The organism is Curtobacterium sp. MCLR17_043 (assembly GCF_003224215.1).
Taxonomy (GTDB): Bacteria; Actinomycetota; Actinomycetes; order Actinomycetales; family Microbacteriaceae; genus Curtobacterium; species Curtobacterium flaccumfaciens.
The window spans coordinates 1-57,671 of the sequence record NZ_QKLH01000016.1; the positions used below are offsets into that span (position 1 = coordinate 1).

The following is a 57,671-nucleotide window of genomic DNA, read 5'->3' on the forward strand; positions in this document are numbered from 1 at the left end:
CGCCGGCGCGTCGAACACCAGGCCGACGTTCGCCCCGATGAGCACGGTCGCGAACTCCTCCGGGGTCATGCCGACCTCGATCTCGGGGTGGGCACCGAGCCACAGCCGCACCAGCTCGAGCACCCCGTCCTGCAGGATCCGGCGCTGCCGGATGAACTCCGGCAGGAACTCGGGGTGCCGGACGGCGTACCCACGGAACGCCGAGAGCAGCGCGAACTGCTCGCTCTGGTCGTTCCGCCCGAACGCGGCGCGCAGGACGTCCCCGACGTCGACGGCGGCGATGTCCGCGTGCACGAGTTCCTGCAGTGAGCCGAGCACGACGTTCGTGGACCGCTGCATGACCTGGGCGAGCAGGTCTTCCTTGGACGAGAAGTTCGAGTAGACCGCACCCTTGCTGAACCCCGCGCGTGCGGCGACGTCGTCGAGCCGCGCGCCGTACACACCCTGTTCGGCGAAGACCGCGGCTCCGGCGGCGAGCAGGCGTTCCCGGACCTCGGCGCGCGGGATGCGCTGGGTGGGGGAAGCGTCGTCGCTCATCGGTTGCTGCTCCGACCTGTGCTGGTGGTCGTCGGGGAGAGCATCGTGGTGGAGACCTGCCGCGCCGCGCGTCTGATCCCGCGCGGCATCAGCGAAGCCCCCATCCCCACGTCTGCTCGGAACCGGCGCGTTCGGGTCGCGTCGGTGCTGTGCGGACAGCGTTCACCGGGACCATCCCCGGCAGAACTGCCAGGACGATACCCGGCGGTACTGATCGTAGCGTCGCGGGGCCGCGGAGGACAGCCCTCAGTCCTCGTGCTCTTCTCGGACACTGCCGGCACCGGTCCGACGGCCCGGACGCCGGAGCAACCGGAGCGCGTCCGGCCGCAGGCTCCGACCCCGCCGCAGCAGCGAACCGAGGGTCGACTTCGGCTGCCAGTCACGGCCGTTCGGCAGTCCCCAGCCCCGCCGGACCGCTCCCCAGCGGAGCCCGAGCGACAGGGTGATCGCGAGCAGGATGCCGAGCGACGGCGACCCGAGCGCCGAGGCGATCACCATCACGGCCGACGCGGCGACGGCCACGGTGGCGTACAGCGCGTTCCCGCCGAACACCGCCGGCACCCGCCGCAGCAGCAGGTCGCGCATGGCCCCGCCGCCGACCGCGGTGATGGTCCCCATGATGATCGCGGCGGGCCAGTCGAGCCCGGCGTCGTAGGTCCGCTGCACGCCGACCACGGCCCAGAACCCGATGACGGCGGCGTCGAGCACGGTGAACAGCCGGTCCCAGGTGAGCTCGGAGAACGACACGAGGAACGCGATGAGCGCCCCGGCGACGGCGACCGGCACGTACAGCGGGTCGACGAGCGCGACGGGTGGCCCGTTCTGCAGCAGGGTGTCGCGGAGCATCCCGCCGCCGAGTCCGGAGACGAACCCGACGACCAGGAACCCGAACAGGTCGAAGTCCATCGCGCGGGCGATGGAGCCGCCGAGCAGGGCGGACGCGAAGACCCCGGCGAGGTCGAGCACGTTCGTGACCGACGCCAGGCCGTCGACGGACAGCAGGTTCATGAGAACCATCAAACATCACGTCGCACGACTGGCGGGCCGTTCGGCGGTTAGGTTAGCCTCACCTTCGTCATGCTCGCCACTCTCGTCATCGGTCTCCGTGAAGGCCTCGAAGCCACGCTCATCGTCGGCATCATCGCCGCGTTCCTGCGTCGCAACCGCGTCCCGCTCACCCCGATGTGGTCGGGCGTCGGGCTCGCGGTGCTGCTCAGCATCGCCGTCGGCTTCGGCCTGCAGGCCGTCGAGCAGGCGCTGCCGCAGGCCCAGCAGGAGGGCATGGAGGCGGTCATCGGCATCGTCGCCGTCGTCTTCGTCACGGGCATGATCGTCTGGATGCGCACGCACGCGCGCACCCTGACCGCCGATCTCGAGGCCAGTGCGACCGCAGCCCTCGGCCGCGGCACCGCCTGGGCCCTCGCCGGCATGGCGTTCCTCGCCGTCCTGAAGGAGGGCTTCGAGACCTCGGTGTTCCTCCTCGCCACGTTCCAGGCGTCGTCGGACACCGGCCTCGCCGCCCTCGGTGCCGTGATCGGCATCGCGGCCGCGGTCGTCGTCGGCTTCGGCATCTACACCGGTGGCGTCCGCCTCAACCTGTCGCGGTTCTTCACCGGCACCGGGGTCTTCCTGGTCTTCGTCGCGGGCGGCCTGGTGCTGACCGTCCTCCGCCGCGCGCACGAGGCCGGCTGGATCGTCATCGGCCAGCAGCGCACCGTCGACCTGTCGTGGCTCGCGCCGAACGGTTCGGTGCAGGGTGCCCTGGTCACCGGCGTGCTCGGCATCCCGCCGGACCCGCGGGTCATCGAGGTGCTCGGCTGGTTCCTCTACGTCGTCCCGGTGCTGGCCCTGACGCTCTGGCCGCGCGCCTGGCGTCCGTCGCCGGACCGCGTGCCCCGGGTGCGCGCCGTCATCGCCGGCGCACTCGCCGTGGCGGCAGTGGCACTCGCGATCGCCGTGCCGACAGGCGGGGTCGACCTGCCCCGCACCACCGCGGTCAGCGGCGACGCCAGCTCCGTCTCGGCCAGCGTCGACGGTGCGTCCGGCGTCCTCCGCGTGGCCGGCACCGGAACCGGCCAGGAGGCCCGGATCACCCTGCCGACGTCGGCCCACCGCCGCGTCACCCGCGCGGGCGTGGCCGCCGACCGGTGGCGCGTCGTGCAGGACGGAACCAGTGAGCAGGGGAGCGGCGCCGACCGTCCGTCGACGCTGACGCTCGACGACCTCGTCACCCTGTTCGGTCGCCTGCCCGTCGGGGTCTCCCCGTCGACGAACCCCGGTCCCTTCTCGGCGCGCTGGGCCGTGCGCGACACGGTGACCCTGTGGACCGTCCGTGGTGGGGTCCTGGACGCGACCCGCGACGAACGCGAGGTGCTGACGCTGAGCGGTGGGGGCCTCCCGTCCGCGCGCACCACGACCCTGGACCGCACCGTCTGGTCCGTCCCGGACGCCCGCGTCGAGCGGTCGGCCGCCTCGGTGGCCGCAGCGGACTCGCGATCAGCCGACCTGCTGCTCTGGAAGGCCTGGCTGCCGATCGCCCTCGGCATCGCGGCCGCCGCGCAGGCGCTGCTGGCCCTCCGTGACCGCCGTCGCCGGCGACTCCCCACCATCCCCACCCCCGAACCCGTCCCCGCTCGTGGCCCTCCGGCCGCGGACCCTGCAAGGAGCACCGACCATGTCCTTCGGTAAGCCCGTCCGACCCCTGATCACCCTGGGCGCCCTCGGCGCCGTCACCGCCCTCGCACTCACCGGGTGCGCCGGCGGGTCCACCGGAGCCGACGGCTCCGGCTCCGGCGACGCGAAGGTCTCCCGCGTCACCATCACGCTCACTAACGACGGGCAGGACGCCTGCGCGGTGTCCTCGACGAAGGTCCCCGCGGGCCCCGTCACCTTCACGGTGAAGAACGAGTCGTCGACCGCGATCACCGAGGTCGAGCTGCTGCAGGACCAGCGGATCCTCGGCGAGAAGGAGAACCTGGCACCCGGCCTCGACGCCGTCCGCTTCACCGCCACGCTGACCGGTGGGAAGTACCAGGTGTACTGCCCCGGTGCCGAGACCGAGCTGACGGACTTCACCGTCACCGGCAAGGCCGCGTCGACCGCGAACAGCAGTGCCTCGACCCTGCTCCGCGACGGGACGAAGGGCTACGCGACCTACGTCGACGGCCAGGTCACCGACATGGTCGCCGCGGTCGAGCAGATGCAGAAGCACATCGACGCCGGCGACCTCGACGCGGCGAAGACCGACTACGCGAACGCCCGTCCGTTCTACGAGCACGTCGAGAGCGACGTCGACGGCTTCGTCAAGAAGGGCTTCAAGGCCACCGACAACGCCGGCAACCTCGACTACCTGATCGACATGCGCGCCTCGAACCTCGACCCCGCCGTCGGCTGGAGCGGGTTCCACGCCGTCGAGAAGGACCTGTTCCAGGCCGGGAAGATCACCGCGTCGACGAAGCGGACCGCCGCGGACCTGACCGAGGACGTGCAGCTGCTCGCGAAGCTCGTGCCGACGCTCGACTACAAGCCGGAGGACCTGGCGAACGGTGCCGCGGGTCTGCTCGAAGAGGTGCAGTCGAACAAGATCACCGGCGAGGAAGAGGCGTACAGCCACATCGACCTCGTCGACCTCGCCGCCAACGTCGAGGGCGCCCGTCAGGCCTTCGCGTACCTCAAGCCGGGGCTGACCAAGCTCGACCCGACCCTGACGAAGCAGATCGCGAAGCAGTTCGACGCCACGAACACGATGATGGACGGCTACCGCGACGCCGACGACCTGGGCGGCTTCGCGACGTGGGACGCCGCCACCAAGAAGTCCGACGCGAACACGATCTCGCAGCAGATCCAGGCGCTGCAGGACCCGCTGTCCCGCCTGGCCGAGAAGGTCGCGACCGCGTGACCGAGCCGGACGAGGCACCCCGGGCGAACGAGGCACCGCGGGCGAACGTCTCCCGCCGTGGGCTGTTCGGCGCCGGCCTGGCCGTGGCCGGCGCCGGGGTCGGCGCGGCTGCGGGCATCGGCGGCGCCACCGCGGCGACCGGCGTGAACCCGTTCACGGCGGCGACGAACGGCGACGAGTCGATCGACCTGTCGCAGAGCCAGCCGTTCTACGCCACCGCGGCACGGCAGCCGCAGGGCGGGATCCGCACCACCCCGCAGCGGTACTGCGTCTACATGACGTTCGACCTGTCGACGACCGTCACGACCGAGCTGCAGGTGCTCCTCGCGCGCTGGTCGGCCGCGATCGCCCAGCTGCAGGCCGGCAAGACCGTCGGCAGCGTCGAGCCGGCGCACGGCAACGGGGTCGGTGCCGACACCGGCGAGGCGCTCGACCTCGGCCCGGCGTCGCTGACCGTCACGGTGGGCCTGGGGCCCGGCGTCTTCGACGAGCGCTTCGGGCTGGCCGACCGCCGTCCGGCCTCGCTCGCCGACATCCCGACGCTGCCGAGCGACAACCTGCAGGAGGGCCTGACCGGCGGGGACCTGTCCCTGCAGGCCTGCGCCGACGACCCCCAGGTGGCGTACCACGCCGTGCGCGACCTGGCACGGATGGCCCGCGGCACCGCGACCGTCCGCTGGACCGTGCTCGGCTTCGGCCGGGCATCGGCCGGGCCGCACCAGAGCACGCCCCGCAACCTGATGGGGTTCAAGGACGGCACCCGGAACATCACGACCGACGCCGACCACGACCGCTTCGTCTGGCTCGACCGCGACGCCGGGTGGATGGCCGGCGGCAGCTACCAGGTGGTGCGGAAGATCCGCATGAACATCGAGACCTGGGACGCGGACGTCGTCAGCGACCAGCAGCGGGTGTTCGGGCGGACGAAGATCCAGGGCGCACCGCTCTCCGGCGGGCAGGAGCACACCACTCCGGACTTCCACGCCAAGGACGACGACGGTGCGACGAAGATCGACGCGACGTCGCACATCGCCCTCGCCGCGCACGAGGCGAACGGCGGCGTGAAGATCCTGCGCCGGCCGTACAACTACACCGACGGGCTCAACGAGTACGGCCAGCTCGACGCCGGGCTGCTCTTCATCGCCTACGTGAACGACCCGGACCACTTCACGCGGCTGCAGCGGAAGCTCGGCGCCTCGGACCGGCTGAACGAGTACGTCTCGCACATCGGCTCCGCGGTGTTCGCCGTGCCGCCGGCACCGCGCAAGGGGTCGTACATCGGCGAGCAGCTCTTCCGCTGACCTGAGTCGCTGACCCGAAGGGGTGGGCGCCCTCCGCCGTTTCCCTGGAGGCGGAGGACGCCCGCGTCGCGGAGTCTCGCCGAACGGAACCACCGTCGACTTGCTGAAAGCGACCCGGCGCGACGCGTCGCGGTGCGACAACCCCGAGAGTACCCCGCGGATCCGCGGATCCGCAGTGATCGACCGGGATGGGATAGCAACCGTGACCGCCGGGTCGCGCGAGGTGTGCGCCGGAGCTGTGCCGGGCCTCCTGGCCGACGCGAACGGGCCGCCTCACCAGGGTGAGACGGCCCGTTCGCGTGTGTGCCCGCAGGCTCGGGGTCAGTCCGTCAGGACCGTCGCGGCACGTCGTGCGCGGTTGCGGCGGAGGACCACGAGCGCCGTGATCCCGGCGAGCAGGAGCAGGCCCGCCGCGATCGCCGGAGCGGTCAGGTCCGCACCCGTGTAGGCGAGGTCGCCACCGGCGCGCGGGTCGTCGTCGGTCCCGCCGACGCCACCGATGCCCGCGTCGTCACCGTCACCCGCGCCGGGGCCGGGGATGACCCCGGCACCCGGGTTCGGGGTCGGAGCCGGGGTCGGGTCGACCGGGTCCGTGGGGTCGGTCGGGTCCGTCGGGTCGGTCGGGTCGACCGCTGCGGCGACCGGGATCGTCACGGCGAGGGTGACGGTCTGGCCACCCGGCAGGGTGACGACGAGCGGTGCGTCCGTCGTGGCGACCGGCTCGGCCACCGCGGCGAGCGAGACGGAACCGGCGGTGCGGGCGGAAGCGCGTGCGGCCGGCGCCTCGATCTCGGGGACCGTGACCGTCAGGGTCGCGCGACCCTGCTCGTCGTTCTTGTCGGTGATCGTCGGGTCGATCGCCGACGATGCGAGCTCCTTGCCGTCCGCGGTGACCGAGACGGAGCCGGCCTTCGCCGGGTCCTCGCTGCTGAACACGAGCGACGACAGGTCGAGCTCGATCGCGTCACCGGGCTGGAAGCCACCGGCCGGGGTCGGCGTGACCGTGACGCCGACGGCGCGCTGGTCGACCGGGGGCGTGACCTTCGGGTTGGCGAGGAAGTAGTCCACCTGGGCCTGCAGGTCGACCTGGCCGGAGTCGGCGACGTTCGTGCCGGTCGCGAAGGCGGCGAAGTTGTCGCCACCGGTCGACAGGAACGAGTTGACGGTCACCTTGATGGTGTCGGTCAGCGCGATCGCCGTGCCGTCGAGGGTCATGCCGGTGATGCGCTCGCCGCGACCCTTCGACGGGTCGTAGGTGTACGCGAAGCCGTCCGAGACGCCGAGCTTCAGGAACGGACGCTCGAGGCCGTCCGGCTGCCACTGCTGCTCGAGGGCGTTCTTGATCTGCTGGCCGGTCATGTCCTTGGTCACCAGGGTGTTGGCGAACGGCTGGACGAGCGCGGCCTCCTTGTAGGTGACGGTGCCGTCCGGGTCGCCGGCGCCGCTGGACGCGTAGACCATGTCGGTGCGGAGACCGCCCGGGTTCATGAAGGCGACCTGCGAGCCGTTCCGCTCGGTGGCGCTGCGCTGGACCTCGGCGATGTAGTTGCCCAGGACGGACTCGCCGCCGCGGTTCTCGGCCTTGCGGTCGGACTGCACGGCGCGACGCAGGTCACCCGTGATCTCGCCGAGCTTCTCGCCGCCCTTGACGTCGGCGACGGCCTTCGCGGCGGTCACGATGTCGCTCACGGCGTTGACCGAGGTGGTGTCGGCGGGGACACGCTTGTCCTCGTTGACGGAGGTGACCGAGGACGTGATGCCGGTGAGCTGCTTGTCGGCGTCCACGGTGAGCTGCAGGTGTCCGAGGTTCACCCCGTAGGACCCGGCCTGGATCACCGGACGCTTCGTGCCGTCGGGGCCGGCGATGGAGTGGTTGTACGTCGCGTGGGTGTGCGCCGACACGATGGCCGAGACCTTCGACGAGACGCCCGAGGTGATCTTGCCGAACGCGCCGGTGCCGGTGGCGTCGGTGAGCGCACTCGTGGTGGCGCCCTCGTGCACGAGCAGGACGAGCACGTCGGCCTCGCCGTTGTCGTCCTTGCCGTCGGTGAGCTGCTCGGCGTACCGGTTGACCTGGCTGACGATCGGGGCCATCGCGAGGCCCTCGACCCCGCCGGGGCTGACGAGCCCAGGGATGAGGTCCTCGGTGGTGGCACCGATGAAGCCGACCTTGACGCCGCCCTTCTCCACGATGGAGTACGGCGTGAACGCGGGGTCGGTGGTGCCGGCCGTGACGATGTTCGCCGAGACGTACGGCCAGTCGGCGCGGTCCTCGATGCGGCCGGTCAGGTCGTCCTGGCCCTTGTCGAGCTCGTGGTTGCCGATCGCGCTGACGTCGAGGTCCATGGCGTTCAGGGCGTCGATCGTGGGGGAGTCCTGCTGGATGAGCGAGGTGAAGGTCGAGGCGCCCACGTTGTCGCCGACGCTGGCGAAGATCGTGTTCGGGTTGGCCTCGCGGTACGACTGCACGACGCCGGCGAGCTTCGCGGCGCCGGCGGCCTTGTCGGCGGCGGTGCCCTCGGACTCGATGCGACCGTGGAAGTCGTTGACGTCGATGATGTCGATCGTCGTGTCGCCCTCGGCGGCGACGGCTGCGGACGGGACGGACAGTGCGACCAGGACCCCGGCGGTGGCGAGGGCCGCGCCGGCGCCGAGGCGTCGTCGGGTCGTCGCACCGGCGGTTCCGGTGGTGTGGGAAGTGTTCATCGCCGTCGAACCTACGAAGACGCACAGGCGACTCGCCAGACCCCTGCGCAACTCGTCACACGACGTTCACACGGCCGTCCCCTCCGCTCGGCCGACCTGGTTCAGTCGCGGCCGAGGGCGCCCTTCACCCGCTCGGTGACCTCGGTCGCCATCGCCTTCGCGGAGTCCTTCACGACGTCGAACTCGACCGGGTCACCCTTCAGCAGGCTCTTCGCCGTGTTGATCGCGTACTCCTTCGTGATGTGCGGGGGCAGCGGCGGGACGCTCCGGCTCACGTACGCGTCGATGAGGGTGACCCCCTGGTGGGCGAAGGCCCGCTCGACCGCCGCCTCGACCTCGGAGTCCTCGTGCACCGCGATGCCCTGGAACCCGAGCAGCGTCGCGTACCCGGCGTAGTCGATCGACTCGACGTCCTGCGAGCCGCGCCACATCGGGTTGCCGTCCTCGGTGCGCATCTCCCACGACACCTGGCCGAGGTCGTCGTTGTGCATGACCACGATGACGAGCTGCTGGTTCGGCCAGGCCGCCAGGTACTTCTTCACGGTGATCAGCTCGTTCATGCCGAGCATCTGGAAGGCCCCGTCGCCGATCGTGCACACCGCCGGGCGGTCCGGGAACGCGAACTTCGCCGTCACCGCGTACGGCATGGCTGCGAGCATCGTCGCGAGCCGGCCGGACATGTCGCCGCGCATGCCCTCGCGCAGCCGGATGTGGTGGCCGTACCAGTCGGCGGTCGTGCCGGCGTCCGCGGTGACCGTGACGCCGTCGGGCAGCCGGTCGTTGACGGCCTGGATCACCCGGCGCGGGTTCACCCCGTCGTCGTAGGCGACCTCGGACTGCGCACGCATCTCCGACTCCCACTCGCGCATCTCGTCGGCCACCGTCTCTTGGAAGGACTTGTCGGTCTTCTGCTCGAGCAGCGGGAGCACCGCGTCGAGCGTCGAACCGACGTCCCCCCACAGGTTCAGCTCGGTCGGGTACCGCAGGCCGAGCTGCTCCGGCTTGATGTCGACCTGGATGCCCCGGGCCTGCCCCGACTTCGGCATGTACTCGCCGTACGGGTAGTTCGTGCCGAGCAGCACGAGGGTGTCGCAGTCGCGGATCTGGTGCAGCGACGGCAGCGACCCGAGCAGCCCGAGCTGCTGCGAGTGGTACGGCACGTCGGACGGGATCACGTCCTTGCCGCGGAGTGCCGTGATGATCCCCGCACCCGACTTCTCGGCGGCGGCGAGCACCTGGGCCGTCGCACCGCGCGCGCCCGCACCGACCAGGAACGTCACCTTCGACCCGGCGTTGATGATCTCCGCCATCTTCCGGACCTCGTCGGCGGGCGGCGTGATCCGGGTGGACGCGGGGACGTCGCTCGACCGCGAGGCCCAGTGCTCGAGCGGCGGCGCGTCGTACGCCATCGCCTGCACGTCGTGGGGCAGCACGACGACGGCCGGCTGCTTGCGGAGCGACGCCGTGCGGAACGCGGTGTCGAGCACCACACCGACGGCTTCGGGCGTGGCCACCGTCTGCACGTAGCAGGCGACGTCGGCGAACACGCGCTCCAGGTTCGACTCCTGCTGCGTGAACGACCCCATCGCCGCGAGCCCCTGCTGGCCGACGATCGCCACCACCGGCTGGTTGTCCATCTGCGCGTCGTACAGACCGTTCAGCAGGTGGAAGGCGCCGGGACTCGACGTCGCGACGCAGACCCCGACCTCGCCGGTGAACTTCGCGTGCGCGGTCGCCATCAGCGCCGCGATCTCCTCGTGCGTGGGGCGGACGTACTCCAGGCCGTCGCCCTTCGACGCCGCCTTGCCGAGCGCGCCGTCGAAGGCGCCGATCCCGTCGCCGGGGTACCCGAACACGCGGGAGACCCCCCACGCCTTGATGCGGTCGATGACGAAGTCGCTCACGGTCGTGCTCATGGCACCAGCGTGCGCGGGCGCGCACGGGTCCGTTCACAGGCACCGGACTGGAGGCGCGGATCACGTGACCGACGTCGGTCACGCGATGCGGGCCTCCAGTCCAGTGCCCGGTGTGTGTCGGCTAGTGCTCCTGCGCGATCAGCGGTCGCAGCGTGCGGTGCGCGATGCGCAGCCCCTCGAGCACCCTGTCGTCGGTGCCGCCCCAGAGCGGGTCCTCGTGCTCGACGCTCAGCGTGCCGTCGAAGCCCGCCTCGTAGAGGCGGTCGACGACGCGCGGCCAGTCCACGACACCGCGGCCCGGCACGCGGAACCGCCACCAGCCCATGTCCCACGGGTCGTCGCCCTTGTCGACCTTGCCGAAGAACCCGTACGCGTTGCGCCGCTCGGGGAACAGCTCCAGGTCCTTCGCCTGGGCGTGCACGATGTGCTCGGCGAACGGCAGGATCGTCTCGACCGGGTCGATGCCGATCCACGTCAGGTGCGACGGGTCCCAGTTCAGCCCGAAGCCCAGACCGGTCACCCAGCCCCAGAGCTCGGGGGAGTACGCGATGTTGCCGGGGTACCCGTCGGGGTGCCAGCCCTCCATCACGCAGTTCTCGATGACCAGCCGCACGCCGCGCTCGCCGGCGTAGTCGACGAGCTCGGGCAGGACCCGGTTCCCCTCGGCCATGTTCTCGCGGACGGACTTCGTGGTGTCGCGCCCGATGAACGTGCCGACGTACGGGATGCCGAGCGTCTGCGCGGTGTCGATCGCGTGCTTGAGGTGGGTCCGCACCGCGGCACGGTGCTCCGGGTCCTGGTGCAGGTTGTTCTCGTAGTACGCGAGTGCGGAGATCTCGAGCCCGGTGCGGTCGAGCAGGGCGCGGGTGGCCAGGGCGTCCTCGTCGGTGAACGTGGCGACCGGCAGGTGCGCCGCCTCGAAGTCACGGCCGCCGGTGCTCGGCCAGACGGCGACCTCGAGCCGCTCGTAGCCCTGCTGCTCGGCGAACCCGGCGATCCGGTCGAGCGACCAGCCGGGCAGGCAGGCGGTCAGCATGCCGAGCTTCACCGGATCTCCCGCCAGGTCGTCTCGGCCGCGCTGCCGATCACGGCCTCGATGATGTCGGCGGAGCGGGCGCCGTCCGCGAACGTCGGCAGTCCGTCGGGGGCCACTCCGGTGCGGACCGCGGTGTAGGTGTCGGCGACGAAGGCCGCGAAGGCGTCGAGGTACCCCTGCGGGTGCCCGGCCGGCACGATCGCCAGCCGGCGCTGGTCCGGGTACCCCTGCGACGGGTCGCGGACCACGATCTGGGCGCCGCGCTCGTTGCCGAACCACGCGGACTCGGGCTGCTCCTGGTCGAACGCCGCGCTGCCGCGGGTGCCGTCGACCTCGAACCACAGACGGTTCTTCCGGCCCGACGCGACCTGCGAGATCACGACGTTCCCGATGCGGCCCGTGGCGGTGCGGAAGGTGGCGACGGCGGTGTCCTCGGTGGTGACCTCGGCGCGCTCGGCCGCATCGGCCACCGGGTCCGGGTCGGGGGAGCCGGAGAACGACGGACCGGACGCCGCCGGCCGCGTCGGGTAGACGATGTCGATCGCCGCGGACACCGAGGCGAAGCGCTCGCCCGTGACGAACTCGACCAGGTCGCACCAGTGCGAGCCGATGTCGGCGAACGCGCGGGACAGCCCGCTCGAGGTCGGGTCGACCCGCCAGCTCGAGGCGTCCTCGTCGAGCATCCAGTCCTGCAGGTAGTGACCGTGCACCGCGAGCAGCCGGCCGAGCTCCCCGTCGGCGATGCGCGCCCGGATCTCGCGGACCATCGGGTGGTAGCGGTACACGAACGGCACGGTGGCCACGACACCGGCTTCGGCAGCGGCGGCGACGAGCTCGGCGGCCTGCGCGGGGTCGATCGCCAGGGGCTTCTCGCACACCACGTTGATGCCGGCCGCGATCACCGCGAGCGCCTGCGGGTGGTGCTGGTCGTTCGGGGTGCAGATGTGCACGACGTCGGGGGCGTCGGCGATGACCTCGTCGAGGGAGGCGTAGCCACGGGGCAGGTCGAGCTGCGCCGCCACCTGCTCGGACCGGGCGGCGTTCCGGCCGAGCACACCGAGGACCTCGGCGCCGGAGGCCCGGGCCGCCCGGGCGTGGACGCCGGCGATCATGCCCGTCCCGACCACGGCGACACGGAGGCGTCGCCCTTCGTACCCACTGCTCATGGTGCTCCCTCGCGCCGGACTGACACCACCGTAGCGGCCCGGTCATCCACCGGGGCCGATGAGTACCGTCTGCAGCATGTCGAGCCTCCAGACCAGCCTGCTCATCCTCGGAGCCAGCGGCGACCTGTCCAAGCGCCTGCTCCTGCCCGGCCTCGCCACCCTGCTCCAGGTGAAGGACGACTGGGACGTCCAGCTCGTCGGCGCCGGGGTCGAGGACCTGTCCGACGCCGACTGGAAGGCGCAGGTGCGCGAGTCCTTCGAGAACGCGCAGGCGTCCAAGAACGAGGAGGACGAGGGCGCCTCGGGTGCGACGTCGCTGCCGGAGCGACTGCAGGCCGTGGTCGACGCCTCGACCTACCGGAAGGCCGACGTCACCGACCCGGACGACCTGCGCGCACTGCTCGCCGCGTGCGAGCACGACCCCGCGATCTACTTCGCGCTGCCGCCGGCGGTCACCGAGAAGAGCTGCGAGCAGCTCGCCCACCTCGACCTGCCCGCCGGCACCCGCCTGGCGCTCGAGAAGCCGTTCGGCACCGACGCCGACAGTGCCTCGCACCTGAACGACCTGCTGCACTCGTTCATCCCCGAGGAACGCATCCACCGCGTCGACCACTTCCTCGGCCGCTCCACCGTCCTCAACCTGCTCGGGCTGCGCTTCGCCAACCGCATCATCGAACCGCTGCTCTCGTCGCAGCACGTCGAGCGCGTCGACATCGTCTACGACGAGACCCTCGGTCTCGAGGGCCGGGCGCGCTACTACGACAAGGCCGGGGCGCTCACCGACATGATCCAGAGCCACCTGCTGCAGGTGATGGCCGTCGTCGCGATGGAGGCCCCCGCCTCGATCAAGGCCGACGACCTGCGCACCCAGAAGGAACTCGTGCTGCGGGCCGTCCGACCGTGGGGCGGCGACGTCGTCACCGCGGGCAAGCGCGCCCGGTACACCGCCGGCACCGTCGGGGACCGCCAGCTGCCGTCGTACGTCGACGAGGACGGCGTGGACCCGTCGCTCGGCACCGAGACCCTCGCCCAGCTCACCCTGGAGATCGCGAACTGGCGCTGGGCCGGCGTCCCGTTCACCCTGCGGTCCGGCAAGGCGCTCGCCGCACAGCGCCGCGAGATCGTCATCACGTTCAAGGACTCCCCGCACGTGCCCGAGGGGCTCACCGGCACCGAGCTGCCCGACCGGCTGCGCATCTGGATCGCCCCGGACGAGATGCAGCTCGAGCTCAACGTCAACGGTGCCGGTGACCCGTACACGATCGACCACACCAGCCTCGAGGTGACGTTCAACCCCGGGCGACTGAGTGCCTACGGCGAGGTGCTGGCCGGCGTGCTCGAGGGCGACGCCACGCTGTCGGTCCGCGGTGACAGCGCCGTGCAGGGCTGGAAGGTCGTCGGGCCGTTCCTCGACGCGTGGAAGGCCGGCAAGGCACCCCTCGACGAGTACGCCGCCGGGTCCGTCGGCCCCGACGGCTGGGACAACATCGAGGCCTGAGCCCGAGTGGCGGCGTAGCGTCGGGCGCCGTGAACACCACCGACGACGTCCTGCAGACCGTTCCCGAACCCGCCGGCGCCGACATCCGTGTCGACGACGTCCCCTACGACCACGAGGGCACCCAACTGCTCGGTGTGCTCGCGAAGGACGCCGCGATCGCGGGCCGTCGTCCGGCCGTCCTCGTCGTGCACGACTGGCACGGCGTGAACGAGCACGTCGAGGCCCGGGTGACGATGCTCGCCCGGCTCGGCTACGTCGCGTTCGGCGCGGACATCTACGGCGCCGGTGTCCGCCCCGGTGACGACACGGCGGCCCAGGTCGCCGGCGGTTTCTACCAGGACCTGCCCCTGCTGCGGGCCCGCGCCACCGCCGGGCTCGAGCGACTGCTCGCCGACCCGGACGTCGACCCCACCCGCGTCGTCGTGATGGGGTACTGCTTCGGCGGCTCGACCGCACTCGAACTCGCACGGACCGGGGCTGACCTGGTCGGCGCCGTGGCGTTCCACGGTGGCCTCATCGCGCACGACCCCTCGGACGCCGCGGACATCCGGGCGAAGCTGCTCGTCCTCACTGGGGGTGTCGACCCCGTCGTGCCGGACGAGGCCGTGCACGCGTGGCAGGACGAGATGCGGGCTGCACCTCAGGTGGACTGGCAGGTCGTGACGTACTCGGGCGCGATGCACGCGTTCGCCGTGCCCGGCACCGACGCGCCGGACCACGGCGCGCAGTACCAGGAGCGTGCCGACCGCCGGTCGTGGCAGGCGCTCCGGGTGTTCCTGGCCGAGGTGTTCGACGAGGAGCCCGCGGCGCTGTGACGGAGCGGCCGTGGGAGACCGTTCGCGACACGCCGAGCACGGGGGCCGGAGGGGCTCGATTGGCGCCCGGGCCGCACCTGTTGTAGAGTCTTCCACGGCCGCAAGGCCACGCGCTCGTAGCTCAATGGATAGAGCATCTGACTACGGATCAGAAGGTTGGGGGTTCGAGTCCCTTCGAGCGCACAGGACGAAGAAGGGCCCCGGTGGATTCCACCGGGGCCCTTCGTCGTTCCGGCCGGCGCGGGTCATCTCCGTGCGACTCGGTGAGCAGAAACGGTCGAGTCCCGGGGACGGACTCGACCGTTCCTGCTCACGAAGTGGCGGGGGAGTACGGCTGGGCCGCCGCGATGACCTCGGATGCACCGGCGATGCCGAACGACGTGAAGAGCGGTGCCCACAGCGCCTTGAGCTGCGCCACGAGCTCGTCGTCGGTCAGCTGCGTCGAACCGTCCACCATCCCCAGCGTCGTGTTGAGGAGCAGCAGGACGGACGGCTGGACCTCGGCCGCGTCGACGTCCGCTGCCGCGACCCCGGCGCTGACGAGCTCGCCCCGCGTCATCTCGAACCAGTCGAAACCGCGCGGCACCGGCACGCCGGCCTTGCCGAGTTCGTGCAGGAGCCGGACCGCGCCGCCCGCGACCGAGCCCCGGCGGACGTCCATCCCGGTGGTCAGGAGGAACACCGTCAGCCGCTCGATGCCCGGCTGCGCGGGGAGTGCGTCGAAGAGTGCACGCCAGCGCTGCTGCTGCAGCTCGATGACCGCCGTCGCCAGGTCCTTCTTCGACGGGAACAGGTGGTACCCGATCGCCGACTTCGGTTTGCCCATCGCCTCGGCGACGCGGGAGAACGTGGTCGCCTCGTAGCCGAACGCGGCGAACTGCTGCCCCGCGGCGTCGATGATGGCTCGTCGAGAGGTCTCCATGGCGAGCTGCCGCTGGTTCATCTGGCGCGGTGTCCTTCCTCGCCCGGAGCCGAGCGATCAGTGAACACCACATCCTAGGGCCGCTCATGATGACGGCCCGTCCCCTGCCCGCGTCAGGCGGCGCAGAACGTGTGCCAGGCCACGTCGATCCCCTTCCGGTGCAGCGAGTCGAGTCCGACGTCGAGGTGCTTCCGCTCCGCGTCCACCAGGTGCGTGCACCGGTGGTCCTGGGCGACGGTCTGGGCCTGGCCGAGCGCGGTCACCAGGTCGGTGTCGATGGCGTCGAGCTGGGGGCGGATGGTCGTCAGGTCCGGGGCCGTCGTGGGTGCGGTCCACGGGTTGTGCGTCCAGTGGTTGATGAGGCCGCGCTGGACGACCTTGCTCGCCGCGATCTGCGCGCGGATGACCCGGGTCACCAGCGCGGGGTCGACGCCCTGCTGCTCTGCCAGGGTCACCGCTTCGTCGACGACGGCCTGTTCGCGCACCGGGTCGGCGACCGGCTTGCCGCTGAGCCACTTCGACTCGGCCACCGGGTCGGCGAGCTCCAGCCGTCGGAGGATGAGCGCGCCGATGGTGTCGAGCTCCGCCGTCGACGCCGCGGGACGGGAACCGTCGTGGGAGATGGTCATCGTGGAACCCGTCGGTTCGGCGGACGTGGGCAGGGGGTCGGCGTTCGCCGCCGTGGTCGGCAGGGCGATGCCCGCCGCGAGCAGCCCGAGGGTCAGGGCCGTCGCGGCGGTCCGACGGCTGCGGTGCCGGGCGGTGGTCGGGGTGGTGGGGTGTGCGGTGTTCACGGGGTTTCCTTCCCGAACCGGCGCCGGACGCGTCGGGTCAGATCGTCGATGATCGGTTTGATGACCTCGTCGTAGAACGGGTAGACGCCGAAGTGGTCGGCGCCCTCGTCGCAGTAGCAGTCCATCGAGATCGCCTCCTCGAAGTTCGAGAAGACGTATGTGGCACGGTGCGGGAACGCGGCGTGCGGCTCGTCGTCACGCGGGGTCGTGGTGGTCACGGCGGTGCTCGATCCCGGTCGGCAGCCGGTCAGCCGACCAGCCGAGCCGCGGGGACGCCGGGGTCGCGCCCGGAGTCCACCACGGCGTCGATCTCGGTGGATCCGTTGCCCGACCCGACCGTGCGGTTCTGGATCTGGTTGAGGGACCAGTTGCCCGGCAGGGGCTCGAGCTGGTTGCCCGCCCAGGCCGGCGACATCCCGGCGACGAACGAGAAGTGCGCGAGTCCGGCGCTGCTCACGGCGGTGCACGTGGCGCGGGAGCCGTAGACGCCCGCCTTGTACAGGTTCCCGCGGTCCTGCAGGCCGGCGGCGACGCCACGGAAGTACGGGACCACGAGCGACTCGTCCTGCGCCGCGGTCGCGTCGAAGTCGGCGGCGAAGTAGACGGTGGTCTGCTTCGGGATCCCGAGCTTCCGGGCCGCGTCGTGGGCGCGGTGGGCGTCGCGGACGCCCTGTTCCTCCGTGAACCACGAGGCAGCGAACCCGCCTTCCTCGAAGATCGGCCACAGCCCGAGCCCGGCGCTCGCCATCACACGGAGTTCGTCGGGGGTCAGGGCCTTGTCGAGTGCCCCGGAACGCTGGTGGTTCGTGAGGTACCGGCCGACGCTGGTGGCACCGGACGCCCGGACGGCGGCCGCGCGGGCGTCGTCGAGGCGCACCGCGGTGTCGGCACCGGTCGTGGCGCGGTCCGGGTCACCCGTGCTCGCCGCCAGTGCTGCCCACGTGCCCGCGTCGCACGTCCCGGTCTGCTCGGCGGGCGGGAACGCCTGGAACTGCTGGAACGCACGGACCACCGCGGCGTCCGCGGCCGAGTAGGCGCTGCTGAACACGACGCGCTCGCCGTTCAGCACCAGGAGCGCCTTGACGAGCAGCACCCAGGTGCCGGTGGACCCGACCCCGACGACGCTCGGCCCCGCGGCACGGAGCGCAGCAGCCGTCCCCGGTCCCCAGGCGCCGTCGACCGTGACGCCCACCGCGACCTGCACCGCGCGGATCGCCGCCGAGTACGTGCTGGTGTCGACGACTCCGCTCGTGCTGCCGTACGCGCCGCCGGTCGCCTCGGCGTAGGTGCGGTTGAGGTACTGCTGGACGGCACGGACCGCTCGGGACCCGCCGGAGGCGAGCTTGACCGGGTCGACGGTCAGGAGCGCGCCGAACAGGTGGGGTGACAGCGGCAGCCCGCCGGGCTCGGCACCCAGGTCGGACCGGAGCGCCTGCACGGCCGCGACGGTGGCCCCGTCGTACTCACCCGTGAGTGAGACGGTCGAGGCGCCCTTGCAGACGAGCCCGGCCTGGACGAGCCGGCGCCAGGTCGCGGCGTCGGCGCCCGTCTCGGCACCCACGTCGCCGTGCTGTTCGAGCTTCCGCCGTGTCGTCGGCCCGAACGTCGCGACGACGGGGGAGATGCCGAGCAGCGACTGGGTGGCCTGCACGATCCCGAGCACGGTGCCGCTGCCGGTGAGTCCGTCCTCGTCCACGTGCACCCACCCGTGCAGGTGCCCGAAGGTCGTGTTGAGCCAGCGCTGCACGGCCAGCACGCCCGAGTCGGCGGAGCCGGAGGAACCGCTGGTGCCGGTGGTGCCGGAGGAGCCGGCCGAGCCGGAGGGAGTGGCCGCGTCGGCCGGGGCCGCGAGTGCGGTCGTGACGAGCGGGACGGTGGCGGTGATGCCGATGAGCGCAGTTCGGCGCGAGATGTGCACGGGGGTGCCCCTTCAGTTGCCTCGAGCGTCCGCTGGCCATCGATCGCGTTGTGCGATGCTGACGGCCGCGGCATGGTCCGAGCAACTTCGTCCCTCAACTTGGGACGGTCCTGCAATTCGGCAGACGATCGTCTGATGAAGCGCTCAGTCCACGACGCCCGGTGCGACCACGAGCAGCCGCGTCCACGCCGTGCAGCCGTCGATCCGGGCCGTCACGAACACCGGCTCACACCCCGCCGGCGCGGAGCCACGCGAGTACCGCGAGCACCCGGCGATGGGCGTCCGGCGTGGGTTCGAGGTCCAGCTTCGCGAAGATCGAACCGATGTGCTTCTCGACCGATGCGACCGCGAGACGGAGCCGGTCCGCGATCGCCTGGTTCGTCTGCCCCTGCGCGATGAGTCGGAGCACGTCCCGTTCGCGCGGTGTGAGCCGCTCGATGGGGTCGGTCCGCCGTGTGAACAGCCGCTGGACGATCTGCGGGTCCAGGACGAGGCCGCCGCGTGCGACGCGTGCGACGTCGTCGCGCAGGTCGTCGATCGACGAGATGCGGTCCTTCAGGAGGTACCCGACGTGGTGCTCCCCGGTGGCGAGGAGTTCTCTGGCGTAGTCGAGCTCGGCGTACTGGCTGAGCAGCAACACGGCCACCCCGGGGTGTTCCGTGCGGATCCGCACGGCCGCCCGCACCCCCTCGTCGCGGAACGTCGGCGGCATCCGGACGTCGAGGACGGCGACGTCCGGCCGGGTGGAGGTCAGGTCGTCGAGCAGGGAAGCCGCGTCGCCGTACGCACCGACGACGGTGGACCCGGCTTCCTCGAGCAGGCGGGCGGTGCCCTCTCGGAGCAGCACCGAGTCCTCGGCGAGGACCACGCGCAACGCTCCGGCGGGCGCGTGTCGATCGGTGGTCACGACGCCAGCGTACGGGCTTCCCGGTCCTGCTCGTCGGCGGGGACGGGGATGCTGACGTGCACCCGTGTGGGGCCGCCCGACGGGCTCGTGATCGTCAGGATGCCCTGCAGCCCCTGGACTCGGTCGCGGAGGCCGGCGAGCCCGTGTCCGTCGTCGAGCCGCGCCCCACCGCGGCCGTCGTCGCAGACCTCGAGTTCGAGGACCCCGTCCCCGGCGGCCACCGCGCGGACCCGCACCGACGTGGCATCCGCGTGCTTCGCGACGTTCGCGAGCAGTTCGGACAGGATCGCGTAGGCACTCCGCTCGACCGCTGTGAGTCCGGGCCCGGCATCGTCGAGTCGGGTCTCGACGGTTGCCGGCACGAGGCTGTCGCCGGCCAGGGCGTGGACCGCCGCGGCGAGACCACGGTCCTGCAGGATGGGCGGTGCCAGTCCACGGGAGAGATTGCGGATGGTCTCGAGCACGGTCTTCGAGCGGTGCAGGGACTCCTCCACCAACAGCTCCGCGGCGCGGACGTCCGTGGGGAGGCGCCGGAGGGCGATGGCGAGGTCGTACTGCAGTCGGAGGAGCTGCTGCTGCGGGCCGTCGTGGATGTCGCGTTCGAGCCGCCGCAGGGACGCGTCCTCGGCGAGGAGCGCGGCTCGGCGGCCGGCTTCGGCACGCTGCGCCCCCTGCAGGAGTCGGGCGTTCTGCTGTTCGCCGAGCAGGAGCCGGGCGAGCAGCAGGTGCGGGACGGTGAGCAGGCGCGCGACCCGGGGGAACACCGCGGCGAGGACGAGACCGGCGACGACCATGACGACGGGGCGGAGGACCTGACCACTCCAGTGGCCGGTCTCGCCCACCAACGCTGCCGTCCGGGCGAGCCAGACGTCGTCCGCCGGGGTCACCGCCCAGCTCCACGCCGGGTACGTGACGGCTCCCAGGGCGGTCGCTCCCCAGGACACCAGCGCGACCCAGGTCGCGACCGACACGGGGAAACTGGCCACGGCGTGCGCGGTGTGCGCCCAGTACCGGGTGTCGCCGAGCGGTGCCCAGAACCGCGGGCCGGACGGGTTCCCGCCGGCTCGCTGCGGCCAGGCGGTGTGCAGCTGCCAGTCCGCGGATGCCGGGAGCGACCCGATCGGAGCGGCCCGCCGACGTGCGTGCGTGCCGAGCACCCGGCCGAGGCGGAGCGTCAGCACGAGGACCGGCAGCCCGACCCAGACGACGCTCAGTCCGAGCCCGAGGCACAGCAGCGGGACGACGAGGACGAACCCGACGAGGTCCGTCGGCAACGCCGTCAGGAGGTACCAGGCCCGTCTCGGGGTCCTGCGCCGTTCGTCGGCGTCCCGCCGCTGTCGATCGTTCACGGTCTCATCCTCGCGCCATGACGAGCGCCGCGGGGCGCTCGGTCGTCGCCGCGAACGCCGCGAGCAACCCGGCGACACCGGTCAGTACGAGGCCGCCGATCACGACCGGCACCACGAGCGACCAGGGGACGTGCAGGACCGCGTGTCCCGTGCCGTGGGTCGTGCCCAGCAGGACGGCGGACACCGTCGCGGCGGTCGCCACCACCGCCAGTCCCACTGCTGCTCCCCCGACCAGGAGCGTCTCGAGTGTCGCGGCTGTGAGGACCTGCCCGCGGGTCATCCCACTGGCGCGTGCGACCGCGAACTCGTGCCGTCGCCCGGAAGCCGCCATCGCCACGGCGTTGAGCACGCCGATCACCGCGTACAGCGCACCGACGGCCATGACGACGACCATCACCCGGGCGTTCTGGTCCTGCCCGGCTGCGCCTGCCTGGTCGACCCAGGTGCGCAGGTCGGTGACGGTCCCCAACTGTGCGAGCGCGGCCGCGACGGCGCGCGGGTCGTCGCCGGGGTGCACCGAGACGAACGTGGTCGCCGGGCTCCCGGCCAGGATCTCGGCCGGCACGAGGGTGCGGGGAACCACGATGCCGACCTGACCGGCGCTGTCCGCGGGCACCGGCGTGCGGAACCGGACCGAGCCGAGGTCCTCGTCACCGATGCTGACGGTCCCGGCGGCCCCGAGCCCGAGGCCGACAGCACCCGGGCCGGGTGCGACGGTGTCGGCGCCGTGCAGGGCCCGCATCGCCCCCCGGGCGTTCGGGTGCGCCCCTGCGAAGGCGTCGGGATCGACCACGAGCGCCTCGGTCGTCACCGGGAGCGCTGTCCCCGCGAGTTCCTCCGGCATCCCCGCCACGGACGAGCCGGACGGCTGGACCCGGACGGGCACGATCCACTCGGTGGACGCGTTCGCCACACCGTCCAGCGTCGAGGGGTCGGCGGCGAGCGTACCGGTGCTCTGCAGCACCAGGTCGGCGTGCGTCCCGCGGGCGACCTGTGCGGTCGCTGCGTCGGCGAACGACAGCATGGCGATCGGCTGGCTCAGCACCAGCGCGAGCAGCACGACGAGCGGCGCCGCCGTGGAGGCCGACCGGGTCCGGGCGTCGCGGAGGTTCGCGGCGGCCAGGACCCCCACCACCGCACGGGGGCGCGGCAGCACGGCTGCTGCCAGCGGTACGAGCCCGGGAGCCGCGGCGGTGACCGCGAGGGCGGCCGTGATGCCCGCCGACATCGCCATGGCCTGTGCCCCGGCGAGCCCGCCCGCAGGCGCCAGGACCACGAGGGCGACGGTCGCGGCGGCGAGCCCGGCACCGGTGATCCACCGGGCGCGGGTCATCGGACGCGCCGCGGTGCCGACGGCCCGGATCGCGTCGAGTGGGTCGATCCGGGCTGCGCGTCGTGCAGCGACCCCCACACCGGCGGAGGCGAGGCCGATCCCGACCGCGAGGGAGGCAGGAACCGCCCACCCCTGCCAGACCGGGGCGAACCCGTGGTCGACGAAGCCGGCGTCGAGGAGCATCCGGGTCTCCAGGTGCAGCAGGGCGACGCCTGCCGGGATCCCGAGGACGGCGCCGACCAGGCCGAGGACCAGTGCTTCACCGTGCAGCATGCGCCGAACCTGACCGACGTCGGCCCCGACGATGCGCAGGAGCGCGAGGTCCCGGCGGCGTTCGGTGACCGAGAACGCGAACGTCGAGGCGATGATGAAGACCGCGAGGAACGCGGCGAAGCCGAGGGCGACCGACACGATCGTCACGGCGACGATCCGGTTGCCCTCGAAGGAGGCCGTGGCGAGCGCGTCCGCGCCGTCCGCCGGCCCGGTGCCGAGGACGGAGAGCAGCAGCAGGAGGGACGCCTGCACGAGCCCGACGCCGAGTGCGACCGTCGCGATCGCCCCGGAGTACGTCGGCCAGCGGTCAGCGAACCCGCGGAGGGCCACCCGCCTCATCGGGCCGTCTCCATGGCGACGAGGCGGTTGGCGATGGTCGACGCGTTAGCCCCGACGAGCGAGTCGACGAGCCGACCGTCGCGCAGGAACACGGTGGTGTCGGCCGCTGCGGCGGCAGCCGGGTCGTGGGTGACCATGAGGATGCTCTGGCCGGCATCGGTCATCTCGCGCATCATGGCGAGGATCACGCGTGCCGCGTGCGAGTCCAGTGCCCCGGTGGGCTCGTCGGCGAAGAGCACCTCGGGAGCGGTGATCACGGCGCGGGCGATGGCGACGCGCTGCTGCTGCCCTCCGGAGAGTTCGCGTGGCCTATGGCGCGTACGGTCGCCGAGGCCGACGCGGTCGAGCGCGGCGCGGATCATCGCGCGTGAGGGGTGCGCGCCGGCGAGTTCGAGCGGCAACGCGACGTTCTGCTCGGCGGTGAGGGACGCGATCAGGTTGAAGGTCTGGAACACGAACCCGATCCGGTTGCGCCGCAACTCGGTCCGTTCCCGGTCGGTCGCCTCGGTGATGTCGGCGCCCCCGAGGACCACGCGACCCGTGTCTGCCTGGTCGAGCCCGGCTGCGATCTGCAGGAGCGTCGACTTGCCGGACCCGGACGGTCCCATGATCGCCGTCCAGGTGCCCACCGGGAGCCGCAGCGTGACGTCCTGCAGCGCCGTGATGCTGGCGTCGCCGGTCCCGTGCGTCCGACCGACACCCTGCAGGGCGAGGGCGGTGTCGGTCGTGACGAGGGGGTGGTTCGCGATGGCTGATGTCATGCATCGATCCCATCGGTCAGGACCTTCCGCGAACAGCGTGCCGCCCGGAGGCACGACCCCCTGGACAGCCAGGGGGTCGGGGACCGGGGCCTCAGCGGCCGAACGCCGCCAACCGGTCCTGCAGCGCACGCTCCAGGAACGGCTCGAGCGACGACGCCCACGTCGCGGTGATGTGCGTGCTGTCCCGGTAGACCAGGACGCCCCCGACGACCGCCGGGCACGTGGAGTCGGTGCAGTAGTAGCGGCTCAGGTCGATCGACGCTGCCTTGCCCCCGGCTGCCCGGAACGCGGCGACGGCCTCGACCGACGAGTCCGTCGTCCCGAGTGCTTCGGCGCGCGTCCGGTCGCAGGCGTCCGTCGTCGGTCCGGACATCGTGCTCAGGCAGGCGACGACGTCGGGCCGGGGCACCGGGTTGTCACGGACGGCGATGACGGGCAGCTCGTCACCGGCCGCCTGCTGCCACGCGTCGACCAGGCCGTTGCGGGTGGCCGTGTCGCGGGCCGGTCCGGGCGGCAGGCTGACCGGCATCTGCGTGGTGGAGTGGGTGACGACCAGGGCGTCGGCGTCGCGGTGCTCGCGGACGTAGTCGATGGCGGCGTGCTTCCACGAGTTGCAGCCCCGCATCGACGAGGGGCTCAGTGAGTCCTGCTGCGCGGTGGTGAGGTAACAGCCGCCGGCGCCGGCCAGGTCGATCCGCCAGCCGTTGTCGTCGGCGATCTTCTCGTACGCACCGATCAGTGCGTTGCTGTGCGAGTCGCCGATGACGATGAGGTGCTTCGACCAGCCGCTCGCCTTGCCGAGGACGCAGGGCCGGAACGTGCCGCTCCAGCACTCCGCGCGGTTGTCGTCGTCGTCCTTGGCCACGGCCGGAGCGGGCACACGGACGTCGGCGAGTTCGGGGTCGACACAGGGGTCGGCGAAGCCGATGCGCGCGGCGGCACCGAAGCAGGACTCGTCGTCGTCCTCCTGCTCGGCGGTGACCTGCTTCGTGACCGTGGTCGCGTTGACCTCCTGCACGTAGACGGCCGTCAGGGTGGCTGCCCCGAGCGTCACGACGGTGAAGCTGCAGATGACGGCGAGCGAGACGACGCCGCGGGGATGCAGGTCCCGCAGCCACGTCGAGAACCGGACCGGTTCCTCGAACCAGATCGTCGTCGCGGTGGCCAGACCGATCGCGACGAGCAGCACCGCCGAGCTCGTCGCCCAGTCGAGCGGACGGCCCAGCATGATCGGCAGGATGACGACGAGCGGCCAGTGCCAGAGGTAGAGCGCGTACGAGATCCGTCCGAAGAAGGCCACGGGCCGGAGTGCCCCGACATCCTCGAACTCGGTCCCCGCGCCGAACAGCAGCACGAGTGCCGCACCGGCGACCGGCAGCAGCGCCGCGATCCCGGGGAACGCCGTCTCCGGGGTGATCACGACGAGGGACAGTGCGAGGGCCACGACGCCGATGCCGGTGGCGACCAGGCGGACCCGTCGGGCGACCTCGGTGCGGACCTCGGGCAGGTGCACGGTGGCGACGAGACCGCCGAGTGCGAACTCCCACGCGCGGGTGCCGGTGGAGAAGTAGGCGACGCCGGGGTCGGTGGCGGTCTGCACGATGCTCCACACGAGGGACAGCACGACGACGCTGCCGAGCAGCAGCCGCGCGGTCACCAGCGGCGTGAACCGACGGCGTGCGAGCGCCCCGACGCCGAGCAGCAGGAGCGGCAGGAGGATGTAGAACTGCTCCTCGACCGACAGCGACCAGAAGTGCTGGAACGGTGAGGGGGCGTCCGCCGACGCCAGGTAGTCGACGGCGTTCGCCGCGAGCTCCCAGTTCTGCAGGTACACCGTCGAGGCGATCAGCTCACGCCCGTACTGCCCCCACAGCGCGCTCGGCACGGCGACGAGCACCGCGATGCCCGTGACGACGATGGTGAGGAACGCGGCCGGCAGCAGGCGTTTGGCCCGGCGCGACCAGAACCGTCCGAGCCGGATCGTGCCCGTCGCGAGCTGTTCCCGCAGCAGCAGCCCGGTGATCAGGAAGCCGGAGATCACGAAGAAGACGTCGACACCGACGAACCCGCCGTGCAGGGCAGCCGGCCACAGGTGGTAGACGACGACCGCGAGGACGGCGAACGCGCGGAGGCCCTGGATGTCCCACCGCGTGGTGTCGCGCGCTCGGTGCGCGGGGCCCCGCTCGCCCGGCGTTGCTGTACTCACTGCGTCGATCCTAGGAGACGTGGACGGCTCCGCCGGGCGTTCTCGACGCGGACGCTACGATCCTTCTCCAGAGGGGGGCCGATGGATCTGCGCTGGTTGACCGCGTCCGACGACGAGTTCGCGGCGGAGGCGGCGCGACGACCGCGGATGCGCCGCCCGCGACAGGCCCCGTGGTGGTGGAACGCGCTGCTCCTGGCGATCGAGGTCCCGCTCGCGTGGCTCGCGTCCGCGCTCGTGATCTGGGGCACCGGGCTCGTCCACAACGGCGCGGGTGTCGGTGACGTCGTCCGCTGGGTGGCCTGGTTCGTGGCGCTCGTCGCCGGTGTGGTCGGGCTCGTCGTGCTCCTGGTCCGGGGCGAACGACCTCGGACCCTGCGTCCGGACGAGGCCCGGGCAGTGCTGACGGGGGACGCCAGTGGGTACCCGGCGCGTCCGGTCCGTCCGAAGCCGCTCGACTCGACGATCACCCCGCGCTACTCCGGCATCCGCGTCCACCCCCGGTTCGGCACCGAACCCGTGCACGTCGACGGCGTCTCGGACGTCGAGTTCGGCTGCGTCCTGCGGCGCTGGATGGTCTCGCGGGACTGGACGTACCTGACCGTCCGGCTGCCCGGCACGTTGCCGCACCTGCTCCTCGACGCCACGGCGAACGACGGTCGTCGCAGCGACCTGCCGGTGGTGCTCCGCCACCGGCAGCGGATGTCCCTGGAAGGCGACTTCGACCGGCACTTCCGGGTGTGGGCGCCGGAGGACTACGGCCAGGACGCGCTGTACGTCCTCACCCCTGACGTGATGGCGGCGCTCGTCGACCACGCGGCCGGCTGGAACGTCGAGATGGTCGACGACCGGCTGGTCTTCTCGGCGCCGGGGACCGCGGACTGGTCGCGCCCTGCGCCGTGGATGCAGGTCGAGGCAGTCCTGGGCGAGGTCGTGCCCCGTGTCGTGCGCGCCGCCTCCCGGTACCAGGACGACCGCTCGCTGCTCGAGGACGGGCACGCCGACGCGATCGCCGCCGCGGGGCGTCGCCTGGTGCTCCGCGACCGGCGGAAGAGCCGTCTGCGAGCGACGTGTGCGGGGGCCGTGTGGATGGGCGTCGTCTGCGTGTCCTACAGCGGACCGTTGGCCGTCGCGGTGGTCGGTTCGCTCTCGGTCCTCGACCACTGACCGTCGGCGCACGCCTGCGACGTGGCCCCGGTACGGACGGGAGGCCCGTGGCGGTGTCGCCACCCCTCCCTCGCAGGCTCGGTCGGCGCGCCCCGCATGCCGCTGGCGCGTCATCGCTGAGCGGGGCGCGCCCGTCCGCTTGTCGGTGCGTCGACTACGCGACGGTCGCGCGCGCCTCGGCCAGCGACGGGTAGTCGGTGTAGCCCTCGGCGGTCGCGCCGTAGAAGAGCTCCGGACGCGGCTCGTTGAGCTCGGCGTCGTGCTCCCAACGGTGCGCGAGGTCCGGGTTGGCGATCGCGGCGCGGCCCACGGCGACGGCGTCGGCGTGGTCGCCGTCGACGATCGCGATGGCCTCGTCGCGCGTGGTGAGCGACGAGAAGCCCGAGTTCACGATGAACGGCGCGCCCGCGGTACGGCGGACGTGCTGCACCAGGTCACCGGTCGGCTCGGCGTGCAGGACGTCGACGAAGGCGAGGCCGAGCGGCGCGAGGCCCTCGGCGACGGCGGTGTAGGTGGCGCGCACGTCGGCGGCGTCGTCCTCGATGACGCCCTGGATCCCGTGCTCGGGCGACAGGCGGATGCCGGTGCGGTCGGCGCCGATGGCCTCGGCGATGGCGGTGGTGACCTCGATCGCGAAGCGTGCGCGGTTCTCGGGGGAGCCGCCGTACTGGTCGGTGCGGGTGTTCGACACGGGCGACATGAACTCGTGCACCAGGTAGCCGTTGGCGCCGTGGACCTCGACCCCGTCGAGTCCGGCGGCGATCGCGTTGCGGGCGGCCTGCACGAAGCCCTGCACGGCCTCCTGCACCTCGGCGGTGGTCAGCTCGTGCGGGACGGGCATGTCGGCCTTCGAGCCGTCGGCCAGGTGCGTCTGCCCGGGGGCGGCGATGGCGGACGGGGCGACGATGCGCGGGGTCTGCGAGATGTCGGTGTGCGAGACACGGCCACCGTGCATGAGCTGCATGACGATCGTGCCGCCGGCGGCGTGCACGGCGTCGGTCACGCGGCGCCAGCCGGCGATCTGGTCGTCGGTCTCGATGCCGGGCTGCCCGGGGTAGGAGCGGCCCTCCTGCACGGGCCAGGTGCCCTCGGTGATGATCATGCCGAGGCCGGCGCGCTGCCGGTAGTGCTCGACGAGCAGGTCGTTCGGGACGCCGTGCTCGCCGGCGCGGGTGCGCGTGAGCGGGGCCATGACGACGCGGTTCGACAGGGACAGGGCGCCGATGGAGGCGGGTTCGAAGAGCTTCACGTCAGGGCGAACGACGAGTTGTCCCATGCAATTCCGCCTCGGAGCACTTCTTCAGGCAGTGCGGTCAGTCGCGCGGGCACACGAGCGTCGACGAGCGCACCTGGCCCTCGGGCCGGATCACCTGGTGCTGGGAGAGGGGCTTGCCGCACAGGGGGCAGCCCCGGTCGATCGTCCGGTCGTCGATGCCCTCGGGGCGACCGGCGCCGATCTGCGAGGGGCCCATCTTGTTGATGAGCGTCGTGTTCCACCGTTCGTACCACTGGCCGAAGCGTCCCACGGTGCATCCTTTCGTTCGTGCACGAACCATTATGGCACTGATGGCCGCGGATCACACCTGGTCGACGCGCTCCAGCAGCTCGGTCAGCTCGTCCTTCAGGGACTCGAGTCGGGCGAGTGGCCACCCGAGCCGGTCGGCGACGGCGAGCGGGACCGCCTCGGCTCGGTCGCGCAGGGCGTGCCCGGCGGTCGTCAGGGACACCTCGAGCTGTCGTTCGTCGGCGGCGCTGCGGGTGCGGCGGACGTAGCCGGAGGCCTCCAGCCGCTTGAGCAGCGGGCTCAGCGTGGCGGAGTCGAGTCGCAGCTCGCCGGCGATCTCGCGCACCGACCGCGGGTCCCGCTCCCACAGGGCGAGCATCACGAGGTACTGCGGGTGGGTCAGGCCCATCGGCTCGAGCAGGTCGCGGTACAGCCCGATGACGCTGCGGCTCGTTGCCGCGAGTGCGAAGCAGAGCTGCCGGTCGAGCGCGAGCGGGTCCGGAGCGGTCTGGGTCATGTGTCCAGGGTACTTCGTTCGTGCACGAAAGAGTCGATGCATCGTCTGCACACGCGTCTTCCGACGTTCCACCCGTCGTTCGACGCGTGGAACGTCGGAACATGCGTGCTCGCGACCCGGGGCGGTGGGCGCAACGGCCTGGAGGCCCGGGCCGACCCGTGTGGGTCGACCCGGGCCTCCAGACTGGGTGCGTCGACTACGCGCGGTGCGCGGGCGGGTGGCCCGAGTCGTGCGCGTTCGCGTCCGGCTCCACGGGGAGCGCGTGGGTGCCGGTGTGCGTGTCCTCGTGGCCGGCGACCGGGTGGGTGCGCTCGAGCTTCGCGCCCTCCACGTCGACGTCCGGCACGATGCGGTCGAGCCACTTCGGGAACCACCAGGCGCTCTTGCCGAGCAGGTGCATCGCCGACGGGATGAGCAGCATGCGGACGACGAAGGCGTCGATCAGCACACCGAACGCCAGCCCGAAGCCGATCGGCTTGATGGTGGACGAGTCCGAGAAGATGAAGCCCGCGAACACCGAGATCATGATGATCGCCGCCGCCGTGACCACCGCGCGACCCGCGTGCAGACCGCGCTGGACGGCCACCTTCGCGCTCGCGCCGTGGGCGTAGGCCTCACGCATGCCGGACACCAGGAACAGCTGGTAGTCCATCGCCAGACCGAACAGGATGCCGATCTCGATGATGGGCAGGAAGCTCAGGATCGGTGCCGGGTCGTGCACACCGAAGACCGAGCCGAGCCAGCCGAACTGGTAGATCGCGGTCAGCCCACCGAACGACGCCAGCACGGACAGGATGAACCCGGCGGTGGCGGTGATCGGCACGAGGAACGACCGGAACACGATGATCAGGATGATCAGCGACAGCCCGACGACCACCACGAGGTAGAGCGGCAGCACGTTCGACAGCTTCTCGGACACGTCGATGTTCGCCGACGCGTTGCCGGCGACGCCGAGGGTGACCTTGCCGTCGTCGGTGGAGACGGTCTGCTCGCGCAGGTCCTTCACGACGTTCTCGGTGGAGACGCTGTCCGGGCCGCCGGCGGGCTTCACCTGGAACGCGACGATGTCACGGTCCTTGGAGGCGCCGATTGGCAGCACGGCCTCCACGTCGTCGTTCTTCGCGATGGCCTGGCCGATGGTGACCTCGGTCGCGGTGACGTCGCTCTTGCTGATCGACTCCGGCAGGGTGGCCACGACGAGCAGCGGGCCGTTCTGCCCGGCGCCGAACTCCTTCTCGAGCGTCTTGTAGGCCTTGTACTGGCTCGACTCGACCGCCTCGGACGAACCGCTCGGCAGGCCGAGGCGCATCTGGGTCGCGGGCAGGGCGATGGTGCCGAGCACCGCGACGCCGAGGACGAGCGTGATGACCGCGCGCCAGCTCGACATCGGCTTGTTCGGGATCCGCGTGGAGTCGGTGTTGCCGATCTTCGCGCGCTCCTTCTTCCGCAGGATCCGCATGCCGATGAGCGACAGCAGGGCCGGGGTGAACGACGTCGCGATGAGGATCGCGAAGAGCACCGCGACCGCGCCGACCGTGCCCATCAGGCCGAGGAACGGGATGCCGGTGATGTTCAGCGCGAGCAGCGCGACGATGACCGTCGCACCGGCGAACACCACGGCGTTGCCCGACGTGCCGTTCGCGAGCCCGATCGACTCGTGCACCTGCATCCCCTGCTTCAGCTGGGTCCGGTGCCGGTTCAGGATGAACAGCGAGTAGTCGATGCCGACCGCCAGGCCCAGCATCACCCCCAGCACGGGCGTGACGGAGATGAACTCGACCACGCTCGAGAACGACAGGGCGGTGAGCGAGGCGACGCCGACGCCGAGCACGGCGCTGACGAGCGGGACCGCGGCACCGATGACCGTGCGGAGCATCAGGAGCAGCACGATCGCGGCGATGATGACACCGCCGATCTCACCCGGGCCGAGGATCGACGGCACACCCTGCGCGATGTCGTTCGAGACGTACACGTTGACGCCCTGGATGTCGGCCGACTCGGCGTCGTCCGCGATGGCGGTCTTCGTGTCCGCGGGGACCTCGTAGGTCGACGTCGTGAACTGCACGGTGCCGATCGCGGCGCTGCCGTTGTCCGACACGAAGCGGATGTCCTTCGACAGGTCGAGCAGGTCCGAGCCCTGTTCGAGCTCCTGCTCGTTGTCGTCGAGCTTCTGCTTGTTCGTGTCGATCGTCTTCTGGGCGTCGGCGATCTGCTGCTCACCGGCGTCGATCTGGGCCTGCTGGGCGTCGATCTGCGCCTGCGCCTGCTGGAGCTGGGCGGCCGCTGCCTGCGCCTGTGCGGCGGGGACGGCTGCGCCACCGGCTGCCTGCGCCTGGGCCTTCTGCGCGTCGAGCTGCGCCTGGGCGTCCTCGATCTTCTGCTTGCCGGACTCGAGCTGCGCCTTCTGGGCGTCGAGCTGGTCCTGGCCGGTCTCGATCTTCGCGCGACCGGACTCGATCTGGTCACGGCCGTCGACGATCTTCTGCCGCTGGTCGTCGAGCTGCTGCTGGGTGTCGAAGCCGCTCGTCGTGCCCTTGACGCCGTCGAGCTTCTCGAGGCTGGTCAGGAAGTCGTCGATCTCGGACTGCTGCGACGACGAGAACGCCTTGCCGTCCTTCGTCTCGAAGACGATCGTGCCGTTGCCGCCGTTCGCCGACGGGAACTTGTCGGCGAGCTGGTCCTGCACCTGACTGGTCTTGGTGTTCGGGATCGTGATCGACGACGAGATGGTGCCGGCGAAGAGCGTGTACGTGACGCCCGCCACGGCCATGATCACGACCCAGGTGATGATCACGAGCCAGTGGCGTCGTGCGGAGAACCGTCCGAGACGGTAGAGGAGACCGGCCATGCGGTTGCCTGCGGTCCTTTCGTGTCAGGTGCTGGTGGTGCGGGGTGCGCCGGTGGACCCCTGGGGGATGAGGAGGTGGAGCGGTGTCAGCCGTCGGCCATGTAGCCGCTGCGGACGCTGTGCACGAGTCGTGCGAGCAGGTCGTCCCAGGCGTCGAGCGCCGGCTGGTCGAGCTCGGGGCCGGACGTCGCCAGCCAGTGCTCCGCGATGACGACGATGCCGCTCATGAGCGACTCGACGAGCAGCGCGGCGTCGAGGGGGTCGGCGGCCGGGTAGCGCCGGGCGACCTCGTGCCGGAGTCGTTCGGTCACCCGCGAGAACGCCGTCTGGGTCAGGACCGCGGCCTTCGGGTCGTCCTTGCCGGGGTCGCCGAGGATCCGGTACATGCTGGCGATCGCCGGAGCCAGGTCGGCACCGCGGGCGGCGGACTCGAGCTCGTCGAACATCGAGGCCCGGCTGCCGTCGCCCACCGGGGTGCGGGCCATGTCGGCGAGGAACCGGTCGATGATGACGGACAGCTCCTGCTCGCACACGGCCAGCAGGACCTCGTCGAGCGAGGCGAAGTGGTTGAACACGGTGCGCCGGGCGATGTCGGCCCGGGCGGCGAGGTCGTCCACGCTGAAGTCGCGGCCGCCGCGCTCGTCGATCAGGTCGCGAGCGGCCTGCAGGATCGCCGCACGGTGCTTCGCCTTGAGGGCAGCACGGCGGTCGGTCGCGATGGTCACGAGATCGAACACTAGGTGCATCGATGCACTCGGTGCAACGAGGTTGAGTGCATCCCCAGGTTCGTCCCCCGGTGCGGAACGCCTGTGCTGCACCACTGTTCTGCCGGAGGTGTCGGGTGCAAGACTGGACGGACGAACCGCCGCGTCACCGCCCGCGGATCCGCCGCCGTACGAAGGAGTACCCGATGCCCGTCCGCCTGTCCCCGGAGACCCTCGACGAGATCGCCGCGAGCGGTGTCGCCGTGCCCACCTACGACCGCGACGGCATCACCGCCGGCATCGTCCACTTCGGCGTCGGCGGGTTCCACCGCGCGCACCAGGCGATGGTGATCGACCGGCTCCTGCAGTGCGGCGAGGCCCGCGAGTACGGCATCTGCGGCGTCGGCGTGCTCGAGCAGGACCGTCGGATGGCGACCGCGATGGCCGAGCAGGGCGGCCTGTACACGCTCGTCCTCAAGCACCCGGACGGCACCCGTGAGTCACGCGTCGTCGGCAGCATCGTCGAGTACCTGCTCGCCGTCGACGATCCGGACGCGGTCGTCGAGAAGATGGCGCACCCGGACACCAGGATCGTCAGCCTGACCATCACCGAGGGCGGCTACAACTTCGACCACGTCACCGGCGAGTTCGTCGCCGACGAGCCCGGCGTCGCGGCCGACCTGCGCGGCGACGGCCCGCCCCGCACGGTGTTCGGCCTGGTGGTCGAGGCACTGCGCCGCCGACGGGACCGCGGCCTCGACCCGTTCACCGTGATGTCCTGCGACAACATCCAGGGCAACGGGCACGTCGCCCGGTCGATGTTCACCGCGTACGCCAGGCTGCAGGACCCGGACTTCGCGGACTGGATGGACGAGCACGTGGCGTTCCCGAACTCGATGGTCGACCGCATCACCCCGGTCACCGCCGACGAGGACCGCGCCTGGGTCCGCGACGTGCTCGGCATCGACGACGCCTGGCCCGTCGTCGCCGAACCGTTCTTCCAGTGGGTGCTCGAGGACGACCACCCCGCGGGCCGACCGCCCTACGAGGATGCCGACGTCCAGCTCGTCGACGACGTCGAGCCGTACGAACTCATGAAGCTCCGGCTCCTCAACGCCAGCCACCAGGGGCTCTGCTACTTCGGGTACCTGTCGGGCTACCGCTACGCGCACGAGGCCACCCAGGACCCGGCGATCGCGACCTTCCTGCGCCGTTACATGGACGAAGAGGGCACGCCGACGCTGCACCCGGTGCCCGGCATCGACCTGGAGGACTACAAGTCGACCCTGATCGAGCGCTTCCAGAACCCCGAGGTGCGCGACACCCTCGCCCGGCTCTGCGCCGAGTCGAGCGACCGGATCCCGAAGTGGCTGCTCCCCGTCGTGCGCGAGAACCTGGCGGCCGGTCGGCCCGTCACGCTGTCTGCCGGCATCGTCGCGTCGTGGGCCCGCTACGACGAGGGCACCGACGAGTCCGGTGAACCCATCGAGATCGTCGACCGGCTCGCCGAGCCGCTGCACCGCATCGCCCTGACCCAGCGCGACGACCGCCTCGCCTTCATCGCGAACCGCCAGGTCTTCGGCGACCTGGGCGACGACGAACGGTTCGTCGCCGCGTACCGCGACGCCCTGGACGGGCTCATCGCGGACGGTGCACACGCGACCGTCACGCGCCTGTCGCGGTCCTGAGACGCGACCGACCGGCGGACGGGAGGCCCGTGGCGGCGCCGCCACGGGCCTCCCGTCCGCCTGCTGCCCACGTGACGAGCGCAGGACGGTGGTTCGTGTCCGCGCGCTGACGGTTCCGGTTCGCGAACCCCGAGGATCGTGAACCAGAACCGTCAGCCGCTCACCGCGCGACGTCGTCCCACGGCACCGGGGTGGTCTCGCCCGTCTCCCAGTCGCGGCGCAGCACGCCGTAACCGACCGACCCGACGGCCGGGCCGCCGTCGACTGGCCACGCCTCGCGGTAGTGGGCCTCCTGCACCCAGCCGGCGCGGACGAACACGCGGCGCATGGCGGTGTTGTCCTCGCGGGTCTGGCCCTCGAAGCGCGTGATCGCCGGCATCGTCGTGAACACGTGGTGGGTCACCGCACGCAGGGCGGGGACGCCGAGGCCCCGACCCCGGAAGCGACCGGCCAGGCGCAGGTCGAACAGGGGGACGGGGTCCGCCAGGTCCTCGAGACGGACCAGTCCGATCCGCCCGTGCTCGTCGTGGTCGAGCCAGGAGGTGTCGTGCTCGTCGTCGCGGTAGGCACCGGAGTCGACGGCGCTCGCCGCGTCGGCCGCGCTGATGCGCCGTCGGACGTGGAACGGAAACTCCTCGGACGTCAGGAACGCGAGCAACTCCTGGCGGTCGGCGCCGGTGGGGTCCAAGCGGGTGAGGCGGACGGCGGGAGCTGGCATGCCGCCCAGGGTAGTTGCACGGTCGTCGGGCAGGCTCGGGGCGTGCGAGGTGGGACGAGGACGACGGCCGCGGCCCTGACGGCGCTGGTGCTGGTCGGGCTGGTCGGGCTGGTGGGGTGCTCCGGTGCGCCGGGTGGTGCGACGAACGGGCGGACGTCGTCCGCGTCAGTGTCGGCTTCTGCGTCTGGGGCGGCTTCGGGTGCAGCGGCGCCGTCGACCGACCCGGCGACCGACCCCGCCACCGCGCGGGCCTTCGCGGCGCTGGAACGGCGGTACGACGCACGGCTCGGGGTCGCCGCGATCGACACCGGGAGCGGTCGGACGATCGCGCACCGTGCGGGGGAGCGGTTCGCGTTCGCGTCGACGATCAAGGTGTTCATCGCGGCGGCGGTCCTCGACGCCTCGTCCGACGCCGACCTGGCGACCGTCGTGCACTACGACCGCGGCGACCTGCTCGAGTACGCGCCCGTGACGCGCGAGCACGTCGACACCGGGATGACGGTGCGCGAGCTCGTCGATGCGGCGCTCCGCTCCAGCGACAACACCGCGGCGAACCTGCTGGTGGAACGGCTGGGCGGGCCGAACGCGGTCGAGCGGTGGCTGCGCGGCATCGGGGACCGGACGACGAGCGTCGACCGGGTCGAACCCGACCTGAACCAGGCGATCCCGGGTGACCGACGGGACACGACGACGCCGGAGCGGTTCGCTGCGGACCTCCGGACGGTGCTGCTCGGAGACGCCCTCGACGCTGCCGACCGTCGGGTGCTGCGCGAGGCGATGCTCGGCAACACGACCGGGGACGCGACGATCCGTGCCGGGGTGGACCCGTCGTGGCGGGTGGCCGACAAGACCGGCACGGCGTCCTACGGGGTCCGGAACGACATCGCGGTCGTGACGCCGCCGGGGCGCGACCCCGTCGTGCTCGTGGTCATGACGAGCCGCGCTGATCCCGGGGCGGAGCCGTCTGACGAGCTCGTCGCCGCGGCGACCCGCACCGCGGTGGCCGGGCTGACCGACTGAGTCGCCAGCGTCGCGGGACTGTCGTCGCGGGACTACCGGAGTGTGCTCGCCCAGCGCCCGATCGCGTCGTACGCCCGTTCCCGCACCTCCGGCGCGGACAGCACGACGTCGTGCAGGGCGCCTTCGAGTCGGCGGACCGTGACCTCCTCGCCGAGGGAGAGCGAGCGGTGCGCCACCGTGTCGACGTTCAGGGCGACGTCGGCCCGCGCCATCCCAGGGTCCCACCGCGGCTGGAGCATGCTCTTGTCGCTCAGCATCACCAGGGTCGGGACCGCGATCCCGAGGCCCTTCTCGACCTGTGCCTGGCCGTCGAACACCGCGGCGAGCCACCCGGGGTGCAGGGGGAAGCCGCGCTCCGGCCGCCACTTCTGCTCGTAGGTCCACGACCCCTCGCCCTCGGCCGAGACGGTGCGGGTGTAGAAGCCGGGGTCGACGGCGGGCATCGGCGCGAGGGGGTTTCGACGGGCACCGAGCTTGATGACCGGTGCGACGATGGCCCGGCCGACCGCGGTGGCCTGGAACTCGAGCCACGGGCTGTTCAGCACGAGGCCGTGCACGAGCTCCGGGTGCCGGGCAGCCCAGAGCGACAGGGTCAGGCCGCCCGTGGAGTGGCCCATCGGGACGAGTCGGCGTCGGTCCGAGCCGGGGTGCTCGGCCGAGATCGCGTCGAGCGCGGCGGCGATGTCCTCGTCGTACACCGCCAGGTCGTCGACCATGCCCGGGGTCTGGTACGGGCGCAGGCTCCGACCGTACTTCCGCAGGTCCAGCGCGTGGAACCGGGCGCCGAGCCGCTCCAGGCGTTCGGCGAGCTCGACCTGGAAGAAGTAGTCCGACCAGCCGTGCACGTAGAGCACGTCGACCCCGTGCAGGGGCCCGCGACCGTGCAGCAGCAGGTCCGTCGGGGTGTGCCGGCGGCGGACCAGGGTGGCGACGACGGGTCCCTCGGAGTCGGTGCCGAGCGGCAGTTCGAGCCGCTCGTACGGTGCTCCGAGCACGTCCTCGTGCCACCCCTGGTCCGTCATGCGCCGAGCGTATCCGGCGCTGCTGCGGGTGGTGCTGGTGCGGCGGGGTCCCACGGCCGTCACCCGACCAGGACCACGACCTTGCCGCTGATCCGTCCGGCGGCCGCCTCGGCGTGCAGGGACGGCAGTTCGGTCAGCGGGATGCGCCGGGTGACCTCGACCGTGAGCGCCCCGGCGTCGACCAGGGACACCAGCTCCGCCAGGCGTTCGCGGTTGCGCAGGACGAACACCGTCGCCGCCCGGACCCCGCGGGACTCGTCGTCCGGCGTGGCCATGAACGCCGTGGTGCTGACGACCGCGCCGCCGTCACGCACGGCGTCGACGAGTGCCGCGAAGTCCTGCGGGTCGATCGGGGCGAGGTTGAGCAGCACGTCGACCGGCTCCGTCACGGCGGCACGGACGTCGGTCGTGGTGTGGTCGATGACCTCGTGGGCGCCGGCTGCCCGGACGGCCTCGATGCTGCGCGGGCTCGCCGTCGCGATCACGTGGACCCCGGCGCGGACGGCGAGCTGGATCGCGTACTTGCCCACCACGCCGCCGGCGCCGGTGATCAGCACGCGCTGACCTGCCTCGAGCCGCCCGTCGTCGAACAGTGCCTGCCACGCGGTGAGTGCCACCGAGGGCAGCGCCGCCGCGTCGGCCAGCGGGATGCTCGTCGGTGCGGCGACCACCGCGTCCGCCGGGGCGATGACGTACTCGGCCGCCCCGCCGTCGAGTTCCATCGGCAGGAACCCGACGACTGCGTCCCCGATCGCGATCCCCTCGACGCCGTCGCCGAGCGCGTCGACGGTGCCGGACACGTCGTAGCCGGGAACGTGCGGCAGCTGGACCGGGATCGGCAGGAACCCGCCCCGCATCCCGTTGTCCGCCGCGTTGAACGCCGAGGCGGCCACGCGGAGTCGCACCTGCCCGGCACCCGGGGTGGGCTGCTCGACGTGCTCGGTGCGGAGGACCTCGGGACCGCCGACCTCGTGGAACCGTACTGCCTGCATGATCGTGCCCTTCGTCGGTGTTCCTCGTTGTACTTCGAGTTCGAAGCAACTGACGGTGACGCTAGCACTGCTTCGAACTCGAAGCAACAGGTAGGATGGGAAGCGTGACCGATGTGCCGAACTCCCTGACCCCGACGCAGCTCGGGGCGTACTTCGCCTTCACCGAGGTGAGCAGCCTGCTGCGCCACGCGGTCGAGCGGCAGCTGCGCGACGTGGGCGGCCTGAGCTACGTGCAGTTCCAGCTGCTCGCCCGGCTCGGAGACGCCCCTGGTGGGCAGCAGCGCATGACCGACCTCGCCGACGGGGTCGTCTACAGCCGCAGTGGCCTGACGTACCAGGCGCAACTGCTCGAGCAGCGTGGGCTGGTCGCCCGCGGGCCCTCGCCCGACGACGAACGCAGCACGGTCGTGACGATCACCCGGGCTGGTCGTGACGTCCTCGCCGCGGTCTTCCCCGGACACATCGAGGCGCTGCACACCCTGCTGTTCGCGTCGATGTCGGACGCGGACGTCGACGACCTGGCGCGGATCCTCGGGGGAGCGGCGGAGCACCTGCGCGCGAACCCGCCACGCTCCGCGGGCACGCGGCGGCGCGGCTGACCGACGGTCGCGCCGGCGGGTGTGCGCGGCCTAGCTGCGGGGGGCCCGCACCAGGAAGAGCGTGATGGCGCCCAGGACGACCGCGGCGACGATGAGCGCCCAGGCGAGCACGATGACCGGCCCGTCCCAGGGGGTGAAGAGCAGTCCGACCCCGATCACCAGGGCCACGGCGGCGCCGATGAGGGCGAGGCGGTGCGGTCGTACCGGAGCGGTGCGTGTCACGGTTCCCACGGTACGCGCGCCGGGCTGGCAGTGCGGCGTCGAGCGGGTACGCCGGTCACACCGTCGTGCGCATCACCCACCGCCACTTGGCGATGCGGCGGTCGCGCACGAACCCGAACTGCGTGAACAGTTCTTCCGGCCCGGTGTGCAGGTAGGCACCGCGCTGCGGCTTCCGCTCGACCGTCTGCTCCGGGTAGGCCTCGACGGTCCCGCCGCCGTCCCGCCGGATCTGGTCGAGTGCGGTCGTGACCGCGGCACGTGCGACCCCCTGGCCGCGGTGTCGGGACTCCACGAACACGCAGCCGATCCGCCAGTCCGGCGGCGTCGAGGCGTCGCGGGCGTACGCGCCGGGGTTCAGGATCGTCGGCAGCTCGACCGGCCGCCCGAACTGGCACCAGCCGACCGCCGTGCCGTCGGCGTAGACGAGCACCTGGTGGTTCGTGCCGTTCCGCACGTGGCGGTGCTTCGCCTCCTGGTGGGACACCGTCGGGTCGGGCGTCCCGCGTGGGCCGTCCGGGTGGAAACCGATGCACCAGCACCCGCCCCACACACCGTTGCTGCGGGTCACGAGCGCGGCGAAGTCGGGCCACGTCTCCTCGGTGAGCATCGCCGTCGAGTACTCCATGGGCCGATGATCCTCCGGTCCTGGCGATCCCGCCACCACCGCGACCGTGGTGCTCGGAACGGCGCGCGACCGGTGGTCAGGCCGCGCTGCGCCGGGCGGCGACGAGGCCGGAGACGAGCGCCGCGATGCCGAGCCCGATGCCGACCACGCCGGCGAGTGCACCGAAGAACATCAGCGCCCCGGCACCGATGTTCGCGCCGCCCTCGCCGGAGTCGTTCGCGTTCGCGTACCCACCGACGAACGATGCCAGGAACGCCACGACGAGGAACGCCGTGCAGAGGATGTGCAGCACACGTGGCGCGATCGGGGTCATGCCCGGATCGTAGCGCGGCGGCGGGGAGCGGATCGCACCGGCACTTTCCCAGCGGACACGACGGTGTTCCGCGGGGAAGTCACGGCGACCGCCCGAGCAGGACTGCGAGCCTCTCCGGACCGCGCCGAAGACGGTGCGACCGAGGGGGAACGGACGACATGACGATGCGACGTGCAGTGGGAGCCGCGCTCGGCTTCGTGGGTGGCAGTGTGCTCGCCGGGCTGCTGGTGAGCGTCGGGGTGACTCCGGTGATCGCGGTCGCCGGCGTCGGCACGACCTCGGCGATCGGGGTGTTCGAGTCGCTGCCGGAGGACATCGAGATCGGGCAGCTGCCGCAGCGGAACCAGATCTGGGCGTACCGCGGCGGCGCGCCGGTGCACCTGGCGAACGTGTGGGACCAGGACCGGCAGGAGCTCACGCTCGACCAGATCAGCGACCACCTGGAGCACGCCGCGGTGGACGGCGAGGACAAGCGGTTCTACGAGACCGGCGGTGTCGACGCGACGTCCGTTGTCCGGTCGCTCGTGAGCGTCGCCACGTCCGGGACCGAGGGCGGGTCGGGTGGTTCGACCCTGACGATGCAGCTCGTGCGGAACATCAAGATCCAGCAGGCGAGCGAACTGCCCACGGCCGAGGAGCGCGAGGCCGCGTACGAGGACGCGACCCGGCGGACACCGCAGCGCAAGCTCGCCGAGATGAAGCTCGCGATCAGCCTGGCGAAGCAGTACACGAAGCAGCAGATCCTGGCGGCGTACCTGAACATCGCCTACTTCGGCGACCAGACCTACGGGGTGCAGTCGGCGGCGCAGCACTACTACGGCAAGTCGGCGACCGACCTGACCCCGGCCGAGGCGGCGTCCCTCATCGCGATCGTGCAGTGGCCGGAGCGACGGGACCTGTCGACGCCGGACCACCACCGCGACAACGCCGCGCGGCGGAACGTGATCCTGCGGTCGATGCACGAGCAGGGGCACCTGTCGACCGAGGAGTACCGCACGGCTCGGCTGTCCCGCGTCGCCGACTCCGTCCACCTGACGGCACCGCAGCAGGGGTGCGAGGCGGTCGAGGTGGGCGCGGAGTTCTTCTGTGACCACGCGGAGACCATCGCCCAGCGGCTCCCGCAGCTCGGCGCGACGAAGCAGCAGCGGGCGGACGCCTGGCGCACCGGCGGGTACCGGATCCAGACCACGCTCGACCTCGACCTGAACGCGGAACAGAAGCGGCTGCTCGACCAGTACGACCCGAAGACCGAGACGCGGCTGGCGCTGGGGGCCACGTTCAACACGGTCGAGGCTGGGACGGGCCGTGTGCTGACGATGGCACAGAACACCGACCACGACCGGTCGTCCGACGCGCCCCGCACCGCGACCTCGCTGAACTACGCCACCGACCAGGCGGACGGCAGCTCGACGGGGTTCCAGACCGGGTCGACCTACAAGATGTTCACCCTGCTGGCGTGGATCGAGGCCGGCCGCAGCCCGGACACCGTCGTCGACGGCACACCGCACCCGCACAGCGAGTGGACCGCCTGCGGTGGACCCGCCTCGGCGTTCTGGCAGCCGAAGAACGACTCACCCGGGCAGCGTGGTCCGTACTCGGTCCGGTCGGCGACGGCGCAGTCCGTGAACGCCGCGTACCAGTCGATGGCCGAACAGCTCGACCTGTGCGACATCCGCGACGTGGCCGAGCGGCTGGGGGTGCACCTCGCGACCGGTGGCGAGCTGCCCTGGAACCCGGGGTCCCTGCTCGGCACCGAGAGCATCGCCCCGCTGACGATGGCGTCGGCCTACGCCGGCATCGCGAACGGCGGGCGGTTCTGTGCACCCGTCGTGATCGACCAGGTCGTCGCCCCCGACGGTGAGGAACTCGGCGGACAACCCCGCACCTGCACGCAGGCGGTGTCGCCGCAGACCGCGGCCACCGCGTTCGACGTCATGCAGGGCGCGTTCCGCGGCGGCACGGCGAGCGGCGGGCAGACACCCGACGGCGCGACCCTGTTCGGCAAGACCGGCACCACGGACGCGGCCGACCAGGTGTGGCTGGTGGGCGGGACCTCGCGTGCCGTCACCGCCTACTGGCAGGGCAACACGGACGGCGCGAAGCACAACCTGCGGTCGTTCTCCAACGGTCAGGGCGGCACCTACGCGGGGTCGCGCGCGGCCGTCTGGCGCGACGCGCAGACGGCGGTGAACGCGGCGTTGCCGGTCGGCTGACGGCCCGGAACGCAACCACCAACGGCCTGGAGGCGCGATGCCAGCTGGCACCGCGCCTCCAGGCCGGTTCTCGGTTGCGTCCTACGACAGCTTCTTGCTGTCCTCGAGCCAGCCCGCGAGCTTGGTCATGTAGTCGGCCTGCGACGCGTAGTCGAGGGCCGGGAACGTCCAGCTGTGGACCTGGCCCGCCTCGAGCGCGGCGTTGTCGGCGAAGGTCGGCTGCTTCTCGAGGTCGGCGACCTGGTAGCCCTGCTGCGACAGCAGCAGCACGTCACCGGTGATCTGGCCGGCGTTCTCCCACGAGTAGATGCCCCAGTAGAAGCCCTCGGGCTTCGGGTTGACGAAGTCGACCCCGTACGACGCGTACATCTGCAGCGACGGCTCGTCGGTCGGGCGGGTGACGTACGCGCCGTCACCGTCGGCGTACATCGAGACGACCGACAGGTCCTGCTCCTTCGAGACCTTCTCGAGCTCGTCGGCCGCGGTGTCGAAGCGCTTCTCGGCGGCGTCGACCGTCGACTCCTTCGCGCCGAGGGACTCGGACAGTTCCGCGATCTTCTCGATGACGTCCTCGCCCTTGCCACCCCACTTCACCTGGACGACCGGCGCGATGGCCTCGATCTGCTTCTCCTGCGCCTTGTCCTTGAAGCCGTAGCCGGGCTGCTTCGTGTCGAGCGTGCCCTTGGCGTCGGTCGGGTAGACCGAGGTGACGACGAGGTCGGGCTTGAGCGCGGCGAGCTGCTCGAGGTCGATGTCGCCGTAGGCGGTGCCGAGTTGCGTGATGCCGTCGGTGTCCAGGCCCTTGAAGCGGGCGTCCTTCGCCATCGTCAGCTGCCCGAAGGTGCCGACGGGCTTCAGGCCGTACTCGATGAACGACAGGGCGATGTCGTTCAGCACGACGACGCGCTTCGGCGTGTGGTCGACCTTCACGGTGGCGCCCGTGGCGTCCTCGTACGACCATGCCTTCGACGCGGCGGTGCCGCCGTCGGAGTCGGAGTCGTTCGAGTTGCCGGTGCTCGAGCAGCCGGTCAGGAGGAGTGCCGAGACGGTCACGGAGGTCAGGAGGGCGGCGCGCAGGTGGCCACGTCGGGAGGTCTTCACGTTAGGAGAGGCTAACCTAAGTTCGCGGTACTCGCCAGCACGTCTTCGGTTTTCGTCGGGACGGTGTGCTCGGTCCGGGCGCCCGGGGCTGTGTGCTCCGTCGGGGCGCTCGGGACGGGGTCGTGCTCGTCCGCCTCGGGCACGATCATCGGCGCACCGGTCACCGGGTCGGGGAACACCCGGGCGTGCAGACCGAACGCGTGCTCGAGCAGTGCCGGGGTGAGGACGTCGTGGGGGGTGCCGTCGGCCACGACCCCGCCGTCGTGCAGCACCACGAGCCGGTCGGAGTACCGCGCCGCGAGCGACAGGTCGTGCAGCACCATCACGATCGTCGACCCCTGCTCGCGGTTCAGCCGACGGACGAGCCGCAGGACCTCGAGCTGGTGCGCGAGGTCCAGGTAGGTCGTCGGTTCGTCGAGCAGGAGCGTCTGGGCCTGCTGTGCGACGACCATGGCGATCCAGGCACGCTGGCGCTGCCCGCCGGACAGGCTCGTGACGTCGCGGTGCGCCACCTCGGTCAGACCGGTGGCGGCGATGGCCGCTTCGGCGACGGCCGCGTCCTCGGCGGTCCACGGCTTCGCCCACGACTGGTGCGGGTTCCGGCCGCGCATCACGAGGTCGAGGACGCTGGTTCCAGCGGGGGCGACGGGGGACTGCGGCAGGATCGCGAGCTTGCGGGCGACCTGGCGGTTCGGCTCCCTGCGGATCGGGGTGCCGTCGAGCATGACCTCGCCGGCCTGCGGCTTGAGCACGCGGCCGAACGCCTTGAGCAGGGTCGACTTGCCGCAGCCGTTCGCGCCGAGGAACGTCGTGACGGTGCCGCGTTCGATGCGCAGGTCCAGGTCGCGCAGCACGGGCTGGCGGTCGTAGCCGACGGACAGGCCCGTGGCTTCGAGGACGGGGGTGTCGTGCTGGTCCTGGTGTGGTGCTGTCATCGGGACATCTCCTTGCGGTGACGGACGAGGAGCCAGATCAGGTACGGCGCCCCGATCACGGTGGTGATGATGCCGACCGGCACCTGCCACGGGAACGCGGAACGGGACAGCAGGTCGGCGGCGAGCACGAGCACGGCGCCGAGGGCACCGGCGAGCAGCAGCGGCGGCCGGTTCGTGCCGGCGAGCCGGAGCCCGACCTGCGGGACGACGAACGCGACGAAGCCGACCGGTCCCGCGGCGGCCACGGCGGCGGCGGTGAGCACGACCGCGAGCGCGATGACGAGCAGCCGGTGCCGCTGGACGCCGAGTCCGACGCCCGTCGCGACCTCGTCGCCGAGCTGCCCGATGCCGAGGGCAGCACTCGTCGCGAGCGCGATCGGCACCGCGACGACCGCCACCACGAGCAGCGGCCAGACGCTCTCCCACGAGGTGCTCGACAGGCTGCCGACGAGCCACTGGGACGCCGCGGTGGCGACGGTGATCTTCGCGCGGACGAGCAGGTAGCTCGTCACCGCGTCGAGGGTCGCGCTCACGCCGATGCCGACCAGCACGAGCCGGTAGCTCTGCACGCCGCCGCGCCAGCCCAGGCCGTACACCAGGACCGCAGCGACCAGGGCGCCGATCGTGGCGGCAACCGGGATCCCGCCACCGAGCACCAGGGACGACACCGAGTACGTCCCGCCGCCGAGGACGATCGCCGCGACCGCACCGACGCTCGCGCCCGCGGTGACACCGATGATGTCCGGGGTACCGAGGGGGTTGCGGGTGAAGGTCTGGGTGAGCGCGCCGGCCACCCCGAGCGTCAGGCCGACGAGTGCGCCGGTGAGCACGCGGGGCAGGCGCAGGGTGGTGATGATGAAGGCGTCCGGCCCGGACTCCAGGCCGAGCAGGGACCGGATGACGACCCCGGGGGCGATCCACGTCGATCCGACCGCTGTCCCGATGACGATGAGCACCAGGACGGTGGCGAGCGACCCGACCGTGTACCAGAACACCCGGGGGCGCCAGGCGAGGCCGACGGGGCCGATGCGGATGCCGGCGCGGCCGGGGGTTCGTGCAGCCGAGGCGGGCGTGCCGGGCGTGGTGGTCTCGGGCGTGCTGCCGGGCGTGCTGCCGGTGCTGCGCACCGCTGCCCCGCTCACAGCGACACCAGCGATCTGCGACGGGCCACGGCGACGAACACGGGGCCACCGATGACTGCGAGCACGATGCCGACCTCGACCTCGGAGAACCCGCCGATCAGGCGACCGATGACGTCGGCGAGCAGCACGAGGGCGGCTCCGACCAGACCGGAGACCGGCAGGGTCCAGCGGTGTCCGGTGCCGACGAGTGCGCGGGCGACGTGCGGCACCGTCAGGCCGACGAAGCCGATCGGGCCGGCAGCAGCGGTCGCCCCGGCGGCGAGCAGCGTGATCCCGCCCAGGCCGACGAGCCGCGCGACGAGCACGTTCTCGCCGAGCCCCTTCGCCAGCTCGGACCCGAGCCCGAGGGCGTCCAGAGCGCGGACGTTCAGCACCGCGAGCACGAGCCCGGCGGCCAGGAACGGCCACACCGCCCCGAGGATGTCGAGCTGCCGTGCCGCGAGGGACCCGACGACCCAGAGCCGGTACGCGTCGAGCGAGGCCTGGTCGGTCAGCACGACGAAGGAGGTCAGGGCGGCGAGCAGCGCCGAGACCGCGGCCCCCGCGAGGGCGAGTGGCACCGGACTGGCAGTGCCGCTGCCGGCGATGGTCACCGAGAAGACGACGACGCTGGCGACCAGGGCCCCGACGAGGGCGAACCAGACGGTCGCACTCGTGCTCGTCACCCCGAACACGTAGACGCCGAGCACCACCGCGAGTCCGGCACCAGACGAGACGCCGAACAGGCCGGGGTCGGCGAGTGGGTTGCGGGTGTGTCCCTGCATGAGCAGCCCGGCGATGCCGAGGGCTGCCCCGACCGCAGCACCGATGAGCGTGCGCGGGATGCGGGACCCCCACACGATCGCCTCGTCGGTGCTCGATCCGGAGCGCGTGAGCCCCGCCCACACCTCGGCGACACCGATGCGGTTGCTGCCGAGCAGCATGCTCGCCACGGCGACGAGCACCAGGGCGACGACGAGGCCGATGACGACCGCGGTCCGTCGCCGCATCGCGGTCCGGTGCACACCGAGGGCGCGGGACGCGTCGCCGTCTCGGGTGCTGGACGCGACGGGTTCGGGGGCCTCCGGACCGGAAGCCAGAACGGGATTGGGGGCTGGCACGGAAGTCATCTTAGGTTAGCCTTGCCTCATGGCGAAGACCCCGCGGCTCCTGCCGACGAACCCCCGGCTCTTCCGCGCCCGTGTCCTCCGGACCCAGCGGGTGACCCCCTCGATGCAGCGCGTCACCGTCACCGGCGATGACCTGCACGAGTTCGGCTACCTCGGTTTCGACCACTGGTTCCGCCTGTTCGTCCGACGCCCCGACCAGCACGCCTTCCGGATGCCCGACCTGGACGGCAAGAAGTGGTGGCCGACGTTCCTCGGCATCCCCGAGGACATCCGTCCCCACTGCGCGAACTACACCGTCGCCGCGTACCGGCTGCTCGCCGACGGCACCGCCGAGCTGGACATCGACTTCGTCGTGCACCTGGACCACCGCGGTCAGCTCGAGGGCCGCGCCGCGATCTGGGCCTGCTCCGCCCGCCCCGGCGAGGAACTCGCGATGCTCGACCAGGGCTGCATCTTCGACGTCCCGGCCGGCACCAGCGAGGTCATCGTCGCGGCCGAGGAGACCGGTCTGCCCGGCGTCGTCGGCATCGCCGCGTCGTTGCCGCGCGACACCGTCGGCCGCATCATCCAAGAGGTCCCGACCCCCGCCGACATCCGCGACCTCGACGCCCCCACCGGCGTGCAGGTGACGTGGATCGTCCGGCAGCCGGGCGCCGTCCCCGGCAGTGGCGCCCTCGCCGAACTGCAGCGGCACGTGCCGTCCGACGATCAGGGCTACGCGTTCGTCGTGGGGGAGTCAAGACTCGCAACGGAGGGCCGCCGCCACCTGCACCGTGCGGGCCTGCCGAAGTCGCGCATCACGTTCTCCGGGTTCTGGAAGCACGAGACGAAGGTTTCCGTCCCCGCCTGACCCGCGCGTGCCTGCCAGGCATGCCCGTTCCCGCCAGGTACGCCCGGTTCTGCCAGGTACGCCCGATCCTTCCCCTTGCGCGCGCGATGCCTGGTGCTTCCGGGCGTACCACCACGGAACTTCCGACCAGGTATGCCCGTTCCCGCCAGGTATGCCCGGTTCTGCCAGGTGCGCCCGGTCCTTCCCTTGGCGTGCGCGATGCCTGGTGCTTTCGGGCCTACCACCAAGGAACTTCCGACCGAGTACGCCCGGTTCCGCCAGGTGTGCCCGCTCTGCACAGGTACGCCCGTTCTCGCCAGGTACGCCCGGACCTTCCCCTGGTACCCGCGATGCCTGGTGCTTTCGGGCATACCACCAAGGAACTTCCGCCCAGGTACGCCCGATCCCGCCAGGTACGCCCGGTTCCGCCAGGTATGCCCGCTGTGCACAGGTACGCCCGGTCTCGCCAGGTACGCCCGGTTCTTCCCCTGGTACCCGCGATGCCTGGTGCTTTCGGGCATACCACCAAGGAACTTCTGCCCAGGTACGCCCGGTTCGACCAGGTACGCCCGATCCCGCCAGGTACGCCCGAAAGCACCAGCCGCGCCGCGCTCGCGACGCGACCACCGGACGGACGGGAGGCCCGGTGCCAGCTGGCACCGGGCCTCCCGTCCGTGGTGGGGTGGCGTCAGCCCTTGAGGCCCGAGCCCGTCACGCCCTCCACGATCTGCCGCTGGAAGATCAGGTAGAGGATGATCAGCGGCAGCGCCGCGAGGATCGCACCGGCCTGGATGTCGGCGTAGCGCTGCCCGAAGCTGCCCTGGACCGTGGCGAGCCCGACCGGGATCGTCATGAGGTCCGGGTTGGACAGCACGAACAACGGCAGCAGCAGGTTGTTCCACACCCCGACGAAGGTCAGGATCGTCACGGCCGCGATCACCGGACGCGACAGCGGCAGGATGACCGACCAGTAGACCTTCCAGATGCCGGCGCCGTCGATGCGCGCGGCCTCTTCCAGCTCCTTCGGGATGCCGTCGAAGAACTGCTTGAAGATGAACACCGCGATCACGGCGGGCACCTGCGGGAAGATCACCGACCAGTAGGTGTTGAGCAGGCCGACCGCGTTGAGCTCCTGGAAGATCGGGATGATCAGCACCTGCGTCGGGATCATGATCCCGAGGATGATGAGCAGGAACGCGATGTTGCGGCCGCGGAACACCAGCCGCGACAGCGCGAACGCCGCCATCGACGCGAACAGCACGGTGAGTGCCGCCGTGACGACGCTCGTGATGGCGCTGGCGAGGTACCAGTTCCAGATGTCGCCGGCCTGGAACAGCGACGAGTACGAGTGCAGCGTCGGGTTCCAGCTCGACAGGATCGCGTTCGCGCCGAGTGCGGCGACGCCGTTGTCGGACAGCGACGTCTTCAGGGCGAACACGCTCGGGATGAGCCAGATGATCGCGAAGATCGTCAGGACGATCCCCGACGCGATCGTGAAGCCGCGACCGCTGACGCCGATCTTCGCGGCGCTCGTCGGAGCGGCGGACGACACGCCGGTGCGGAGCTTGCGGCCGGTGGTGATGCTCTCGGTGGCGGTCATGTCAGGCCCCGATCTCTCGCTTGGCGGCAGCGCGCTCGACGAGCTGCCGGATGACCGCGATCGCCACGATCACGATGAACAGGAGGACCGACGCGGCCGATGCGGCACCGAGCCGGTTGTCGGTGAAGCCGACGCCGGTGATGAGCTGCAGCGAGACCTGGGTCGAGATGCCCGGCCCGCCGTTCGTCATCAGGTAGACCTGGTCGAAGATCTTCAGGCTCGCGATGATCTGCAGCAGGACGACCAGCGTCGTCGTGCGGCCGAGCAGGGGGAGCGTGATCGACTTGATCTGCTGCCAGTTCGACGCGCCGTCGACGGCGGCTGCTTCGTACAGTTCGCGCGGGATCTCCTGCAGGCCGGCCAGGTAGAGCACGAAGTTGAAGCCGAGGGTCCACCACACGGTGGCGATCGCGACACCGATCATGGCCGTGTTCGGGCTCGACAGCATGCCGGAGCCGGGCGTCATGCCGATCGCCGACTGCAGGCTCGCCCACAGACCGGTGCTCGGCGTGAAGATGAACACCCAGATCAGCGAGATCGTCGCCGACGGCAGGATGAACGGCAGGAAGAACGCCAGACGGAAGAACCACTGCCCGCGGTTCATCCGGTTCGTCAGCACGGCGAACACGAACGCCAGGATGACGAGCGGCGGGGTCGTGTACAGCGTGAACTGCAGCGTGTGCCAGAGCGACGACCAGAAGTCGCTGCGCCCGAGCATCTCGGCGTAGTTCGCGAACCCGGCGAAGCTGCCGAGCCCGGTGCGGACGGTCGAGGTGTTGAAGAAGCTCGTGACGATCATCCAGACCGTCGGGCCGAGCAGGAAGGCCACGTAGAACAGGCCGAACGGGGCGAGGAACAGCCAGCCGCTGCGGCCCTGGCCGCGGTTCACGCTGGAGCCGTAGGAGCGGTTCCGGCGGAGACGCGGCGCGGTGGCCGCGTCGGTCGGCCGGTCGAGGACAGGTGCTGTGGTCACGTCATCGTGCCTTTCGCGCGGTGTTCACGGCGATCGCGGGGGTCGTCTGCCCGGCGTGGTCCGGCCGGGTGGTTGCGTGCCGGGTCACAGGGGGCTCGGGGTGTTGAGGTACGTCGCGAGCTGCGACTTGATGGCGCGCAGTGCCTGCGCGGGGGACGAGCTGCCCTGCTGCACGAGGGCGAGCTGGGCGCCCACCGTGCCCTCGAACGTCGAACCCGACCCGCCGTACCAGGCGGCGTCGTCGAACACGGCGGTCTCGGCTGCGGCCGCGTAGTTCGACTGCGGCGTGAGCTTCTTGTACGCCGCGCTGTCGAACGTCGGGATGTAGGCCGGTACGTGCCCGCCCTCGGCCCACGTCAGGCTCTGCTCGAGCATCTGCTTGATGAAGAGCATGTGCTGCTTGCGCTGCTCCGGCGTGCGGGCCTTCTTCGGCAGGACGAACGTGTGCGAGTCCGCCTGGGTCGCCGGCTTGTCGTAGAGCTGCGGGATCGGCGCCATGCCGAAGTTCAGGCCCTTGATCGACTGCGCGGTGCTGATCTCCCACTCGCCCTGCATGAAGAAGCCGGCCTTGCCGTCGAACATGAGCGACTGCGCGGTGGCGTAGTCGAGCGCCTTGTTCAGCCAGCCCTCCTTCACCCACTTCTGGGTGCGGCTCGTGACCTCGTTGTAGGCGTCCTCGTTGACGGTGAGCTTGGACCCGCCGTCGCTGATGAACGGGGTGGCGTCCTTCAGCTGGTTGTACATCGTCCAGAAGAAGCGCCACGGGGTGGCCGTCTCCGGCACCACGTTCGCGACGTTGAGCGCCGTGCCGCCGGTGACCTTGGCGACCGCGGCGAGGGCCTTCTCGAAGTTGTCCATGCCGTTGAGGTCGACGAGGTTGCCGTCGCCGTCGATCAGGCCGGCCTTCTTGCAGACGTCGACGTTGTAGAAGAGGACGAAGGGGTGGGTGTCGAGCGGGACCGCGATGTTGTTGCCGTCGGTCTTCTGCGCCGCCCAGGCCTTCTGGTTGAAGTCGGCGGCGCTCAGGCCGACGCTCGCCAGGTCGTCGGACGTGATCGGGTCGAGCAGGTCACCGTCCCAGAGCGGCTTCGCGCGGGTCAGGTGCGCGACCGCGACGTCCGGCGGCTTGTTCCCGACGGTCGCCAGTGTCAGCTTCGAGTAGTACGGGTTGCCCCACGCGAACGTGGTGCCCTGCAGCGCGCTCGAGCCGCCGTGCTGCTTCGCGTAGCCGTCCTCCATGGCCTGCATGCGGACGCCGTCGCCGCCGCCGAACAGGTTCCAGAAGACGAGGGTCTCGGGGTTGAGTGCGCTACCGGCGAGGCCGGCGGCGAGGGGGCTCGAGCAGGCGGCGAGCGGCAGGACCGTCGCGGCCGCTGCGCCGGCGGCGAGGAAGCCCCGGCGCGAGAGGCGCGACGCGGGTGTTGCGGGTGGGATCGGCATGGCATCACTCCATCGGGATGGGCCGGGCTCGGGAACAGGGTCGGTGCTCCCGCCGGAGCATCGCTGCTCCGGACCCGGAGCACTGCTGCTCCGGACACGGAACGACCTTCCGGTGCTCCGTGAGCGCTCACATTAGCGCTCGCTCCCGGCATCCGCCACCCCTTTCGCGACGGCGTGGAACCCGGTAGCGTTTCTGTCAGGTGAGCGCTCACTTTCGTGACGGCCCGCTTCGGTTCCCGTCCGTGGCCCCACCCGCTCCCCGCACGAACCGCACTGCCACGATCGAAGGAGATCCATGCCCCGCACACACCTCGTCCTCGACGCCGCGTTCACCGTGGGGCCGGTGCGACGTCGCCTGTTCGGCGGGTTCGTCGAGCACCTCGGCCGCCACGTCTACGACGGCATCCACGAGCCCACCCACGAGACCGCCGACGAGCACGGCTTCCGCAAGGACGTCGTCGAACTCGTCAAGGAACTCGGCGTCTCCGCCATCCGCTACCCCGGTGGCAACTTCGTCTCGGGGTACAAGTGGGAGGACGGCGTCGGCCCCGTCGAGCAGCGCCCCCGCCGCCTCGACCTGGCCTGGCACTCGACCGAGACCAACGAGGTCGGCCTGCACGAGTTCCAGCACTGGCTCGACCAGGTCGGCTCGGAGCTCATGCTCGCCGTGAACCTCGGCACCCGCGGCACGCAGGAGGCGATCGAGCTCCTCGAGTACGCGAACATCGACGCCGGGACCGCACTGTCCGAATACCGTCGTTCGAACGGTCGCCAGGAACCCTTCGCCATCAAGATGTGGTGCCTCGGCAACGAGATGGACGGCCCGTGGCAGCTCGGCCACAAGAACGCCGACGACTACGGCAAGCTCGCCGCCATGACCGCCAAGGCCATGCGGCAGATCCAGCCCGACCTCGAGCTCGTCGCCTGCGGTTCCTCCGGGGCGTCGATGCCGACGTTCGGCGAGTGGGAGCGCACCGTCCTCGAGCACACCTACGACGACGTCGACTACATCTCCGCGCACGCCTACTACGAGGAGGACGACGACCTGCCGTCGTTCCTCGCCTCGGGCGCCAACATGGACCACTTCATCAAGACGGTCACCACGGCCGCCGACCACGTCCAGGCGCAGAAGAAGTCCGACAAGCGCATCGACATCTCGTTCGACGAGTGGAACGTCTGGTCGATCAAGAAGTGGGAAGCGAAGGCCAAGACCTTCACGCTCGACGAGTGGCCCGTCGCCCCGCGTCTGCTCGAGGACGTCTACACCGTCGCCGACGCCGTCGTCGTGGGTGGCCTGCTCATCTCGCTGCTCCGCCACGCCGACCGCGTCGCCTCGGCCTCGCTCGCCCAGCTCGTCAACGTGATCGGCCCGATCATGACCGAGCCCGGTGGCCCGGCCTGGCGCCAGACGACCTTCTTCCCGTTCTCGGTCACCTCGCGCCTGGCGCAGGGCACCTCGCTGCAGGTCAAGGCCTCGGGTGACACGGTCGACGGTGGCAAGCACGGCGAGGTCCCGGTCGTGGACTCCGCCGCCACCGTGTCCGAGGACGGCAAGGCCGCGGTCTTCCTGATCAACCGCCACCCGTCCGAGCCGACCACGGTGACGATCGACCTGGCCGGCATCGGTGCGACCGGTGACGTCCACGCCGAGGGCGTCTGGGACGACGACCTGCACGCCGTGAACGACCTGGAGAACACCTCGCGCGTGGGGCTCCGCACGAACGAGTCGGTCCGCCGCGAGGGCGACACCGTCACGATCGAGCTCCCGCCGGTCTCCTGGACCGCCGTCTCGATCGGCTGACAAGGCGCCTCGGCGCACGCCACGGCGGGCGTCGAGTGAGCACAGAGGACGTCGGGCGCGACTTCACGGGGTGAGCGACACCTCACGGGGTGACGGGCGCGTGGACTGTCGCTGGGCCCGTGACGTGGCCCGCGCGGCGGCCGGGAGGCCCGTGGCGGCCTGGCACCGGGCCTCCCGTCCGGCATGTGGTTGCCAAAGCGACAGGTGGTCGGCAGTTAGCCGGGTCAGGTCCGCGAAACCGACAGTTCTCCACGGACGTTCGGAGCGATTCTGTCGCTTTCGCGGAAAGGGCCGTGGCGTCGCGGCGGCGGACGGGAGGCCCGTGCCGGCCTGGCACCGGGCCTCCCGTCCGGCATGTGCGCGAGTTCACGGGCTGGGTGACAGTTCACGGGGCCGTGCGCACGTGATGTGGCGGTGAGCGCGAAACGCGCGCCGCGTCAGCGCGCCGGCGGCGGCGCCGTGCTCGCGCGCTCGACGAGCCGCACCGGCACCAGGTCTGCCGCGACGCTGACCCGCTCGCCGTCGATCTGGGCGAGCAGGTTCGCGACCGCTCGGCGGCCGACCTCGTCGAAGGACTGGTGCACGGTGGTGAGCGGCGGCCAGAACGAGTCGGACTCGGGGGAGTCGTCGAACCCCACCACGCTCAGCGACGACGGCACCGGCCGTCCGGACTCGTGTGCGGCGCGCAGGACACCGAGGGCGGTCTGGTCGTTCGCGGCGAACACCGCGGTGATCTCCGGGCGTGCGGCGATCTCGAGCCCGGCCTCGTAGCCGTGCTCGGTCGTCCAGCCGCCGCGGAACACCGGGGGCACCGGTCGACCGGCGCGCGTCAGGGTGTCCTGCCACGCGGCGAGGCGACGTGCGGCCGAGTACGACGACTCCGGCCCGGCGACGTGCCAGACGGTCTCGTGCCCGAGGTCGAGCAGGTGCTGCGTGGCCTGTCGAGCGCCGTCGGCCTGGTCGGTGTCGATCGCGGGGTGGTCGGTGCTGCCCGTGGAGTCGATGATGACCATCGGCACGCCGTCGGGCAGCACGACCTCGGCGGTGTCGATGATGTGCGACTCGATGATGATCACGACGCCGTCGACGGCCTGTTCGTGCAGGCGCGAGAACGCGGAACGGACGCCCGCCTCGGTGCGCGAGGCCATCGGCAGCAGGGTGATCGTGAAGTCGGCGACCCCGGCGGCGTCGGCGATCGCCTCGAGCGTGCGCATGTTGCCGAAGGAAGCGAGCGTGAACATGATCACGCCGATGGTTCGGAAGCGGCCGGAGCGCAGGGCGCGGGCGGCACGGTTGGGCCGGTAGCCGAGGGACTCCATGGCGCGCTGGACGCGGTCGCGGGTCTCCGGGCTGACGTTGTCGAACCCCCGGGCGACGCGTGAGACCGTCTGCATCGACACCCCGGCGGCCTCGGCCACGGCGGCCATCGAGGGGGCGCGGCGGGTGCCGGCGGGGGACTCCATCGTCACGCTGGCGCTCCTTCCGGATCGAGGGGCCGAACGGTCGGCCTCCCCGGACGCTAGCGCATGTTGACGTTGCCATGCTATCGTCGCGTCGTTCGATGTTGACGTCAACATCGGTGACCGCCCGGACACCCTGATCCGGCCCGGGCCGAGCCGCCGACATCGACCACCCGAACGCAGCAGACGAAGGAGTCACATGAGCACGCTCGCAGCGCGCCCCGGTGAGGCAGCACCGCGCCCCACCGCCGAGCGCCCGGCCGGCCGCCGCCCCAAGCCGCGGGGACGGCTCACCGGATGGCTGTTCGTCGGCCCGTTCGTCGTCGTCCTGGTCCTGATGCTCATCGTGCCGATCGGCTACGCGCTCTGGCTCAGCCTGTTCCGCGACCAGCTCATCGGCGGCAACCAGTTCGTCTGGTTCGCCAACTACGTGCAGCTCTTCCAGGACGCCAAGTTCTGGTCCGGGTTCGGCCGGGTCGCGATCTTCCTGGTCGTCCAGGTGCCGATCATGCTCGGCCTCGCGCTCGTCGCCGCCCTCGCCCTGGACAGCGCCCGACTCTGGGGGACGAGCTTCTTCCGCATCGCGGTGTTCCTGCCCTACGCCGTTCCCGGTGTCGTCGCGGCCTTGATCTGGGGCTTCATCTACGGCAACCAGTTCGGGCTGACGGGCGCCGCGAACGACGCGCTCGGCATCGACCTGCTGCAGCCGTTCAGCCCGAGCTGGGTCCTGACGTCGATCGGCAACGTGGTCACGTGGGAGTTCCTGGGCTACAACATGCTGATCTTCTACGCCGCACTCCGCACCGTCCCCGGTGAGCTGTACGAGGCGGCCGAGCTCGACGGCGCCGGCCCGATGCGCACGGTCTTCTCGATCAAGCTCCCGGCGCTCCGCGGCCCGATGGTCATCGCCACGATCTTCTCGATCATCGGCAGCTTCCAGCTCTTCAACGAGCCGAACCTGCTCAAGACGCTCGCCCCGAACGTCATCGGCAGCGCCTTCACCCCGAACATGTACGCCTACTCGCTGTCCTTCAGCGGTCAGCAGTTCAACTACTCCGCCACGGTCGCGATCGTGATGGGCGTGATCACCGCGGTGATCGCCTACGTCGTCCAGGTCCGCGGCACCCGCGAGGAGAACCGATGAGCACCATCCAGCACCCCGCCGGGCCCGCAGCGGCCACGGTGACCGAGGCGACCACGACGCAACGTGCGCCGCGCACCCGCTCGATCCGCGCCTCCAGGAAGGCAGACCAGCACGTCGACGGACGCAAGCCGAAGCGTTCCGGCCTGCTGACCGCGGTCATGGTCGTCTTCGTCGTGTACTCGTTCGCGCCGCTGTTCTACCTGCTCGTGAACAGCACGAAGACGCAGGCGTCGCTGCTCTCCACGTTCGGTCTGTGGTTCGGCAGGGACTTCAACCTCTGGCAGAACATCGTCGACACGCTGACGTACAACGACGGCATCTTCCTGCAGTGGTTCGGCAACACGCTGCTCTACGTCGTCGTCGGTGCCGGCGGGGCCACCCTGCTCGCCACCGTCGCGGGCTACGGCATGGCGAAGTTCCAGTTCCCCGGACGCCGCGCGGTCTTCGCCGTCGTCCTCGGCGCCATCGCGGTCCCCGGCACGGCGCTGGCGGTCCCGACCTTCCTGCTGTTCTCGCAGGTCGGCCTGACCAACACCCCGTGGGCGATCATCCTGCCCTCGCTGATCAGCCCGTTCGGCATGTACCTGATCTGGACCTACGCGGTCGAAGCGATCCCGGCCGAACTGCTCGAGGCCGCCCGCATGGACGGCGCCGGTGAGTTCCGGATCTTCTTCACGATCGCGCTCCGCCTGCTCGCGCCCGGTGTCGTAACCGTCCTGCTGTTCGCGGTCGTCGCCACCTGGAACAACTACTTCCTGCCGCTCATCATGCTGAGCGACCCGAAGTGGTACCCGCTGACGGTCGGCCTGAACCAGTGGAACGCGCAGGCCACCGGGTCCGGCGCGCAGCCGATCTACAACCTCGTCGTCACGGGATCGCTCCTCACGATCATCCCGATCGTGGTCGCGTTCCTCTTCCTCCAGCGCTTCTGGCAGTCCGGCCTCGCGGCCGGGTCGGTCAAGGCCTGATCCCTTGGACGGGAGGCCCGTGGCGACCCCGCCCCTGTCCTCCGGTCCGGCACACAGCAGCACCACCCCCTCCACGAAGAAGTGAAAGGCACTCCCATGAACAAGCGTCTCCGGCGCGGCCTCAGCGCCCTCGCCATCGGCGTCACCGCCGCGATCGCCCTCGCCGCGTGCGCCTCCGGCGGCTCCGGCTCCGGCGGATCGGCCGACGACATCGACAAGGCCCTGCAGGACGGTGGCACCCTGACCTACTGGTCGTGGACCCCGTCGGCGAAGGCCCAGGTCGCCGCGTTCGAGAAGCAGTACCCCAAGGTGAAGGTCAAGCTCGTCAACGCCGGCACCGGTGCCGACCAGTACACGAAGCTGCAGAACACGATCAAGGCCGGCTCGGGCGCCCCCGACGTCGCCCAGGTCGAGTACTACGCCCTGCCGCAGTTCGCCCTGTCCGAGTCGCTGCTCGACCTGTCGAGCTACGGCTTCGACTCGCTCGAGAAGGACTTCGCGAAGAGCACCTGGAGCTCGGTGTCGATCGACGGCAAGGTCTACGGCCTGCCGCAGGACTCCGGCCCCATGGCGCTGTTCTACAACAAGAAGGTCTTCGACAAGCACGGCATCGCCGTGCCGAAGACGTGGGACGAGTACGTCACCGCGGCCAAGAAGCTGCACGAGGCAGACCCGAAGGCCTACATCGCGGCGGACTCCGGCGACGCCGGCTTCACCACGAGCATGATCGCCCAGGCCGGTGGCACCCCCTTCACCACCGACGGTGACAAGGTGACCATCAACCTGCAGGACGAGGGCACCAAGAAGTGGACGAGCACCTGGAACGAGCTCGTCGAGCAGGGCCTGCTGTCGAAGACGGTCGGCTGGACCGACGACTGGTACAAGCAGCTCGGCAACGGTGAGATCGCCACGATGATCACCGGTGCCTGGATGCCCGGCAACCTGGAGTCCGGCGTCGCCCAGGCCTCGGGTGACTGGCGCGTCGCCCCGATGCCGACCTACGACGGTGGCACCGCCCAGACCGCGAACAACGGCGGCAGCGCCCAGGTCGTCATGAAGCAGTCGAAGAACCCGGCCCTCGCCGCCGGCTTCCTCAAGTGGCTGAACTCCTCGAAGGAGTCCACGAAGGTCTTCATGGAGTCCGGCGGCTTCCCGTCGACCACCGCTGACCTCGACTCGTCGGCGTTCCTCGACGAGAAGCCGGAGTACTTCGGCGGCCAGCAGATCAACAAGGTGCTCGTCGACGCGTCGAAGTCCTCGGACAACGACTTCACCTACCTGCCGTACCAGGTCTACGCGAACAGCGTCTACGCCGACACCGTCGGTCAGGCGTACGAGAACGGCA

At 71.2% G+C, this 57,671-nt stretch carries 49 protein-coding genes and 1 tRNA gene (1 of these 50 running past the window's edge); 16 read left to right on the forward strand and 34 right to left on the reverse strand.

Annotation, left to right across the window (positions count from 1 at the left end; translation table 11 throughout):
* Both DEJ03_RS14580 and DEJ03_RS14585 read right to left on the reverse strand, forming a co-directional pair.
* A partial coding sequence (locus tag DEJ03_RS14580) for a TetR/AcrR family transcriptional regulator (protein ID WP_110865165.1) occupies positions 1-537 on the reverse strand: 537 nt, incomplete at its 3' end.
* Between the two features lie 246 nt (positions 538-783).
* On the reverse strand, positions 784-1,545 hold the full coding sequence (locus DEJ03_RS14585; RefSeq protein WP_071406483.1) for a trimeric intracellular cation channel family protein: 762 nt from the start codon (positions 1,543-1,545) through the stop codon (positions 784-786).
* Between the two features lie 69 nt (positions 1,546-1,614).
* On the opposite strand from DEJ03_RS14585, the gene efeU reads away from it, so the two are divergent.
* The 3 genes from efeU to efeB are packed head-to-tail and all read left to right on the forward strand — an operon-like array spanning position 1,615 to position 5,736.
* Positions 1,615-3,225 carry an iron uptake transporter permease EfeU gene (gene efeU, locus DEJ03_RS14590; RefSeq protein WP_110865166.1) on the forward strand — a complete coding sequence of 537 codons (1,611 nt, stop codon included), beginning with the start codon at positions 1,615-1,617 and terminating at the stop codon, positions 3,223-3,225.
* A complete protein-coding gene (gene efeO, locus DEJ03_RS14595) occupies positions 3,212-4,435 on the forward strand; it encodes an iron uptake system protein EfeO (RefSeq protein WP_110865167.1) in 1,224 nt (407 codons plus the stop codon). Before efeU ends, efeO begins: the two co-directional genes overlap by 14 nt.
* Complete coding sequence (efeB, locus tag DEJ03_RS14600) at positions 4,432-5,736, forward strand: iron uptake transporter deferrochelatase/peroxidase subunit (protein ID WP_110865168.1); 1,305 nt, start codon at positions 4,432-4,434, stop codon at positions 5,734-5,736. The genes efeO and efeB overlap by 4 nt, the downstream gene beginning before the upstream one ends.
* Before the next feature lie 321 nt (positions 5,737-6,057).
* On the opposite strand, the gene DEJ03_RS14605 is transcribed toward efeB, so the two are convergent.
* From DEJ03_RS14605 to DEJ03_RS14620, 4 genes are all read right to left on the reverse strand, one after another.
* The gene (locus DEJ03_RS14605) at positions 6,058-8,442 is read right to left on the reverse strand and encodes a bifunctional UDP-sugar hydrolase/5'-nucleotidase (protein WP_110865169.1); all 2,385 of its coding nucleotides are present in this window, start codon (positions 8,440-8,442) and stop codon (positions 6,058-6,060) included.
* A gap of 101 nt (positions 8,443-8,543) precedes the next feature.
* Positions 8,544-10,358 carry a thiamine pyrophosphate-requiring protein gene (locus DEJ03_RS14610; protein ID WP_110865170.1) on the reverse strand — a complete coding sequence of 605 codons (1,815 nt, stop codon included), beginning with the start codon at positions 10,356-10,358 and terminating at the stop codon, positions 8,544-8,546.
* A gap of 121 nt (positions 10,359-10,479) precedes the next feature.
* Entirely contained in the window at positions 10,480-11,406 is a 927-nt protein-coding gene (locus tag DEJ03_RS14615; RefSeq protein ID WP_110865171.1) for a sugar phosphate isomerase/epimerase, read from the reverse strand.
* The gene (locus tag DEJ03_RS14620) at positions 11,403-12,560 is read right to left on the reverse strand and encodes a Gfo/Idh/MocA family protein (protein WP_181422742.1); all 1,158 of its coding nucleotides are present in this window, start codon (positions 12,558-12,560) and stop codon (positions 11,403-11,405) included. Before DEJ03_RS14620 ends, DEJ03_RS14615 begins: the two co-directional genes overlap by 4 nt.
* A gap of 76 nt (positions 12,561-12,636) precedes the next feature.
* Here DEJ03_RS14620 and DEJ03_RS14625 point away from each other — a divergent pair, with 76 nt between their 5' ends.
* The 3 genes from DEJ03_RS14625 (at position 12,637) to DEJ03_RS14635 (ending at position 15,056) form a co-directional block, all read left to right on the forward strand.
* Positions 12,637-14,058, forward strand: a complete 1,422-nt coding sequence (locus DEJ03_RS14625) for a glucose-6-phosphate dehydrogenase (protein ID WP_110865173.1) — start codon at positions 12,637-12,639, stop codon at positions 14,056-14,058.
* Between the two features lie 29 nt (positions 14,059-14,087).
* Entirely contained in the window at positions 14,088-14,873 is a 786-nt protein-coding gene (locus DEJ03_RS14630) for a dienelactone hydrolase family protein (protein WP_110865174.1), read from the forward strand.
* A 110-nt stretch (positions 14,874-14,983) separates the two neighbouring features.
* Positions 14,984-15,056 (forward strand) — tRNA-Arg (locus tag DEJ03_RS14635).
* Positions 15,057-15,183: 127 nt separating this feature from the next.
* Here DEJ03_RS14635 and DEJ03_RS14640 read toward each other — a convergent pair.
* The 9 genes from DEJ03_RS14640 to DEJ03_RS14680 all read right to left on the reverse strand — a co-directional run bounded on the left by DEJ03_RS14640 (position 15,184) and on the right by DEJ03_RS14680 (position 25,675).
* Positions 15,184-15,816: a TetR/AcrR family transcriptional regulator gene (locus DEJ03_RS14640; protein ID WP_110865175.1), complete on the reverse strand. Its 633-nt coding sequence runs from the start codon at positions 15,814-15,816 to the stop codon at positions 15,184-15,186.
* Between the two features lie 92 nt (positions 15,817-15,908).
* Positions 15,909-16,589, reverse strand: a complete 681-nt coding sequence (gene aroQ, locus DEJ03_RS14645; RefSeq protein ID WP_258370842.1) for a gamma subclass chorismate mutase AroQ — start codon at positions 16,587-16,589, stop codon at positions 15,909-15,911.
* Entirely contained in the window at positions 16,586-16,807 is a 222-nt protein-coding gene (locus DEJ03_RS14650; protein WP_027466125.1) for a hypothetical protein, read from the reverse strand. Before DEJ03_RS14650 ends, aroQ begins: the two co-directional genes overlap by 4 nt.
* A 29-nt stretch (positions 16,808-16,836) precedes the next feature.
* Entirely contained in the window at positions 16,837-18,507 is a 1,671-nt protein-coding gene (locus tag DEJ03_RS14655) for a glycoside hydrolase domain-containing protein (RefSeq protein WP_110865176.1), read from the reverse strand.
* Between the two features lie 226 nt (positions 18,508-18,733).
* Entirely contained in the window at positions 18,734-19,414 is a 681-nt protein-coding gene (locus DEJ03_RS14660) for a response regulator transcription factor (RefSeq protein WP_258370843.1), read from the reverse strand.
* Positions 19,411-20,763 carry a sensor histidine kinase gene (locus DEJ03_RS14665; RefSeq protein WP_181422743.1) on the reverse strand — a complete coding sequence of 451 codons (1,353 nt, stop codon included), beginning with the start codon at positions 20,761-20,763 and terminating at the stop codon, positions 19,411-19,413. Before DEJ03_RS14665 ends, DEJ03_RS14660 begins: the two co-directional genes overlap by 4 nt.
* Positions 20,764-20,767: 4 nt before the next feature.
* The gene (locus DEJ03_RS14670) at positions 20,768-22,708 is read right to left on the reverse strand and encodes an FtsX-like permease family protein (protein WP_146237753.1); all 1,941 of its coding nucleotides are present in this window, start codon (positions 22,706-22,708) and stop codon (positions 20,768-20,770) included.
* The gene (locus tag DEJ03_RS14675; RefSeq protein WP_110865179.1) at positions 22,705-23,469 is read right to left on the reverse strand and encodes an ABC transporter ATP-binding protein; all 765 of its coding nucleotides are present in this window, start codon (positions 23,467-23,469) and stop codon (positions 22,705-22,707) included. The genes DEJ03_RS14670 and DEJ03_RS14675 overlap by 4 nt, the downstream gene beginning before the upstream one ends.
* Positions 23,470-23,560: 91 nt before the next feature.
* Positions 23,561-25,675 (reverse strand): acyltransferase family protein, encoded by a 2,115-nt coding sequence (locus DEJ03_RS14680; RefSeq protein WP_181422744.1) that lies wholly within the window; start codon positions 25,673-25,675, stop codon positions 23,561-23,563.
* An 81-nt stretch (positions 25,676-25,756) separates the two neighbouring features.
* Between DEJ03_RS14680 and DEJ03_RS14685 the strand changes: the two genes are divergently transcribed.
* The gene (locus tag DEJ03_RS14685) at positions 25,757-26,839 is read left to right on the forward strand and encodes a hypothetical protein (protein WP_110865181.1); all 1,083 of its coding nucleotides are present in this window, start codon (positions 25,757-25,759) and stop codon (positions 26,837-26,839) included.
* 154 nt (positions 26,840-26,993) lie between these two features.
* Here the strand turns inward: DEJ03_RS14685 and DEJ03_RS14690 are convergent, their stop codons facing one another.
* From DEJ03_RS14690 to DEJ03_RS14710, 5 genes are all read right to left on the reverse strand, one after another.
* Complete coding sequence (locus DEJ03_RS14690; RefSeq protein WP_110865182.1) at positions 26,994-28,115, reverse strand: alkene reductase; 1,122 nt, start codon at positions 28,113-28,115, stop codon at positions 26,994-26,996.
* Between the two features lie 37 nt (positions 28,116-28,152).
* Positions 28,153-28,365, reverse strand: coding sequence for a hypothetical protein (locus DEJ03_RS14695; protein WP_027466129.1), 213 nt, complete (start codon positions 28,363-28,365; stop codon positions 28,153-28,155).
* A 51-nt stretch (positions 28,366-28,416) separates the two neighbouring features.
* Positions 28,417-28,860 (reverse strand): MarR family winged helix-turn-helix transcriptional regulator, encoded by a 444-nt coding sequence (locus tag DEJ03_RS14700; protein WP_071406464.1) that lies wholly within the window; start codon positions 28,858-28,860, stop codon positions 28,417-28,419.
* A 196-nt stretch (positions 28,861-29,056) separates the two neighbouring features.
* Complete coding sequence (locus DEJ03_RS14705) at positions 29,057-31,708, reverse strand: MMPL family transporter (RefSeq protein WP_110865183.1); 2,652 nt, start codon at positions 31,706-31,708, stop codon at positions 29,057-29,059.
* An 86-nt stretch (positions 31,709-31,794) separates the two neighbouring features.
* Positions 31,795-32,433 (reverse strand): TetR/AcrR family transcriptional regulator, encoded by a 639-nt coding sequence (locus DEJ03_RS14710; protein WP_163342754.1) that lies wholly within the window; start codon positions 32,431-32,433, stop codon positions 31,795-31,797.
* Between the two features lie 185 nt (positions 32,434-32,618).
* Between DEJ03_RS14710 and DEJ03_RS14715 the strand changes: the two genes are divergently transcribed.
* A complete protein-coding gene (locus DEJ03_RS14715; protein ID WP_110865185.1) occupies positions 32,619-34,100 on the forward strand; it encodes a mannitol dehydrogenase family protein in 1,482 nt (493 codons plus the stop codon).
* 160 nt (positions 34,101-34,260) lie between these two features.
* Here DEJ03_RS14715 and DEJ03_RS14720 read toward each other — a convergent pair whose 3' ends face one another.
* A complete protein-coding gene (locus tag DEJ03_RS14720) occupies positions 34,261-34,818 on the reverse strand; it encodes a GNAT family N-acetyltransferase (RefSeq protein WP_110865186.1) in 558 nt (185 codons plus the stop codon).
* A 111-nt stretch (positions 34,819-34,929) separates the two neighbouring features.
* On the opposite strand from DEJ03_RS14720, the gene bla reads away from it, so the two are divergent.
* A complete protein-coding gene (gene bla / locus DEJ03_RS14725) occupies positions 34,930-35,838 on the forward strand; it encodes a class A beta-lactamase (protein WP_375342297.1) in 909 nt (302 codons plus the stop codon).
* 32 nt (positions 35,839-35,870) lie between these two features.
* Here bla and DEJ03_RS14730 read toward each other — a convergent pair whose 3' ends face one another.
* Both DEJ03_RS14730 and DEJ03_RS14735 read right to left on the reverse strand, forming a co-directional pair.
* Complete coding sequence (locus tag DEJ03_RS14730; protein ID WP_110865188.1) at positions 35,871-36,860, reverse strand: alpha/beta hydrolase; 990 nt, start codon at positions 36,858-36,860, stop codon at positions 35,871-35,873.
* Between the two features lie 59 nt (positions 36,861-36,919).
* A complete protein-coding gene (locus DEJ03_RS14735; RefSeq protein ID WP_110865189.1) occupies positions 36,920-37,852 on the reverse strand; it encodes an NADP-dependent oxidoreductase in 933 nt (310 codons plus the stop codon).
* A gap of 95 nt (positions 37,853-37,947) precedes the next feature.
* Here DEJ03_RS14735 and DEJ03_RS14740 point away from each other — a divergent pair, with 95 nt between their 5' ends.
* On the forward strand, positions 37,948-38,451 hold the full coding sequence (locus DEJ03_RS14740; RefSeq protein WP_258370846.1) for a MarR family winged helix-turn-helix transcriptional regulator: 504 nt from the start codon (positions 37,948-37,950) through the stop codon (positions 38,449-38,451).
* A 30-nt stretch (positions 38,452-38,481) separates the two neighbouring features.
* Here DEJ03_RS14740 and DEJ03_RS14745 read toward each other — a convergent pair whose 3' ends face one another.
* From DEJ03_RS14745 to DEJ03_RS14755, 3 genes are all read right to left on the reverse strand, one after another.
* Positions 38,482-38,673, reverse strand: a complete 192-nt coding sequence (locus DEJ03_RS14745) for a hypothetical protein (protein ID WP_111023553.1) — start codon at positions 38,671-38,673, stop codon at positions 38,482-38,484.
* Between the two features lie 55 nt (positions 38,674-38,728).
* Positions 38,729-39,298 carry a GNAT family N-acetyltransferase gene (locus tag DEJ03_RS14750; RefSeq protein WP_220034147.1) on the reverse strand — a complete coding sequence of 190 codons (570 nt, stop codon included), beginning with the start codon at positions 39,296-39,298 and terminating at the stop codon, positions 38,729-38,731.
* Positions 39,299-39,374: 76 nt separating this feature from the next.
* Positions 39,375-39,611 carry a hypothetical protein gene (locus DEJ03_RS14755; protein ID WP_110865192.1) on the reverse strand — a complete coding sequence of 79 codons (237 nt, stop codon included), beginning with the start codon at positions 39,609-39,611 and terminating at the stop codon, positions 39,375-39,377.
* 164 nt (positions 39,612-39,775) lie between these two features.
* Here DEJ03_RS14755 and DEJ03_RS14760 point away from each other — a divergent pair, with 164 nt between their 5' ends.
* Positions 39,776-41,824, forward strand: coding sequence for a transglycosylase domain-containing protein (locus DEJ03_RS14760; protein WP_258370847.1), 2,049 nt, complete (start codon positions 39,776-39,778; stop codon positions 41,822-41,824).
* A gap of 81 nt (positions 41,825-41,905) precedes the next feature.
* Here the strand turns inward: DEJ03_RS14760 and DEJ03_RS14765 are convergent, their stop codons facing one another.
* The 4 genes from DEJ03_RS14765 to DEJ03_RS14780 are packed head-to-tail and all read right to left on the reverse strand — an operon-like array spanning position 41,906 to position 46,102.
* Positions 41,906-42,925 carry an ABC transporter substrate-binding protein gene (locus DEJ03_RS14765; protein WP_110865193.1) on the reverse strand — a complete coding sequence of 340 codons (1,020 nt, stop codon included), beginning with the start codon at positions 42,923-42,925 and terminating at the stop codon, positions 41,906-41,908.
* Positions 42,926-42,936: 11 nt separating this feature from the next.
* The gene (locus DEJ03_RS14770) at positions 42,937-43,860 is read right to left on the reverse strand and encodes an ABC transporter ATP-binding protein (protein ID WP_110865194.1); all 924 of its coding nucleotides are present in this window, start codon (positions 43,858-43,860) and stop codon (positions 42,937-42,939) included.
* Positions 43,857-45,002, reverse strand: a complete 1,146-nt coding sequence (locus tag DEJ03_RS14775; RefSeq protein WP_258370848.1) for an iron chelate uptake ABC transporter family permease subunit — start codon at positions 45,000-45,002, stop codon at positions 43,857-43,859. Before DEJ03_RS14775 ends, DEJ03_RS14770 begins: the two co-directional genes overlap by 4 nt.
* On the reverse strand, positions 44,999-46,102 hold the full coding sequence (locus DEJ03_RS14780) for an iron ABC transporter permease (RefSeq protein ID WP_258370849.1): 1,104 nt from the start codon (positions 46,100-46,102) through the stop codon (positions 44,999-45,001). Before DEJ03_RS14780 ends, DEJ03_RS14775 begins: the two co-directional genes overlap by 4 nt.
* A gap of 28 nt (positions 46,103-46,130) precedes the next feature.
* Between DEJ03_RS14780 and DEJ03_RS14785 the strand changes: the two genes are divergently transcribed.
* A complete protein-coding gene (locus tag DEJ03_RS14785) occupies positions 46,131-46,961 on the forward strand; it encodes a siderophore-interacting protein (RefSeq protein WP_110865195.1) in 831 nt (276 codons plus the stop codon).
* A 667-nt stretch (positions 46,962-47,628) separates the two neighbouring features.
* Here DEJ03_RS14785 and DEJ03_RS14790 read toward each other — a convergent pair.
* The 3 genes from DEJ03_RS14790 to DEJ03_RS14800 all read right to left on the reverse strand — a co-directional run bounded on the left by DEJ03_RS14790 (position 47,629) and on the right by DEJ03_RS14800 (position 50,953).
* Positions 47,629-48,540, reverse strand: a complete 912-nt coding sequence (locus DEJ03_RS14790; protein WP_110865196.1) for a carbohydrate ABC transporter permease — start codon at positions 48,538-48,540, stop codon at positions 47,629-47,631.
* Between the two features lies 1 nt (position 48,541).
* A complete protein-coding gene (locus DEJ03_RS14795) occupies positions 48,542-49,513 on the reverse strand; it encodes a carbohydrate ABC transporter permease (protein ID WP_027466146.1) in 972 nt (323 codons plus the stop codon).
* A gap of 84 nt (positions 49,514-49,597) precedes the next feature.
* Positions 49,598-50,953, reverse strand: a complete 1,356-nt coding sequence (locus DEJ03_RS14800; RefSeq protein ID WP_110865197.1) for an extracellular solute-binding protein — start codon at positions 50,951-50,953, stop codon at positions 49,598-49,600.
* 295 nt (positions 50,954-51,248) lie between these two features.
* Between DEJ03_RS14800 and DEJ03_RS14805 the strand changes: the two genes are divergently transcribed.
* Positions 51,249-52,754, forward strand: a complete 1,506-nt coding sequence (locus DEJ03_RS14805) for an alpha-N-arabinofuranosidase (protein WP_110865198.1) — start codon at positions 51,249-51,251, stop codon at positions 52,752-52,754.
* A 437-nt stretch (positions 52,755-53,191) separates the two neighbouring features.
* Here DEJ03_RS14805 and DEJ03_RS14810 read toward each other — a convergent pair whose 3' ends face one another.
* Positions 53,192-54,217, reverse strand: coding sequence for a LacI family DNA-binding transcriptional regulator (locus DEJ03_RS14810; RefSeq protein ID WP_181422747.1), 1,026 nt, complete (start codon positions 54,215-54,217; stop codon positions 53,192-53,194).
* A 196-nt stretch (positions 54,218-54,413) separates the two neighbouring features.
* Between DEJ03_RS14810 and DEJ03_RS14815 the strand changes: the two genes are divergently transcribed.
* From DEJ03_RS14815 to DEJ03_RS14825, 3 genes are all read left to right on the forward strand, one after another.
* Positions 54,414-55,358 carry a carbohydrate ABC transporter permease gene (locus tag DEJ03_RS14815; RefSeq protein WP_071404236.1) on the forward strand — a complete coding sequence of 315 codons (945 nt, stop codon included), beginning with the start codon at positions 54,414-54,416 and terminating at the stop codon, positions 55,356-55,358.
* On the forward strand, positions 55,355-56,326 hold the full coding sequence (locus DEJ03_RS14820; protein ID WP_220034148.1) for a carbohydrate ABC transporter permease: 972 nt from the start codon (positions 55,355-55,357) through the stop codon (positions 56,324-56,326). Before DEJ03_RS14815 ends, DEJ03_RS14820 begins: the two co-directional genes overlap by 4 nt.
* 96 nt (positions 56,327-56,422) lie before the next feature.
* Positions 56,423-57,671: the 5' portion of a sugar ABC transporter substrate-binding protein gene (locus DEJ03_RS14825; protein ID WP_181422745.1), read on the forward strand. The gene runs 86 nt beyond the window's last position; the window shows 1,249 of its 1,335 coding nt (coding positions 1-1,249); it begins with the start codon at positions 56,423-56,425; its stop codon lies off the right edge, out of view.

Bases quoted from the DNA above. Each gene is read 5' to 3' on its own strand.
- DEJ03_RS14585 (WP_071406483.1), bottom strand. From the start codon at position 1,545: ATGAACCTGCTGTCCGTCGACGGCCTGGCGTCGGTCACGAACGTGCTC.
- efeU (WP_110865166.1), top strand. From the start codon at position 1,615: ATGCTCGCCACTCTCGTCATCGGTCTCCGTGAAGGCCTCGAAGCCACG.
- efeO (WP_110865167.1), top strand. From the start codon at position 3,212: ATGTCCTTCGGTAAGCCCGTCCGACCCCTGATCACCCTGGGCGCCCTC.
- DEJ03_RS14605 (WP_110865169.1), bottom strand. From the start codon at position 8,442: ATGAACACTTCCCACACCACCGGAACCGCCGGTGCGACGACCCGACGA.
- DEJ03_RS14610 (WP_110865170.1), bottom strand. From the start codon at position 10,358: ATGAGCACGACCGTGAGCGACTTCGTCATCGACCGCATCAAGGCGTGG.
- DEJ03_RS14620 (WP_181422742.1), bottom strand. From the start codon at position 12,560: ATGAGCAGTGGGTACGAAGGGCGACGCCTCCGTGTCGCCGTGGTCGGG.
- DEJ03_RS14625 (WP_110865173.1), top strand. From the start codon at position 12,637: ATGTCGAGCCTCCAGACCAGCCTGCTCATCCTCGGAGCCAGCGGCGAC.
- DEJ03_RS14640 (WP_110865175.1), bottom strand. From the start codon at position 15,816: ATGAACCAGCGGCAGCTCGCCATGGAGACCTCTCGACGAGCCATCATC.
- DEJ03_RS14670 (WP_146237753.1), bottom strand. From the start codon at position 22,708: ATGAGGCGGGTGGCCCTCCGCGGGTTCGCTGACCGCTGGCCGACGTAC.
- DEJ03_RS14675 (WP_110865179.1), bottom strand. From the start codon at position 23,469: ATGACATCAGCCATCGCGAACCACCCCCTCGTCACGACCGACACCGCC.
- DEJ03_RS14685 (WP_110865181.1), top strand. From the start codon at position 25,757: ATGGATCTGCGCTGGTTGACCGCGTCCGACGACGAGTTCGCGGCGGAG.
- DEJ03_RS14690 (WP_110865182.1), bottom strand. From the start codon at position 28,115: ATGGGACAACTCGTCGTTCGCCCTGACGTGAAGCTCTTCGAACCCGCC.
- DEJ03_RS14700 (WP_071406464.1), bottom strand. From the start codon at position 28,860: ATGACCCAGACCGCTCCGGACCCGCTCGCGCTCGACCGGCAGCTCTGC.
- DEJ03_RS14705 (WP_110865183.1), bottom strand. From the start codon at position 31,708: ATGGCCGGTCTCCTCTACCGTCTCGGACGGTTCTCCGCACGACGCCAC.
- DEJ03_RS14715 (WP_110865185.1), top strand. From the start codon at position 32,619: ATGCCCGTCCGCCTGTCCCCGGAGACCCTCGACGAGATCGCCGCGAGC.
- DEJ03_RS14720 (WP_110865186.1), bottom strand. From the start codon at position 34,818: ATGCCAGCTCCCGCCGTCCGCCTCACCCGCTTGGACCCCACCGGCGCC.
- DEJ03_RS14730 (WP_110865188.1), bottom strand. From the start codon at position 36,860: ATGACGGACCAGGGGTGGCACGAGGACGTGCTCGGAGCACCGTACGAG.
- DEJ03_RS14735 (WP_110865189.1), bottom strand. From the start codon at position 37,852: ATGCAGGCAGTACGGTTCCACGAGGTCGGCGGTCCCGAGGTCCTCCGC.
- DEJ03_RS14740 (WP_258370846.1), top strand. From the start codon at position 37,948: ATGGGAAGCGTGACCGATGTGCCGAACTCCCTGACCCCGACGCAGCTC.
- DEJ03_RS14750 (WP_220034147.1), bottom strand. From the start codon at position 39,298: ATGGAGTACTCGACGGCGATGCTCACCGAGGAGACGTGGCCCGACTTC.
- DEJ03_RS14755 (WP_110865192.1), bottom strand. From the start codon at position 39,611: ATGACCCCGATCGCGCCACGTGTGCTGCACATCCTCTGCACGGCGTTC.
- DEJ03_RS14760 (WP_258370847.1), top strand. From the start codon at position 39,776: ATGCGACGTGCAGTGGGAGCCGCGCTCGGCTTCGTGGGTGGCAGTGTG.
- DEJ03_RS14770 (WP_110865194.1), bottom strand. From the start codon at position 43,860: ATGACAGCACCACACCAGGACCAGCACGACACCCCCGTCCTCGAAGCC.
- DEJ03_RS14785 (WP_110865195.1), top strand. From the start codon at position 46,131: ATGGCGAAGACCCCGCGGCTCCTGCCGACGAACCCCCGGCTCTTCCGC.
- DEJ03_RS14790 (WP_110865196.1), bottom strand. From the start codon at position 48,540: ATGACCGCCACCGAGAGCATCACCACCGGCCGCAAGCTCCGCACCGGC.
- DEJ03_RS14800 (WP_110865197.1), bottom strand. From the start codon at position 50,953: ATGCCGATCCCACCCGCAACACCCGCGTCGCGCCTCTCGCGCCGGGGC.
- DEJ03_RS14805 (WP_110865198.1), top strand. From the start codon at position 51,249: ATGCCCCGCACACACCTCGTCCTCGACGCCGCGTTCACCGTGGGGCCG.
- DEJ03_RS14810 (WP_181422747.1), bottom strand. From the start codon at position 54,217: ATGGAGTCCCCCGCCGGCACCCGCCGCGCCCCCTCGATGGCCGCCGTG.
- DEJ03_RS14815 (WP_071404236.1), top strand. From the start codon at position 54,414: ATGAGCACGCTCGCAGCGCGCCCCGGTGAGGCAGCACCGCGCCCCACC.
- DEJ03_RS14820 (WP_220034148.1), top strand. From the start codon at position 55,355: ATGAGCACCATCCAGCACCCCGCCGGGCCCGCAGCGGCCACGGTGACC.